This is a genomic window from Sphingomonas mucosissima (assembly GCF_002197665.1).
GTDB classification, from domain to species: domain Bacteria; phylum Pseudomonadota; class Alphaproteobacteria; order Sphingomonadales; family Sphingomonadaceae; genus Sphingomonas; species Sphingomonas mucosissima.
Genome location: NZ_NBBJ01000006.1, coordinates 110,006 through 166,808, shown reverse-complemented (window position 1 = coordinate 166,808; position 56,803 = coordinate 110,006). Strand labels below are relative to the sequence as shown.

Sequence of the window (56,803 nt, the reverse complement as noted above, 5' to 3'; positions counted from 1 at the left end):
GGCCATGGGATCATTGCCCTTTCAGCGTCGCAGCGCAGCGCGCCGACGACGATTGCAAAAAACGAATGTTGAGGAAGTTGAGACGATCGCGCGTTTTTCTCCAAAGGCGCGAGTGGGCGCTGGCGGTGGAGCGGCACGGGACGGGAGCGCGCGGGATCATGGCAGAAGGAAACCATGACTTTTCCAACATTTGAAGTGGCCGAACTGCCACTTCGTCACCCGGGGCTTGTCCCGGGGTCCAGCGCGCCGCGTACTCCGCAACCGTTGGAACGGAGGAGGGCTGGATGCCGGGACGAGCCCGGCATGACGAAGTAGGCACAAGCTCCGTCTTCTTCGCGATGCCGGTCACGCCAGCGCGCCTTCGAGCGCGTTGGCGAGCGCTTCCACGTCCTCCGGCGTCGTCGTCTCCGTTACTGCGACAACGAGGCCGTTCTGCAGCGCGGCTTCACCGGGATAGAGGCGACCAAGCGACACGCCGGCGAGGATGTGCTGCTCCGCCAGCGCACGAACGATCGGGCGCGCCTCATGCCCGAGATCGAGCGTGAATTCATTGAAGAAGGTGTCGTTGACGAGAGTGACGCCGGGCACCTTGGCGAGCCGATCGGCGGCGGCGACCGCGCCGGCGTGATTCGTGGCCGCGAGCGCCCGCAGGCCAGCCTCGCCCAGCAGCGTCATGTGGATCGAGAAGGCCAGCGCGCAAAGGCCGGAGTTGGTGCAGATGTTGCTGGTCGCCTTCTCCCGGCGAATATGCTGCTCGCGCGTGGAGAGCGTCAGCACGAACCCGCGGCGGCCGTCGGCGTCCACCGTCTCGCCGCAAAGGCGGCCGGGCATCTGGCGGACATATTTGTCCTTGCAGCCGAACAGGCCCACGTACGGCCCGCCGAACTGCAGCCCAACGCCGATCGACTGGCCCTCGCCGACCACGATGTCGGCGTCCATCTCGCCCGGAGACTTGATTGCGCCAAGCGCCACCGGCTCGGTCACGACGGCGATCAGCAGCGCCTTCTTCGCGTGGCACGCGTCCGCCAGCGGCTGAAGATCGGTGATGCGGCCGAGGATGTCGGGATATTGCACGACGACGCAGCTGGTGTCGTCATCGATGCTGGCGATCAGCGCGTCGACGTCCGTCTCTGCGGCCAGCGCAGGGATAGAGGTTTCCAGCGAGTCGCCGGTGTATTTGGCCATCGTCTTGGCGACGGAGACGTAATGCGGGTGGAGACCGCCCGACAGGATCGCCTTGGCGCGCTTGGTGATGCGCCGCGCCATGCCGATCGCTTCCCAGCACGCGGTGGAGCCATCGTACATCGACGCGTTCGCCACGTCGGTCCCGAGCAGGCGCGCGACCTGCGTCTGGAACTCGAACAGCATCTGCAGCGTGCCCTGCGCGATTTCCGGCTGGTAGGGCGTGTAGGCGGTCAGGAACTCGCCGCGCTGGATCAGGTGATCGACGCTGGCGGGGACATGATGACGGTATGCGCCGCAGCCGAGGAAGAACGGCGCCTCGCCTGCGGACAGACTCTGCCGCGCCAGCTTCGTCATGTGGCGTTCGACCGCCAGCTCGCTGGCATGGGCGGGCAGGTTCGCGATCGGGCCGGACAGGCGAGCGGCTTCGGGCACGTCGACGAACAGGTCGTCGATCGAGCCCGCGCCGATGACCGCGAGCATGTCGCGGCGATCGTGGTCAGTAAGCGGCAGGTAGCGCATGTTCAAAACACTCCTCCCCTCCCCATCAGGGGGAAGGGCTGCGGGCGGGATGTCTCAGTCCCTCCGGGCGTCGCGCTCGCGGAGAGGCCCCACCCCAACCCCTCCCCTGAAGAGGGAGGGTCAGTCTGGATCAGAGCTTCGCGACGAATGCCTGGTAGGCCGTTTCGTCCATCAGCCCGTCGAGCTGCGACGCGTCGGACAGGGTCAGCTTGAAGAACCAGCCCTCGCCTTCCGGATCGGTGTTCACGAGGCCCGGTTCGTCGGCGAGCGCGGCGTTGCCTTCGATCACGGAGCCGGAAACCGGCGAATAGACGTCGCTGGCGGCCTTCACGCTCTCGACCACCGCGGCCTCGTCACCCTTGGCGAGCGACTTGCCGGCTTCCGGCACGTCGACGAACACGATGTCGCCGAGCTGGCCCTGCGCATAATCCGAGATGCCGACCGTGCCGACATCACCGTCGACGTCGATCCACTCATGATCCTCGGTGAAATAACGGCTCATCTTACTTCGCTCCTCGGACGTAGCGGTGGGGGACGAATGGCATGGAGGTGACGGTGGCGGCGTGGACCTTGCCACGCTGCGACAGCTGGATGCGGGTGCCGGGCGTGGCCATGGCGAGCGGAACGTACGCCATGGCGATCGGTGCCCCGACGCTAGGCGCGAAGCCGCCGGACGTGACGCTGCCGACGGTGCTGCCGTCTTCATCGAGCACGGTCGCGCCCTCGCGGACCGGTTGGCGCCCCTCGACCAGCAGGCCGACCCGCTTTGTGATGGGGCCGTTCTCGCGTTCGGCCAGGATGCGCTCGGCACCGGGGAAGCCGCCTTCCTCGCGGCGGCGCTTGAACAGCGCGAAGCCGAGCTCCGCCATTACCGGGGTGATCTCCGGCGAGAGGTCATGGCCGTAGAGCGGGAGACCAGCCTCAAGCCGCAGCGAATCGCGGGCGCCCAGGCCGATCGGCTTCACCTCGGGCTGTTCCAGCAGCGCATCGGCGAACGCCTCGACGCCCTCCGCCGGGATCGAGATCTCGAAGCCGTCCTCGCCGGTATAGCCCGAGCGGCTGATCCAAAGGTTATGCCCCTGCCAGGTGAAGGGCGCGGCCTGCATGAACACCAAAGCATCGACGCCTGGCACCAGCCGCACGAGCGCATCCACTGCCTTGGGGCCCTGCAGCGCCAAGAGCGCATGGTCCTCCATCAGGTTCAGCGTGATGTCGTCCGGCAGATGATCGAGCATGTGCGCGATGTCGTCGTACTTGGTCGCGCCGTTGACGACCATGTAGATGCGCTCGCCATCCTCGTCGGCCGGCAGGCGCGTCAGCATCAGATCGTCAAGGATGCCGCCGCCCTCGTCGAGCAGCAACGAATAGCGTGCGCGGTTGAGCGCGAGGCCGGCGATGTCAGCCGGCATCATCGCCTCAAGCGCTGGCACCAACCCCTCGCCCCGGAACGTGATCTGCCCCATGTGGCTGACATCGAACAGGCCGGCGCTTTCGCGCGTCCACAGATGCTCGGCCATGATGCCTTCGAACTGCACGGGCATCCAATAGCCCGCGAATTCGACCATCCGGCCGCCGTGGGCACGATGCCAGCCGTCGAGCGGCAGCGTCATGGTTTCGATGATTACGTCTTCGTCGTCGTGATCGCTCATCGCGGATCGTCCGTCTTCAAGGGCGATCGTCCGCCATTGCTGGCGAAACGAACCGGACCCCCTCTGTCACGGAACCTGAGAGCTTTCGCACGGATATCCCGCGCTTACACCTTCGGTGGGCCACGCCGCCTGGCGGGGCCGCTTTCCAGAGCGTCGATGGGTATGCGCGGTCCCTGCTGCCTGAGAGATTCCGGGGTGGTTGCTCCTTCGGCGGCGGATCGTGCCTGAAAGGCCACCCGCGCTCTCCCGCGCGCCCACGCCGGTTGCCCGGCATCGACAATTGCGCCTGTGGCGGGGCGCGCGGGGCGAGTCAATCGCCCATGATCGCGGCCGTCTCAGCGCTGCGCGTTGTAGCGCAGCTGATCCTGCGTCAGCTGGAAGCCGACGAGCGCCTCGAAGCTGGCGGCGAGCACCGCCTGACGCACTTCGGGGGTGGAAAGCGGATCAACGGCCGCGTCCTCGTCGCCTGCCTTGCGCTTACGGGTGAGTTGGTTGCGTACCGAGTCGGGCAGCGTGGCCGCCGCGCGATTGATGTTCGCGCTGGCTTGGCCGGACACGCTGGCGAGCGCCTGCCCCGGCTCGAAACGGACCGCGACCGCGCCGACGCGCTTTGCGACCACCTGCGTTCCACCGCGCACGATGGTGATGAAATACGGCAAGGTCACCTCACGCGGGCCATCCGTCCGTGTGCGGCGGGCGCGAACATCGAAGGTGACGGTGCTGACCACGTCCGAACTGTTATCGGCACAGGTGGCGCGAACATTCGTCATCACTGCCGTGACATCAATGGCGCTCGCATCCCGGCTCGCCGGTGGGTCGAACAGGGTAATATCGCCCGTGCCGGCCGGCACACCCACCACCGGGCAGGCGGAACGCACCGCCGTGATCCCCACGCCACCGTCGAGCGAAATGTCACCGCTCTTGGCGCAACCCCCAGCGAGCAGAGCCAGAGCGAGAGGGGCGAGGCCAGAAAGGCGGAGCGCGGAGGTGCGAAAAGACACGTGCGGAGAAACCTTATACGAACGGGTACGACGGATACGAAGTACCGGCGCGCTCATAACCGCCTTCCGTGCGGGCAGGCAATCGCGTAAGCGGCAGGGATGACCGACAAGCCAGCGCTCGAACTGCTGATTGCCGCCCCGCGCGGCTTCTGCGCCGGAGTGGACCGCGCGATCCGCATCGTCGAACTGGCGATCGAGAAGCACGGCGCCCCCGTCTATGTCCGCCACGAAATCGTTCACAACAAGTTCGTGGTGGACAGCCTGAAGGCTAAAGGCGCGATCTTTGTCGAGGAACTCGACGAAGTGCCCGATGGTGCGCCCGTCGTGTTCTCGGCACACGGCGTGCCCAAATCGGTGCCGGCGAATGCCGAAGCGCGCGGGCTTGAGTATCTCGATGCGACCTGCCCGTTGGTTTCCAAGGTGCATCGCCAGGCGGAGCGCCTCGTCGCCGCCGGCCGCCACATCCTGTTCATCGGTCATGCCGGCCATCCCGAGGTGATCGGCACGTTCGGCCAAGTGCCCGCAGGGGCGATGACGCTGATCGAGAACGTCGCCGACGCCGAGGCGCTGCAGCCCGCCGACGCCGACAATCTCGCGTTCCTCACCCAGACGACGTTGTCGGTGGACGATACCGCCGAAGTCGTCCGCGTGCTGCAGCGGCGCTTTGTGAACATGCAGCCGCCGCGCGGCGAAGACATCTGCTACGCCACGTCAAACCGGCAAGCGGCGGTGAAAGCGATCGCCAGCGCCTGTGACGCCGTGCTGGTGATCGGGGCGCCGAATTCCTCCAACTCGGTTCGATTGGTAGAGGTGGCGCAGCGCGAGGGTGTGCGCGCGGCGCTGATCCAGCGCGCGGTGGATCTCGACTGGGCGTTCCTTGAGGGCGTCGGCACTTTGGGCGTCAGCGCGGGTGCATCCGCACCGGAACTGCTGGTGCGCGAATTGGTCGACCTGCTCGCAACGCGGTACGACGTAACCGAACGCGAGGAGGAAACGACGCGCGAGACGATCGCCTTCAAGCTGCCCCGCGCGCTGGAACAGGCGGCGTAAGGGGCCGCGCGCCCGAAGCGCGGCGTGAAGAGTGGGCCTGCCCCGGTGAAGAGGGGCGCAAGCGGGGTGTGCGGTGGCAGTCTATACTCATGTGTCGGCGGAAGCGCTTGCCGCGTTTCTCCAGCGCTACGACGTTGGCGAGCTGATTTCCGCCAAGGGCATCGCCGAGGGCGTCGAGAATTCCAACTATCTCGTGGACACCACGCGCGGGCGCTACATCCTGACCTTGTACGAGAAACGCGTGGCGGCGGACGATCTGCCGTTCTTCATGGCGCTGCTCGACCATCTGGATACCAAGGGCCTGCCGGTGCCGCCAGCGATCAAAGATCGCGCTGGGGAGGAAATCCAGGAGCTGGAAGGGCGGCCGGCGTGCCTCATCAAGTTTCTGTCCGGCGTGTCGCTGTCGCACCCGACGCCAGCACAGGCTCACGCTGCGGGCGATGCGATGGGAGCGATGCACCGCGCGGTAGCTGATTTCACGCCGACGCGTCCCAATTCCATGGGCATCGAGACTTGGCGGCCGCTGTTCGAGCGGTGTGGACGCAGCATGGATGACATTGCGTCCGGGCTGTACGACGACCTTGGCCATGCGCTGGACGCGGTGGAAGCGAATTGGCGCGGTGCCGATCTCGATCGCAGCGCCATTCACGCGGATCTTTTCCCAGACAATGTCCTGATGATCGGCAATCAGGTGACTGGACTTATCGACTTCTATTTCGCCTGCACCGACATCCGGGTCTATGATCTGGCGGTGATGCATACGGCCTGGGCGTTCGACGCGAAGGGCGGCGGCTATGACGCAGCCGTGGGCGAGGCGCTGATCGCCAGCTACGAACAGCATTTCCCATTGTCGCCGTTCGAACGCGCCCAATTCCAGACACTGGCGAGTGGGGCGTGCATCCGCTTCGCACTGTCGCGGGCGTGGGATTGGCTCAACACGCCGGCCGATGCGCTGGTAATGCGCAAGGATCCCCTCGCCTATGTGCGGCGGCTGAAACATTATGATGCGGAGTTGGTGAAGCGTTCGGTATGAGTGAGTTGAGCAAGGTCGAGGCGTTCACCGATGGCGCATGCAAGGGCAATCCGGGGCCGGGCGGCTGGGGAGCCGTGCTGCGCATGGGTGAGCACGAAAAGGAATTGTCCGGCGGCGAGCCGCTGACCACCAACAATCGCATGGAGCTGACCGCCGCGATCGAAGCGCTGAGGGCGTTCACGCGGCCGTGCCACGTGACGCTCTATACCGACAGCCGCTACGTGATGGACGGGCTGACCAAATGGATTCACGGCTGGCGCAAGAACGGCTGGAAGACTGCGGACAAGAAGCCGGTCAAGAATGCCGAATTGTGGCAGGCGCTGCTGGACGCGAGCGAGCGACATCGCGTGGAGTGGCAATGGGTGAAGGGCCACGCCGGCCACCCGGAGAATGAACGCGCCGACAAGCTGGCGAGCGATGCGGCGGTGGCTGCGGGTAAGCGCGGTTAGAGCGATTATCCGACCGGTCAGGCGCTGCGGAAGCGCGTCGGCGCATAGCGTTCGACGTCTATGCCGAGCACCGGATCCGTACCCAACAGCAGCGCGGCGCCGATCATGGCGGCGGCAGGAGCCGTCTGAATGCCGAACCCGCCCTGCCCCGCGAACCAGAAGAAACCGGGCCCGTCAGGCGCGAAGCCGTAAACGGGCAGCCGATCCGGCGCGAAGCTGCGCAACCCGGCCCATCTGCGCTCCACCTGCGTGATCCGCCAATCCACCGCTTGTTCGAAGCGGTCGATGGCGACGGCGACGTCCAGTTCCTCCGGCTGAACATCGCCGGGGTCCACCGGTGTCTCGTCATGCGGGCTGAGCCACAGGCGCCCGCCCGCTTCGGGCTTGAAGTAGAAATCGCCGCCGATGTGAACAACGTGCGGCACGCCGGCGGCAGGGGCCGGATCAGTGCGCAGCTGCACCATGGTGCGGCGATACGGCTGGATGTTGAGCGGCGACACGCCGGCAAGCCGCGCCACCTGATCGGCCCAGGCGCCCGCGGCGTTGACGAGCACGGCAGCCTCGTGAACGCCGGCATTCGTCTCGAGGCGCCAGCCCGCCGGGAGACGCGTGGCACCCGTCAGCGCGGCGTTGAGCACCAGCTGAGCGCCGCCGCGGCGCGCGCGCGCCAAGGCGTCTGCGTGAAGCGCCGCGACGTCGATATAGGCGCAGGTCGGCTCCATGATGCCGATCGTCCAGCCGGCGCGCAGGCCATGCACGTGCTCTCGCGGATCAACCGGGAGAAGCGGCACGCCGCTGTCGGCGAAGTCGGCAAGAAACGCATCCGCCTGCGCTGCATCGCTGGCACGGCCGATGTGCAGCGAGCCGAGCGGATCGAGAAAGCCGCCTGCGCGAAGGCTGTCGCCCGAGGCGGTGGTGAGCGGTTGAATGCCCGGCCCGCCATAGGTTTCGGACCAGAAGGCTGCGGATCTCCCCGTCGCGTGATAGCCCGCCGCCGGTTCCGCCTCGATCAGCAGGACGCGCGCGCGATCCCCGATTTCGGCCGCTAGCGACGCACCGGCCATGCCGGCGCCGATGATGGCGATGTCGAAGCTCACGGCAGGCGAGTCGCCAGAAACCGATCGATCACCGCCAGCGCACGATCGCGAACCGGATCGGCCTCGCGCAATATCTCATGCGCGGACTCTCGGCCGAACTGATGCAGTTCGGCATTGGGGAGCCGGCGGGCAAGCTCAACGGCCGCCCGCGAATCGACCAGTCCATCCTCATCGGCGACCAGCATGAGAATGGGTGTCGCGAGTGTCGCAAGGCGCGAATCGCTGCGCTGCTCACGCGTCGAGGCAAACGCCTGCACCAGCCAGGACCAGCTGGGCGGCCCCAATCTGATCTCCGGCACTTGTTCATACCACCATTGCTCGTCGGCATACCGGCTGACGTCGTTGGTGAGGAGCTGTTGCCGCTTCCATCGGGTAGCTGGCCGTTCGTTACCCTTCCACGCCGCGCGCGCAGGATCGCCCAGGCCGCGCATGATCCGCGCCAGCGCTTCGCCAATACGCGGGCCGACCGGGGCCTTCAGCCCCACCATCGGCGCAATCAACACCGCAGCATCTGGGTTAATCGCCCGGTCAAGCATCGCCTTCAAAACCAGATGGCCACCCATCGAGTGTCCCATCGCGACCCGTGGGCCAGCGACATTCCATTGCTGCCAAACGGCGGCAAGATCGGCGATGAACGGCGCAAAATCATCGGCATGGCCGACATGCGGATCCGGCGCGAGGCGGCCCGAGCCTCCCTGCCCGCGCCAGTCGAACGCGGTGACTGACCAGCCTGCGCGGTGCCAATGTTCGAACGTTTCGAGATATTTCTCGAACACGTCGCCGCGGCCGGTCTGGAAGAGGATCCCGCCAGGTCCGCTGCCGGGCCAGTCGAACCGGCGAAGCAGCCACCCGTCCGGCGCGGGCCAGCGCGTGACGGTCGCGTCGGCAGGAAGAGCCCGGCGGATCGGAGCGGGTGTATTCATGGTGAGGCGGCTTGGTTACGGTTTCGCAAGCCATTGCGTCTAGTGCCACCTCTTCATGGTGTGGAATTTTCTTTCCTGGGCGCTGCCCGCGACACTCGGCCTGCTGCTGATATCCGCTGGTATCGAGGACGCACGAGTGCGTGAGATCGCCAATTGGAAGAATGCGACGGTCGCGCTTCTTGCCCCCTTGTGGTGGCTGGCGATCGGTATCGAGCCATGGCCCGGCATGGTGGTGCAGACCGGTGTCGCGCTGGTGGTGCTGACCCTGTTCTGCGTGGCGTTTCACTTTGGCCAGATGGGCGGCGGCGACGTCAAGCTGATTGCGGCGCTCGCGCTTTGGATGCCAGTGCCGGCATTGATCCAGTTGCTGCTGATCATGTCAATCGTCGGCGGCGCGATCACAATAGTGATGCTTATTGATCACAGGATACGCAAAAACAGCGGAAATCCCGAGATACCTTATGGGGTGGCCATCGCCATTGCTGGACTTATCGGCCTACGCGAACCGCTTCTTAACCACTTTACCTAATCATACGCCAGCATGGACAACACTGGCCAGCGCTGATGCGAAAGGCACGATGATTCATGGATAGTCGCAAGGTCATATTGCTGGTGGGCGCGTTGCTCGTCGCGGCGATCACTGCCTTCATGGCGCGCTCGCTCATCATGGGCACCAGCACGCCGCAAGCCGGCGCGATGCCGGGGTCACCCGCACCGGTGCCGCTCGGGCCCAAGGTGCTGGTCGCCACGCGCGCGCTGCCGGTGGGAACCATCATCGATCCGGGTTCGGTCAAGTTCCAGCCTTGGCCCGCGGAGCTCGTCGAGGGCGCCTACTTCCAGGAAGGCCCCGAGTTCGACATGAAGAACGTGGTCGGCACGGTGGTGCGCAACGCGGTCACGGCGGGACAGCCGATCACGCAAGGGGCGCTTGTGAAGCCGGGCGATCGCGGCTTCCTTGCCGCCGCGCTTGGCCCGGGCATGCGCGCCGTGACGGTGCCGGTGTCGACGCAATCCTCGGTCGCTGGGTTCGTCTTTCCGGGCGACCGTATCGACCTTTTGCTGACGCAGAGCGTCGAGGGCGGCGGCGACGGCCCGCCGCTGCGCGTCGCCGAAACGATCCTGCGCAACCTGCGCGTGCTCGCCACCGACCAGCGCACCAACCAGGAAAAGGACGAGGCCGGCAACACGGTGGTCCACACCTTCTCGACCGTGACGATCGAGGCGACGCCCAAGATCGCGGAGCAGATCGCGGTGGCGCAGACGGTGGGTACCATCTCGCTGTCGCTGCGCTCCATCGCCGACAATACGGCGGAACTTGAGCAGGCGATCGCTTCCGGCGACGTGTCGGTGCCTGATGGCAGCGACCCCAAGGCCGAGCGCGCCATGATGCTGAAGCTGTCGAGCACCCCGCAAGCCGGCAACCCGACCTTTGCCGTGGGCGCCGACGTCTCTCGTTACCAGCGTCGCACCGTTCCGGGCCGTACGCCCCAGCAATCGATGATGAGCGCGCCGCCGAGCGGCCCTGCACCGACCGCCTACCCGGGCGCACCAGCGCAGGTTTCGGGCCCGGTGGTCCGCATCGCCCGCGGCAACAACGTGACCGAAGTGCCGGTCGGAGGGAAGAACTAAGATGCGTATTCCTTCAAAGCCGATCCGCTGGCCGTTGGCGCTCGCGCTCAGCGCGGCTGCGATCGCGATCACGCCTGCGGCGGCTCCGGCGCAGAACGCGGTGGCTGCCGGAACCACGCTGCAGGTCGCGACCAACCGCGGACAGCTGATCAACCTGCCGCGGCCGATGAGCGACCTGTTCGTCGCCAACCCCGAGATCGCCGACGTCCAGGTCCGCTCGCCCACGCAATTGTACGTGTTCGGCAAGAAGGCTGGTGAGACGACCATTTCGGCGACTTCACGAGGTGGCGCCGTGGTCTATGGCGCCACGGTTCGTGTCGGGAACAACTTCGACTCCGTCAGCCAGATGCTGTCACTCGCGATGCCCGAGGCAAAGGTGACCGCCACCACGCTGAACGGCATTGTCCTGTTGACCGGCACTGTCGCCAATCCGGAGGATGGCGCGGAGGCCGAACGGCTGGTGCAGGCGTTCGTGGGTGAAGGATCCAAGGTGGTCAGCCGCCTACGCACTGCCACGCCGCTGCAGGTCAACCTCCAGGTGCGCATCGCCGAAGTCACGCGCAGCTTTGCCAAAAACATCGGGAGCAATTTCGGCACCGCTGACGGCACTGGGGGATTCAAGTTCGGCCTCTCACGCGGCCGAGAGTTCAGCCCACAATATCAGCCCGGCGGCACCCTGGGCGTCGGCTTCACGGAAGGCCCAGCGAACAACAGCATAGTTACGCGGGCCTCGAACGCCACGACCGCGGGCCTGGCAGGCAAGCTGCTCGGCCTGGACGTGCTCGGCGCGCTAGATCTGGGCGAACGCATCGGCCAGGTTACCAACCTCGCCAACCCCAACCTGACGGCGCTTTCAGGTGAAACAGGCACCTTTCTTGCCGGCGGCGAGATCCCGATCCCACTTGCGCAGGGGCTTGGCACCGTTGGTGTCGAGTACAAGCAATATGGTGTCAGTCTCGCCTATACGCCGACAGTGCTGAGTGACGGACGCATCTCGCTGCGCGTCCGCCCCGAAGTGTCGCAGCTCGATTATTCCAATGCGGTGACCATTTCGGGCACGCAGGTGCCGGGTCTTACTACGCGACGTACGGAGACGACGGTGGAGCTCGGCTCAGGCCAGAGCTTCATGATCGCCGGCCTGTTGCAGAACAATCACAACAATTCGATCGAGAAGACGCCCGGCATCGGCGACGTGCCGATCCTCGGCGCCTTGTTCCGCTCGAATGGTTTTCAGCGCAACGAGACCGAGCTGGTCATCGTGATCACGCCTTATCTGGTGCAGCCGGTGAACGGGAACGACATCAGACTGCCGACCGACGGGTACAAGTCGCCCACCGATGTGGAACGGGTGCTGCTCGGCCAGCTTTCCTCGGGGACTACAGGCGGCGACCGGCCCAAGCCGACGCTGGAGGCAGGGCCACCCGCCGCTCCCGCGATTGGCGCAGCCGCACCGATTGCCCCCGCCGCTCCCTTGCCGCTGCCCGGCAACGCTGCCGACGAGAAGGCCGCAACTGCCGGCAAGGGCAAGAAGAACAAGAAAAATGACGCGCCGGCTCCTGGCTTTTCGTTGAACTGATGATGACGGTGAGGAACAGCAACATGCTTAAGCGCACTCTCCTCCTCGGCATGGCGCCTGCCCTGATAATTGGCGGGTGCAGCGGGACAGCCAACCGTGGCCTCGAATCGGTCCATCAGCCGGTCGTGTCGCGCGCCGACTATGCCTTCGACGTCGGTTCCGGTCCGAGCGGCCTTGCACCCGGCGAGGGCGAGCGGCTCGTCGCCTGGATGAGCTCGCTCAAGGTTGGTTATGGCGACCGGATCGCGGTAGATGATCCATCGCGCGATCCGGCGACGCGGGCCGATGTCGCGGCTGCCGCCGCGCAGTTCGGGCTCCTGGTGTCAGATGAAGCGACCGTCACGGCAGCGCCGATCGCATCGGGCACCGCGCGCATCGTCGTCAGCCGGGCACGCGCTTATGTGCCGGGCTGCCCAGACCACAGCCGGATGTACGAGCCGAACTTCGACGCCCATACCTCCTCCAATCATGGCTGCGCGGTGAATTCCAACCTGGCTGCCATGGTCGCCAATCCAACCGATCTCGTCCGCGGCGAGGCGGCGCGTAGCCCCTATGATCCTGCGGTCGCGACCAAGGCGATCGACCGGTTCCGCCGGGCTGAGCCGACGGGCGCCGGCGGTACGGCGGTGCGCGCCGAAGGAACCAGCGCCGGCAGTGGCGGCAGTTCGGGAGGCCGCTGAGATGAACGCACCCTGGAAACCTGCCAGCGCGGGAACCCGAGAGCCGTTCGTCGCCTATGTCTGCGACGAGAACACGGCCGAAACCCTGCGCCCCATCGTCAGCGAAATGGGCTGGTCCGCCGAGAAGGTGCACAAGGGCGGGCTGCGCAATGCCGTCCAGTCGCTCTCTGTGTCCGCCTCCCCGCAGATCCTGTTCGTGGACCTCGCGGAATCGGGCGATCCACTGAACGACATCAACTCGCTGGCCGAAGTCTGCGAGCCCGGAACGATCGTCCTCGCGTCCGGCCAGGTCAACGATGTGCGGCTGTACCGCGATCTCGTTTCCAGCGGGATCCAGGATTACCTGCTGAAGCCGCTCAGCCCCGATATGCTGCGCGACGCCTTCAACCACGCCCAGTTGCTGCTCAATGCACCAAAGGTCGTGGAGACGGCAAATGAGCACCCGCATTGCGCGGTGGCGGTGATCGGTACCCGCGGCGGCGCCGGCGCGTCGACCGTCGCAACGTCACTCGCCTGGTTGATGAGCGATCGCGAGCGCCGATCGACGGCGCTGCTTGATCTGGACGTGCATTTCGGAACGGGCGCGCTGGCGCTTGATCTGGAGCCCGGTCGTGGGCTCACCGACGCGATCGAGAACCCCAGCCGCATCGACGGCCTCTTCATCGAGCGTGCAATGGTGCGTGCGTCGGAGAAGCTGGCGGTGTTATCCGCGGAAGCGCCGATTACCGCACCCGTCATGACCGACGGTGGCGCCTATCTCCAGCTGCAGGAAGAGATGCGTGCCGCGTTTGAATGCACGGTCGTCGATCTGCCCCGCCATATGCTGGTGAGTCATCCCCAGCTCGTGACCAAGGTTCAAACGGTGGTTGTCGTCACCGAGCTGACCCTGGCAGCGGCACGGGACAGCATTCGCCTGCTTTCGTGGCTGAAAACCAATGCGCCGGAAGCACAGGTGCTGGTGCTCGCCAACAAGGTGCAGCCCGCCGTCCAGCTGGAAATCAGCCGCAAGGATTTCGAAACGTCGATCGAGCGAAAGATCGACCATGTCGTGCCGTTCGACCAGAAGCTCGCGGCACAGGCCGCAAAGCTCGGCAAGCCCATGGTGGAAGCGGGCAAGACGTCCAAAACGGTTGCCGCGATCGGCGAGATCGCCACTCATCTTTGCTTCATCACGCAGGAGGAAGGGTCCGACGGCAAGGGCCGGCGTCGAGGCAAGGCGGGCACTTCGCTCATGGGCAAGTTTGCGGATCTGAAAGGATTGATGCCCAGAAAGCCCGCCAAGAGCTGATCCCGCAAGCACATGGGACGTAGGAGAACGGACGCGACATGCCCCTGATACCGGTGATTACCTTGGCAATCGGCGCGCTCATCACCTTGGGGCTGGTGTACGTTGCCTTTGCAGGGCCCTCGCCCCAGCGCGTTGCGTCACGTCGCCTCGACACGGTGCGGCAACGCCATGCCGCGGTTGCCGGCGATCCGGTTGAGGCCCAACTGCGTCGCATCACCGGCCGCAGCTCGACCAAGGCCGATCGTGCCGCCATGCGCTTCCTTCCGCGGCCGGAAGAGTTGCAAAAGCGGCTGAACATGACGGGTAAGCCGTGGACGGTCGGCCGCTACGGCGGCATCACGCTCGGCATCTTCGTGGGCACAGTGTTGCTCCTGCTGCTGATCGGATTTCCGCTTCTCCTCGCGATCTTCCTAGGCCTGGCGGGGGGCGGCGGTATTCCGCACTTCGCCGTCAGCTATGTCATCGGCCGGCGCATTAAGGCCTTTAACGCCAAGTTCCCCGACGCGATCGAACTGTTGGTGCGCGGATTGCGATCCGGCCTGCCAATCACCGAAACCATGGCAGTGGTCGGCAGCGAAGTGAGTGGTCCGGTAGGTGAAGAATTCCGGTCGGTCGCCGACAAAATGAAGATCGGCCGCTCCATGGATGTAGCGCTTCAGGAAACCGCGGATCGTCTGGGTACCGCTGAATTCCAGTTCTTCGTGATCACCATCGCTATCCAGCGCGAGACCGGCGGCAACCTCGCCGAAACGTTGCAGAATCTCGCCACCGTGCTGCGCCTGCGCGGACAGATGAAGCTGAAGATCAAGGCGATGTCGTCGGAATCAAAGGCCTCGGCGCTGATCATCGGCTCCCTGCCGTTCATCGTGTTCGGCCTGATCTGGTTCATCAACGGCAGCTACATGCAGAAATTCTTCATGGACGAACGCCTGATGGTGGCGGGCGTCGGCGGCATGATCTGGATGAGCATTGGCGCCTTCATCATGTCCAAGATGGTCAATTTCGAGATCTGATGATGGAACCGACACAGGGCCCCACGCTCCTTGGCGTAGACGTGATCTGGGTAGCGACGATCCTTGCTGCCGTTGCGGCAATGGCGGTGTTCGTCGCCATCTACGCCGCCCTCAGCGTTCGCGATCCGATGACCAAGCGGGTCAAGGCACTGAACGAACGGCGCGAGCAGCTGAAAGCCGGCATCACCGCCTCAACCAGCAAGCGACGCGCCAAGCTCGTCCAGAAGAGCGAGAATGCGGACCGCATTCGCCAGTTTCTGGAGTCCTTGAAGGTTCTCCAGGACAGCCAGCTGAAAGAAGCACAGACAAAGCTGTTGCAGGCCGGCATCCGCAAGAAAGAATGGGCGGTCGGAGTTATTTTCGGCCGAATGATGCTACCGATCATCATCGGTGGCTTCATGCTGTTCCTGGTCTATGGAACCGACAATTTCGCGCATTGGTCTCCGTTGAAGCGTTATCTCGTCGTCGCCGGCGCCTTTATCCTGAGCTACAAGGCGCCAGACATTTACCTCAAGAACCAGATCACCAAGCGATCCGATGCCATTCGCAAAGGCTTGCCGGATGCGCTGGATCTGCTGGTGATCTGCGCGGAGGCAGGCCTGACCGTGGACGCGGCTTTTCACCGGGTGGCGAAGGAGCTTGGCAAGGCTTATCCCGAACTCGGCGACGAGTTCGCGCTGACCGCGATCGAGCTCGGCTTCCTCACGGACCGGCGCCTCGCCTTCGAGAACCTGGCGAACCGGGTGGCCTTGGAAGAGGTGAAGGGCATTGTCACCACGATGGTGCAGACCGAGAAATATGGAACGCCGCTCGCCAGCGCGCTTCGCGTCCTGTCGGGCGAGTTCCGCAACGAGCGCATGATGCGGGCCGAGGAGAAGGCCGCGCGTCTGCCCGCGATTATGACGGTGCCGCTGATCCTCTTCATCCTCCCGGTGCTGTTCGTTGTGATCCTTGGGCCTGCCGCCTGCTCGATCAGCGACTCCTTCATTGGCGGCAAGTTCTGACGCGGCGAGCCGCGGGCGGAACGCGGATCGTGAACCATCGTTTGACCTGCGTAACAGGAGGAACGCGATGCTCTTCACGACGCCGACACAATGGATGGCGCTCGCCGTTGCCCTGATCGCCGGGTGGCTGCTTGGATTGGCCAGTCATCCTGGCGGCCGCAAATGGAAGCAGCGCTATGCTGAGGAGCGGGATGTGCATGGCCGCACCCGCAAGGACCTGGACGCGAGACTGGCGGAACGCGAGGCACGCGTCGCAGAACTGGAGCGCGAGAATGCGCGGCTGACCCAGGCGACACCCGTGGTGGCCACAACAGCGACCAATGCGCCAATGACGACGACGCGAGCGCCGCTGGCGCAAAGCGCAGCGAGGCCGGCGGGCTCTATGCGGCCGCGCTGGTTCGACTGGACGAACAGGGTTGGCACGAACGGCTGATCTGACGGTGGTACTATCTCAGCCGCTGGTGTGCCGTTGACGAACGACCGCCGCTTTGTCGCAACTAGCTGTATTCAAGCCGAGCGATCTTCGGATCAGCTAGATCATCGCCGCGTCGCTGAATGCGGCTCGGCGTGAAGCCGACGAGCGAACCGGCTATGGTCGGACAAGCGCCTCGCGGGCGCGGGGCGCCGCGGAGCGATGCCTCTAATGCGATCTCGCCGAAAACCGTGGTAAGCGCCGGGATCACAGCGCGGCATCACCCGGCCAAGTCTTGCTTTCAAGGCTGCTTTTGCCCGACTTGGTAGCGTTGGCTTTCCTGCCACGACCAGCGGCAGCAAAACAGCTGAGCGGGGTTGACGCCTTGCACGACGCCCACCCCGGCCAGCTATCTGCTCGCTATCAGCCGCGCGCCTTCAGCGCAGCCTGCGCCGCCGCAAGGCGCGCGATTGGCACACGATAGGGCGAGGCCGACACGTAATCGAGGCCGACGCTTTCGCAGAAGGCGATCGACGCCGGATCGCCGCCATGCTCGCCGCAGATGCCAAGCTTGATGTCTGGCCGGGTTGCCCGACCACGCTCCGCTGCCAGGCGGATCAACTCGCCGACACCCTCGACGTCGATGCTGACGAACGGGTCCTTAGCGTAGATGCCCTGCTCCACATAGGAGCCGAGGAAGCGGCCGGCATCGTCGCGGCTGACGCCAAGCGTCGTCTGCGTCAGATCGTTGGTGCCGAAGGAGAAGAACTCACCCGCTTCGGCGATCTCGCCAGCGCGCAGCGCCGCGCGCGGCAGCTCGATCATCGTGCCCACGAGATATTCGACAGTCTTCCCGCGCTCGTCGAACACGGCCTTGGCAGTGCGATCAACGACAGCCTTCATCAGCTCCAGCTCGCGCTTGGTGGCGACCAGCGGGATCATGATCTCGGGGATCGGTGCCTCACCGGACTTTTCCGCAACATCGAGCGCCGCTTCGAAGATCGCACGGGCCTGAACCTCGTAGATCTCGGGGTACGTCACGCCCAAGCGGCAACCGCGGTGACCAAGCATCGGGTTGAACTCATGCAGCTCGCCGGCGCGGCGCTTCAGCGTGTCGACGTCGACGCCCGCCGCGGTCGCGACCTCGGCAAACTCGGCCTCTTCGTGCGGCAGGAATTCATGAAGTGGCGGGTCGAGCAGGCGCACCGTAACCGGCAGGCCAGCCATCACCTCGAAGATCGCCTGGAAGTCGCTGCGCTGCTCAGGCAGCAGCTTCTCCAGCGCGGCGCGGCGCCCGGCCTCATCCTCGGCGAGGATCATCTGGCGCACCGCGGTGATCCGATCCGCCTCGAAGAACATATGCTCGGTCCGGCACAGGCCAACGCCCTCGGCACCGAAGTCACGCGCGGTGCGGCAATCGAGCGGCGTTTCGGCGTTGGCACGCACCTTCAGGCGACGAACCTCGTCCGCCCACACCATCAGCGTTCCAAAATCACCCGCCAGCTCCGGCTGGATCGTCGCCACTTCGCCGGCCATCACCTCACCGGTGGCGCCGTCGATGGTCAGGAGGTCACCCTCCTTCACCTCGCGGCCGCCGACGCGGGCGGTCTTCGCCTTGTTGTCGATCGAGAGCGCGCCGGCGCCCGACACGCAGGGGCGGCCCATGCCGCGTGCCACCACTGCGGCGTGGCTGGTCATGCCACCGCGCGCGGTGAGGATGCCCTTTGCGGCGTGCATGCCGTGAATGTCTTCGGGCGAGGTTTCGGTACGCAGGAGGATCACCGCCTTGCCATCCGCCGCCCATTTCTCCGCCGTATCGGCGTCGAACACCGCCGCGCCGGATGCCGCCCCCGGCGACGCGGGAAGCCCCTTGGTCAGCACGTCGCGCGCGGCCGAGGGATCAAGCGTCGGGTGAAGCAGCTGATCGAGCGCCTGCGGATCGACGCGCAGGATCGCCTCGTCGCGGGTGATGAGGCCCTCGGCCGCCATGTCGACCGCGATCTTCAGGGCCGCTTTGGCGGTGCGCTTGCCCGAGCGAGTCTGGAGCATCCAGAGCTTGCCCTGCTGCACCGTGAACTCGATGTCCTGCATGTCACGATAGTGACGTTCCAGACGGTCGAACACGGCAGCGAGCTCGGTGTACGCCTCCGGCAGCGCTTCTTCCATGCTGAGCGGCTTGGCGCCTGCGTCTTCGCGCGCGGCCTTGGTGAGATATTGCGGCGTGCGGATGCCAGCGACGACGTCCTCGCCCTGCGCGTTGATCAGGAACTCGCCGTAATAAGCGTTGTGCCCGGTCGAAGGATCGCGCGTGAAGGCGACGCCCGTCGCGGACGTGTCGCCCATGTTGCCGAACACCATTGCCTGCACGTTGACCGCGGTGCCCCAGCTGCCCGGAATGTCGTTCAGGCGGCGGTACACCTTGGCGCGATCCGACTGCCACGAGCCGAACACCGCGCCGACGGCGCCCCACAGCTGGTCGTGCACGTCCTGCGGGAACGGCGCGCCCTGCTGCTCCTCCACCAGGCTTTTGAACTCGGCGACCAGCGCCTTCAGGTCTGCGGCGGAAAGCTCGGTGTCGAGCGTGAAGCCCTTGTCTTCCTTGGCGACTTCAAGCGCCTCTTCGAACGCGCCGTGATCAAGGCCGAGCACCACGTCCGAATACATCTGAATGAAGCGGCGATAGCTGTCCCAAGCAAAGCGCTCGTCGCCGCTGGCGCTGGCGAGACCCTCAACGGTTTCGTCGTTCAGGCCGAGGTTCAGGACGGTGTCCATCATCCCGGGCATCGAGACGCGTGCGCCCGAGCGGACCGAAACCAGCAGCGGGTCGGAGGCGTCGCCGAACTTCTTGCCGGTGATCCCTTCGATATGCACGATCCCGGCCGCCACTTCGCCGCGTACGCTTTCGGGGAAGGTTTCGCCCTCCTCGTAATAGCGCGTGCACATGGCAGTGCTGATGGTGAAGCCCGGCGGCACCGGCAGGCCGATCGAGGCCATCTCGGCAAGATTGGCGCCCTTGCCGCCCAGGAGGTTCTTGTCCCCGCTCCCGCCGTCGGAAACGCCGCCGCCAAATCGGTAGACGTACCGTTCGTCCGCCTGGGTCTTCGCCGCGGTTGCCATGGGTTATCGCCTCCTGAAACTCGTTATTGCGCCGCAACACACGGCCGGACGCCGGATTGCAAGTGCAAACCAGCGCCTTTGTAGATGTAACCGTTTACCCGCTTATCCCTCGATACGAGAGAAATCGGCGACACCGTGAACGGCGGCCCGGACGCGCGCGAGCAGGGCCAGGCGGCCAGCGCGCTTGTCAGGATCGGCATCGTTTACGGTAACTTGGTCGAAGAACGAGTCGATCGGCGCGCGCAGGCTGGCGAGCGCGGCCATTGCGGCTTCGAAATCCTGCCGCGCGATCGCTTCCCGGGCCGCCGGTTCGGCCACGTCTAGCGCGCCGACCAGTGCGGCCTCGGCGAGATCGGGATCATAGGCGGTGGGCTCATCCACGGCATCGTCATTTCCGCGCGGGCCGGAGCCCATCTCTCCACCTGCGCTCGCGGCGCCGTGTATCCCCGCCTGCGCGGGGATGACGGACGTGGCCGACGTGTCGTACCCTTCCTTCTTCAGGATGTTCGCCGCGCGCTTGTATCCGGCGAGCAGATTAGCGCCGTCTTCGGTGCCGACGAACGATTGCAGCGCCTTCACGCGGGCGAGCAGGCGGACGAGATCGTCCTCGCCGCCGAGCGCGAACACCGCGTCGATCAGATCGTGGCGGACGCCGGCTTCGCGCTGTTGAACCTTGAGGCGATCGGCGAAGAAGTCGAGCAAAATTTGGCTAAGCCGTCCTCCGGCTTCTGATCGAGCGAAGGTCCATAAGCCGTCTTCGGAACGTTCGAACCAATCGCTGAAGCGCTCCTCCTCAAGCTGCTCCGACGAGAAATAGTGATGCAAAAAGTCTTGCTGATATGCATGATCATCGAAGACGCGCTGATAGACAGCTTGCCAACCGTGGAGTTCAAGCGCCGCTTTGAACGGTAGTCGCGACCCGGTTCTTTCCAGAACCTGGATAACGCCAAGAGCTGCTCGGCGAAGAGCAAATGGGTCTTTAGAGCCTGTTGGGAGCAAGCCCCAAGCAAAGAACGAAAACAGCGTGTCCAGCTTATCCGCCAGCGAGACGGCCACCGTCACCGGCGCAGTCGGCACGTCGTCGCCCTGCCCTACCGGCTTGTAGTGATCGCGGATTGCCTCGGCGACTTGCGCCGCCTCGCCCTGCGCAGCGGCGTAATAGCCGCCCATCAGGCCCTGGAGCTCGGGGAATTCGCCGACCATCCCGGTGACGAGATCGGCCTTCGCGAGACGCGCGGCGCGTTCGGCGAGGTCGGGGTCGGCGCCCTTGACGATGCCTTCCTCGGCCAGCCAGCGGGCGAGCTTCGCCACGCGGTCGACCTTGTCGGCGACGGTGCCGAGCTTTTCGTGGAAGACGATCTTTTCGAGCTTCTTCGCCTGATCGGCGAGCAAGACCTTGAGGTCCGTCTCGTAGAAGAAGCGCGCGTCGGAGAGGCGGGCGGCGAGCACCTTGCGGTTACCCTCCACGATCCGCTCGCCGCCGTCCGCCGCGTCGATGTTCGCGGTGCAGATGAAGGCGTTGGCGAGCTTTCCGCCGGCATCGCGGCAGACGAAATACTTCTGGTTCACGCGCGCGGTGAGCTGGATCACCTCGGGCGGCACGTCGAGGAACGCCTCGTCGAAGCGGCCGAGCAGCGGCACCGGCCATTCGGTGAGGCCGGCGTTCTCGCTGACCAGCCCCTCGTCCTCGATCAGCGTGAGGCCAGCCATGTTCGCGGCGAGCTTCGCGCCGAGCGCGATGGTCGCGCGGCGTTCGTTCTGGTCAACGATGACGTGGCAGGCGCGCAGCTTCTCGACATAGTCGGATGCGCTACCGATGGTGATGACGCCCGGGTGGTGGAAGCGGTGGCCGACCGTCGCCGCGCCGCTTTCCACGCCAGCGACGGCGCACGGCACCACATCGTCGCCGAATAGCGCGATGATGCCTTGCAGCGGGCGGACCCAGCGCGGACTTTCGGTGGAGATCGAGGCATCGCCCCAGCGCATCGACTTGGGCCAGGGAAAGGCGCGGATGATCGCCGGGATCGCCTCAGCCAGCACCTCGGCGGTGGCGCGGCCCGGCTTGTCGATCACCGCGAACAAGGTTGCGCGGCCCTTCACCTCGCGGGTCTCGAGCGCGTCGCGCGTCAGGCCCGCCTTGCGCAGGAAGCCTTCGACCGCAGCATCGGGGGCGTCGGCGGGCGGGCCCTTCAGCTCCTCGCTCACCGCCTGCGTCTGCGCGGGCAGATCGCGCGCGATCAGCGCCAGGCGCCGCGGCGTTGCGTAGGTGACGATTTCGGCGGCCTTCAGCCCGGCCTTGTCCAGTTCAGCGGCGAACAGGCGGGCGAGATCCTCGCGCGCCTTGTCCTGCATGCGCGCCGGGATTTCCTCCGAGCGCAGTTCGAGAAGAAAGTCGGTCATGCCGCGCTCCAGTTCGCGAAGCGGGCTTTCCAGCCCTCGGCATTCTTTTCCATATACGCCGTGCAGGCACCCTTCGCGAGATCGCGGACGCGGCCGATATAAGCCTGACGCTCGGCGACGGAGATGACGCCGCGCGCGTTCAGCAGGTTGAAGATGTGGCTTGCCTCGATCGCCTGCTCATAGGCAGGGATCGGCAGCTTCGCGGCGAGGCAATTCTCGCACTCGGCCGCCGCCTTGCGGAACAGGTCGAACAGCGTGTCGGTATCGGCGACCTCGAAGTTCCAGGTCGACATCTGCCGCTCGTTTTCGAGGAACACGTCGCCATAGGAAACGCCCGCGTCGTTGAACCGCAGGTCGTACACATTGTCGACGTTCTGGATGTACATCGCCAGCCGTTCGAGCCCGTAAGTGAGCTCACCCGCGACCGGCTTGCAATCAAAGCCGCCCATCTGCTGGAAATAGGTGAACTGCGTCACCTCCATCCCGTCGCACCACACTTCCCAGCCGAGGCCCCAGGCGCCCAACGTGGGGCTTTCCCAGTCATCCTCGACGAAGCGGATGTCGTGGCGGGTGAAATCGATGCCGATCGCGGCGAGGCTGCCGAGATACAGTTCCTGGAGGTCAGGCGGGCTGGGCTTCAGGATCACCTGATATTGGTAATAATGCTGCAGCCGGTTCGGGTTCTCGCCATAGCGGCCGTCGGTCGGGCGGCGGCTGGGCTGGACGAAGGCGGCGTTCCACGGATCCGGGCCCAGGGCACGCAGCGTCGTTGCCGGGTGAAAGGTGCCCGCGCCCATGCGCATGTCATAGGGCTGGAGAATGGCGCAACCGCGCGCTCCCCAATAAGAATGGAGCCGCAGGATCATGTCCTGGAAGCTCAATGGCGCGTCTGTTGAGGTGGCGTTCATCGCGCGCCGGGCAATGGCGGATGGCTCGCCAACAGGCAAGGGCCCCGCTAGGCTTGCCCTGCCCTGATCAGGAAGGTTGCTTAAACACGTGTTCCGTCCCTTCACCTCGCTGTTCGCGTCCGTCGGTCTCGCCTTCACCCTGCCCGCCTGCGCCCAGCCCGCGCCTGCCGTGCAGCAGCAGGACGCCGATCCCGCATTGTGGGTGGTGCAGGACAAGGACACCACGATCTATCTGTTCGGGACCATCCACGTCCTGAAGCCCGGGCTTTCCTGGTTCGACGAGACGGTGAAGAAGGCGTTTGATCGGTCGGGCACCTTGGTGCTCGAAATGGTGGAGCCCGATCAGGAGACCCAGCAAAGGGTGGTTGTCTCCAAAGCCTTTGCGAAAGCCGGCCCGCCGCTCACGGAGAAGCTGCCCGAGGACAAGCGTGCGGCGTTTGTGAAAGCGTTGGAGGACAACAAGCTCCCGCGCGCTTCATTCGAACGAATGCAGCCTTGGTTCGCCGCGATCAGCCTGTCCGTACTGCCCGTTCAAAAGCTTGGCTATGACGCAGGAAACGGGCCGGAGGGCGTGCTCACCCGGGCGGCCAAGGCGCAAAAGAAGCAGGTCATGGGGCTGGAGACCTTTGAAGGGCAGATGTCGATCTTCGACTCGCTGTCGGAGAAGGCGCAGCTCGACTTGCTCAACTCCACCGTCGAGGAGCTGCCCAAGGCCGGCGAGACGATGGACCGGATGGTGAAGGATTGGGCGACGGGCAACCCGGATGGCCTTGCCGCCACGATGAACGAAAGCCTGAAGGATTCGCCCGAGGTGGGCAAGGCATTGCTGGTGGATCGCAACGCCAAATGGGCGGCGTGGATCGCCGAGCGGATGCGCACGCCGGGCCGTGTATTCATCGCTGTCGGCGCCGGCCATTTGGCGGGGCCGCAGAGCGTTCAGGCGCACCTTGGCAAATATAGATTGAGGGCTGTGCGGGTGAAATACTGAGCGGGCAAGCGGCAAGCGGCGGGATTGCCTTTCCCGCCCTCCCCCGCTATGCGCGCCCGCTTCCGGCCATGGTCATCCCTGGAGGCGTGGCGCGGAAGGACACACATGAGTTTCGGAGAATATCGATGAGCGACCAGTTGACGCTCGCAGCCGAGACGCGTGACCGGGTTGGCAAGGGAGCCTCCCGGGCGCTGCGTCGTGACGGCCGCGTCCCCGCCGTGATCTACGGCCAGAACAAGGAACCCACCTCGATCCATCTCGAGGAAAAGGAGCTTGTGAAGGCATTGGGCACGGGCCACTTCATGAACACCGTCGTGATGATCAACGGCGAGCGCACCCTGCCCAAGGACGTGCACTTCCACCCGGTCACCGATCGTCCGGTTCACGTCGACTTCCTGCGGATTTCCGCGCACGCGACCGTCACCGTTGCCGTGCCGGTGGTGTTCGCCGATGAGGAAGAGGCCCCCGGCCTGAAGAAGGGCGGCGTGCTGAACATCGTTCGTCACGAGCTGGAGCTGGTGTGCGACGCGGCGGAAATCCCGTCGGAAGTCATCATCTCGCTCAAGGGCCTGGACGTGGGCGACTCGCTCCACATCTCCGCCGTGACGCTGCCGCAGGGCACGCAGTCGGCGATCGACGATCGCGACTTCACCATCGCGACCGTTGTTGCTCCGTCGGCGCTGAAGTCGGCCGAGGGCGACACGTCGACCGACGCGGCTGAGGAAGCTGCTGGCGAGTAAGACAGCCGACCGCCGCCGTTTGGCGGCGCGGTTATGCGGGCGGGTGGCGGCAACGCCCCCGCCCGTTTTCGTTGGGGCGCTAACGATACGAATGGATCGGTGATGCAGCTATGGGTCGGCTTGGGCAATCCGGGCCCGCAACATGCCATGCAGCGACACAATGTGGGCTTCATGGCGGTGGATGCGATTGCCGAGGTGCATGATTTCGGCGCGACGGTGAAGAAATTCCAGGGCTGGATCCGTGAGGGTCGACTGGGCAACCAGAAGGTGCTGCTGCTCAAACCCGCGACCTTCATGAATGAGAGCGGCCGCAGCGTTGCGGAGGCACTTCGCTTCTACAAGCTCGGCGTCGAGGCACTGACGGTTTTTCACGACGAGCTCGATCTTGCGCCGATGAAGGTGAAGGTGCGGGTGGGCGGCGGCCTCGCCGGCCACAATGGCCTGCGCTCCATCGACCAGCACCTCGGGCCTGAGTTCCGCCGCGTGCGCATCGGTATCGGCCATCCCGGCCACAAGGATCGGGTGACCGGGCATGTGCTCGGCAACTACGCCAAGAGCGAGATAGATTTGCTGAGCGACCTGCTCGGCGCCATGGGAGCGGAGTCGCCAACCCTTGCCGCGGGGGACGACGTTCGCTTCATGAACGACGTGGCGCTGCGGCTACAGGGCTGAGCCCCGCCACACTGCCCTTCCCCATCGCTGCATGGCGCATTATCGCCTGGGCACGATGCTTTTTCCGCCCGCCTCATGCCCCCGCCTTGTGGTCAAGATCGGCTCGGCGCTGCTGGTCGATCCGGCAGGCGCGGTGCGGCGGGACTGGCTGGCCGGGATTGCCGCCGATGTCGCCGACCGGGCCCGTGCCGGGCAACAGGTGGCGATCGTCTCGTCCGGCGCGATCGCGCTCGGCGCGCGGCGGCTCGGACTGCCGCGCGGCGGCCGCGCCAGCCTGGAGGATGCGCAAGCTGCTGCCGCGACTGGCCAGATTGCGCTAAGCCAGACATGGGCGGAGGTGCTCGGCGCCAATGGGCTGACAGCGGCGCAGATGCTGGTGACGCTTGATGATCTGGAAGATCGCCGCCGATACTTGAATGCCGCGGCGACGCTGGGTCGGCTGCTTCAGCTCGGCGCGGTGCCCGTTATCAACGAGAACGACAGCGTAGCTACTGCCGAGATCCGCTTCGGCGACAACGATCGGCTTGCGGCACGTGTGGCGCAGGCGGCGGGAGCGGAGGGCGTGATGCTGCTGTCCGACATCGACGGCCTCTACGATCGTAATCCGGCGCAGGCCGGAGCGATGCATATTCCGGAGGTCTCGCGGATCGACGCTCGCATCGCCGGCATGGCGGACGACGGCTCGGCTTCCGGCATGGGCTCGGGCGGCATGGTGTCGAAAATCGAGGCGGCCCGGATCGCCACCTCGGCCGGCGTCGCACTTGCAATCGCGTCCGGCCGGATCGAGCGCCCGCTCTCCGCCACTGCGCGACACACCATCTTCCTTCCGGAAAAGCGGGCACGCGCGCGCAAGGCCTGGCTCGCCGGCCGCTTGACCGTGAAGGGCATCGTGCAGGTCGACGCTGGCGCTGCCGAGGCGTTGATGAGCGGGCGCAGCCTGCTGGCTGCTGGCGCAACCGGCATTTCCGGCGCCTTTGCACGCGGCGATGTCGTGGCGATTGAAGGACCAAGCGGGCCGATCGCACGTGGGCTGGCCGAATATGATGCGGCGGAAATGCAGCGTCTGCTCGGCCGCCGCAGCGACGAGCATGAGGCGTTGCTCGGCTACGTCCCACGCGCGGCATTGATCCACCGCAACCATATGGCGCTGCTGTGATCCTGGCGCTGACCGGCGGGACCGGCTTTGTCGGACGCGCAACGATCGAGCACGCGCTTAGTGCAGGGCACAAGGTTCGCGCACTCACGCGCCGGCCGGCGTCCGACCGTGCCGGCGTTACTTGGGTGCCAGGCGCGTTGAGTGACGCGGCGAGCCTTGCCGCGTTGGTCGATGGGGCGGACGCCGTTGTCCACATCGCCGGCGTCGTGAACGCGCCGGACCGCGCAGGCTTCGTCGCGGGCAACATCGAGGGAACAAAGGCCGTGGTCGCCGCCACCGGGCAGCGGCGGCTGGTGCATGTCTCCTCCCTCTCGGCGCGCGAGCCGCAGCTGTCGGTTTACGGCTGGTCGAAGCACGAAGCAGAAACAGTTGTTGCGAAAAGCGACACCGACTGGACGATCGTCCGGCCAACCGGCGTTTACGGCCCGGGCGATACCGAGCTCAGGGACATGTTCCGGCTAGCACGCGGCGGGCTGGCCTTCCTTCCACCACCCGGCCGCGTGTCGCTGATCCATGTCGAGGATCTCGCGCGATTGCTGGTCATTCTTGCAGCGAGGAAGGGCGCGCGCGAACTGTTTGAAGTTGATGACGGCTACACATTGACCCACGCTGATCTCGCCGCAGCGATCGGCCGCGCGGTCGGGCGACGCGTGATGCCGATGCATCTTCCCAAACCGCTGATGCGGCTGGGCGCGCGGCTGGACCGGGCACTGCGCGGGGATGGCGCCAAGCTGACGCTCGACCGGGTCGACTATCTAAGCCACCCCGACTGGACAGCGCGTCCCGAGATGCGTCCGCCCGTTACCTTATGGGAACCCGGGATTCCGCTCCACGCGGGGCTTGCGCAAACCGCGCGATCGTACGTCATCGCACGATGACCACGCTTCCGCCGCATTCGATTGGCACCTCGCCTGCTTGCAGCTAAGGACCTGGCATGAGCGATCGCGATAGCATTTTCGAAACCGTCAAGGCCCAGATCGAACCCTTCAACAAGAAGGGCGTCACCGTGACCGAGGCAACCACCTTCCAGGGCGATTTGGAATGGGATTCGCTGACGGTGATGGATTTCGTTGCCGCAGTGGAGGACGAATTCGACATCATCATCACGATGAACATGCAGGCGGAGATCGAAACCGTCGGCCAGCTTGCCGATGCCGTCGCCAAGCTGAAGAACTGAACGCCCGTTTGCGCGACGGGCGATAACCAGAACCAGACCGGGCGTGCGTCGCCCGGTGTTTCGACACGACCCGATGTGAACGGTTGGGGATTGAACACATGACCGAAACCGGCCTCCAGGCAGAAGCGCTGCCCGCCGACCCTGCCGCAGTGGCACCCGAACGCGACCTGTTCGACAAATTCGGGCCGCTAATTGCAGAACGTCAGGCGCTGCTCGATAGCGGCGTACGCGATCCGTTCGGGATCGTGATGGAGGAAGTGAAATCCCCCACCGTGGCGGTGATCAAGGGCCGCGAGACAATCCTGCTCGGCACCTATAATTACATGGGGATGACGTTCGACCCGGACGTGATCGCCGCGGGCAAGGAAGCGTTCGACAAGTTCGGCACAGGCACCAACGGCAGCCGCGCGCTGAACGGCACCTTTCACGATCACATGGAAGTCGAGCAGGCACTGCGCGATTTCTACGGCATGTCTGGCGCAATCGTCTTTTCAACGGGTTACCAGGCGAACCTCGGCGTCATCTCAGCGATCGCGGGCAAGGGTGAGTATATCATCCTCGATGCCGACAGCCATGCGTCGATTTACGATGGCTGCGCCATGGGCAATGCAGAGGTGGTCCGCTTCCGCCACAATTCGGTCGAGGATCTCGACAAGCGGCTTGGCCGCCTGCCGAAGGAGCCGGGCAAGCTGGTTGTGCTCGAGGGTGTCTATTCCATGCTGGGCGACGTCGCGCCGCTGAAGGACATGGTAGCTGTCGCGAAGAAGCATGGCGCGATGGTGCTGGTGGACGAGGCCCATTCCATGGGCTTCTTCGGGCCGAACGGCCGCGGCGTCTACGAGGATCAGGGGCTGGAGGATCAGGTTGATTTCGTGATCGGCACCTTCTCCAAATCGGTCGGCACGGTTGGCGGTTTCTGCGTGTCGAACCATTCGAAGTTCGAGATCCTGCGCTTCGTCTGCCGTCCCTACATCTTCACGGCAAGCCTGCCACCCGCAGTGGTCGCCTCTGCGACCGCATCGATCCGCAAGCTGATGAACGCCGCTGATAAGCGCGAGCGGCTGTGGGCCAACACGCGTCAGCTTCATGGCGGGCTCAAACAGCTCGGCTTCCGCTTGCCGACGGAGACGCCTGAATCCGCCATCGTGGCGGTCATTCTCGACGATCAGGAGCAGGCGGTACGCATGTGGCATGGGCTGCTGGAAGCGGGACTATACGTCAACGTCGCGCGCCCCCCGGCGACACCCGCCGGCATGTTCCTGCTGCGCTGCTCGGTCTGTGCGGAGCATACGCCTGAGCAGATGGCGAAGGTCGTGGCGATGTTTGAAGCGGCAGGACGGGAAACCGGTGTGATCGTTTGATCGGTCACCGGCCCCCGCTTCCGCCGAGTCGATACATCTGTTAGTTCCTGTGCCCGTGATTGCGGACAAGGGCGTCAACGCTCCCAAAGGGCTGGCTTCGGCCTGGCGCACCATCACGCTTTTCGTGATGGGTGTCCTAGGCCTCGGCGTCTTGGTGGCACTGATCCTGGCGCTTGGCGCGGCGAACCGCCAGCGCAACCAAGCGGTTTCGCTGCAGTCGCGCAGCTACGAGGTGATGATCCTGACCCGGACACTCTCGGGCACGATCGCGCAATCGGAGGCGTCGCTGGGACGCTACGTCATCTCCGGCGACAAGCAACTCGGCCAGCTATATTTCGATGACTGGCGCCGCGCCGGAGAGCAGATCCAGCGCCTTGCCGCGCTGACCCATGACGACGCTCAGCAACAGCAGCTCGTCGCGCGGTTACGATCCGCCTATCATGATCGTGGCGAAGAACTGTCGCTAACGGCGCTTTCGACCACGCACGGGAAGAACGAGCAAGCGCTTTCCCGCTATTATGCCGCTCGCCAAGCCCCCGCCCTGGCCGAAATCCAAGTCGTGCTGGACGCGATCATTGCCGCCGAGCGAGAGGTGCTGGTTCGCCGTACCGCCGCGGCGATGGCGGAGGTGAACCGATCCACGAAGGCCGCTTTCGTACTCTCTGTTTTCGGCGTTCTGCTGTTCCTGGGGGCGATCGCCCTTGGCTGGCTAACTGTCCGAGCACTGACGGGGCGCACGCTGGCACAAGCAGAGGCGGAGGCGGAGCGGGCACGCGCCGAGGAACTGGCCGTAGCGGTGAGCGAGGCAACGGACGAGCTACGCACCCAGGAAGCCCGCCTTCGCCAAGCGCAGAAGATGGATGCGGTGGGCCAGCTCACCGGCGGGATCGCGCACGATTTCAACAACATGCTGGCGATCGTTATTGGCGGGCTTGAGTTGGCCAAGCGTTCGCTGGCAAGCGAAGGCGGCGATCCGATCCGTCATATCGAGAGCGCACGGGACGGCGCCATGCGCGCGGCAGAGCTTACGCGACGCCTCCTTGCCTTTGCCCGGGAAGGTCCGATTGATCCGCAACCGCTCCATGTCGGCACCCTGCTCGGCAATATGCGTGATCTGCTGGATCGCACGCTCGGCGACGGCATTACCGTCGACATCGTTGATACAACCGACGGCGCCTATGTCTGCGCCGATCGGGTGCAGTTCGAAAACTGCATTCTCAATCTGGCGGTGAACGGCCGGGACGCGATGGAGGGCCGCGGGCTATTGACCATCACCGCGCAGCGGGCATGCTCGGGTGACGGCGATCTCGTCACAATCGCGGTGCGCGACACTGGCTGCGGCATGACGCCCGATGTCGTAGAACGGGTATTCGAGCCCTTCTTTACCACTAAGCCCGTGGGCAAGGGTACGGGCCTCGGCCTTAGCCAAATCTTCTCGTTCATTCGCCACCTCGGCGGCGAGGTCGTGATCGATTCAGCGCCTGGCGCGGGCACCACCGTGCGCCTGCGCATCCCACGCGATACCAGCCAGAAGATGGAGCAGCAGCCCCAACGGGCAGAACCGCTGGCGACCCCGGCAGTGGGATCGCTGGCGATCCTGGTGGTGGAAGACGATCCGCGCGTGCTTTCAGCGACGATCGGCGCGCTCGGTGAACTTGGCCACCGCACCATTCCCTGCCCTGACCCTGCAGAGGCACCCGCCCAGCTTGACCTTGAAGGGCCGGTCGATCTGATTCTCAGTGACGTACTGATGCCAGGCCAAACCGGACCGGAGATGATCGCCGGGCTCGACCCGCGACACGCCGGTGCCGCAGTGCTTTTCGTGACCGGCTTTGCCGGCGAGATCCGTGATCCCGAGCTTTTCAACGGCCATCATGTCTTGCGCAAGCCGTTCACCCTCACCGCTTTGGAAGGCGCCATCGCGGAAGCGATGGCACGCCATCATGCCAGCGGACACAGCATAGCCGCCGAGTAAGGCCGCGACGACAGCTACCCGAGGCTTTCGCGCATGTAGTGCAGACCGGTGAGGCGCTGTCTTTGCCCACAAGCCGAGGCCGCCCGGCGATGGCGTGACAGCAAAGGGGGGTGGCGATTGCCAGCCGCTCGCCTATACCGGCCACCCATCCGCTATTCCGAGCTCCCCGCCGCCCCCATGAAATCGATCGACCGCTACATGGCCCGGCTGATCGCGTTGCCGCTGTTCTCCACCCTGGTGATCGCGGCGATGCTGCTGTTGCTCGACCGGATGCTGCGGCTGTTCGACTTCGTCGCGACGGAGGGCGGGCCGGTCAGCGTTGTGTGGCAGCTGCTGGCCAATCTGCTGCCGGAATATCTCGGCCTCGGCATTCCGATTGGGTTGATGCTGGGCGTGCTGCTAGCATTTCGGCGGCTCGCGACCTCATCTGAGCTCGATGTGATGCGCGGCGTGGGCATGAGCTATGGTCGGCTGCTTCGCGTGCCGTACATGTATGCCGTGGGACTTGCGCTCATCAACCTGGCGATTGTCGGTTTCATTCAGCCGCGAGCCCGCTACGCCTACGAAGGCCTACGGTTCGAATTGCGCACTGGCGCGCTCGGCGCTTCGATCAAGGTCGGTGAATTCACTCACCTCGGCGATCGGATGACGCTCAGGATCGAGCGCAGCCGCGACCGCGGGCGCGAGCTTTCTGGGATCTTCGTTCGCGCAGAAACGCCGCAGGGCGATCGCATCAGCGTCACGGCGCAGCGTGGGCAGTTCTTCGCGACTGATGATCCGAACACGATCATCTTTCGTCTGACGGACGGGACGTTGATCCACAACCGGCCGAGTTTCCCGACGCCGCGCGTGCTCACCTTCAGCGCGCATGACCTGCCGATCGATCTTCCCAAGTTCGAGCAGTTCCGCGCCCGTGGCGGCAGAAATCTCGAATACACCCTGCCGGAACTCGCAAAGATTGGCACCACCAGTGGTGACGAGGAGGTGCGCGACGGCAGCCAGGCAGAGCTTTACTTCCGGTTGGCAGAGGTGCTGATGATGTTCCTCTTGCCCCTGCTGGCAGTGGCGCTTGGCGTGCCTCCGAAGCGCTCAACATCTGCGCTGGGGGTATTCGTTTCGATCGTTATGGTCGTGGCCTATCATAAGGTGAACCAATATGCGGCCTCGGTTGGCGAACTGGGCCGCGTCGATCCCTTTGTCGCCCTGTGGACGCCGTTTGCGATCTTCGCCGCGTTGATCATCTGGATGTACTACACCCTCGCCTATGTTCCCGGCGGTCAGCCGATCGGTGCGCTCGAGCGCGGAGCGAGCAAGGCGCTGGAGGCGATCACGCGGCGCCTGCCTGGTCGGCGCCCGCGGAGCGCACGCGCATGATCGCCTTTTTTCCGTCACGCACCGTGGCGCTCTACATGGGCAAGATGTTCCTGGTGCGGACCTTCGGCATCCTCGCCGGGCTGGTTCTGGTGCTTCAGGCGCTCGACCTACTGGGCGAATCGGGAAAGATCCTCGCCGTGCCGGGCAATACCGATGCACAGGTTTGGCAATATATGTCGCTGCGCGTGCCGCAGATCATTGCTCGCTTTCTCCCCTTCTCGGTTCTGCTGGGCACCATCCTGACGCTGATCACGATGAACCAGAACAGCGAGATCGTGGCGCTGAAAGCCTCGGGGATGTCGGCGCACCAAGTGCTGGCGCCGCTGATCACAGCGAGCATCGGAATCGCGATCCTCAGTTTCGCCTTCAACGACCGTATCGTGTCGCGCTCCACCGCCACATTGGCGCAGTGGCAAAGGGTGAACTACGGCAAGCTGCCGATCGACCGCGGCGACCGAGCCAACGTTTGGGTGCGAACCGCGGACGACCTGATCCAGGTGGATCAGATCCGCGGGCGCGGGGGTCAGGCGCAGTTGGGCGGTATCACGCTGTATGAGCGCGATGGCGGGCTCCTTAGGGCTATCGTGACGGCGCCTTCCGGCCGCCGCAGCGGCGATGGCTGGGCGATCGGCCCCACCCGCCGCTTTGACGTGGCGAGCGGGACGACAAGCAATCTCGGGACGATCGTGGTCGCGCGCGGGGTTACGCCTGACCAGTTCACGCTTTCGACCATCAACGCCGAGGGCCTCTCCTTCCGCGCGCTCAACGAAGCCATCGACGATCTCGCCGCCGCCGGGCGCCCGACCAAGGCGCTGGAAGGTTCCCTGTGGCACAAGCTGTCGGGGCCGCTGTCGTCCGTGCTGATGCCGCTGCTCGGCGCGGTAGCGGCATTCGGGATTGCGCGCTCGGGCAAGCTCTTCATCCGTGCCGTCATCGGCATGGCACTCGGCTTCGCCTATTTCGTCGCCGATAATTTTGCGCTCGCCATGGGCAATCTGGGCGCATATCCGCCCTTCCTTGCGGCATGGGCGCCGTTCCTGCTGTTTCTGCTGATCGGCGAAGCTGTGCTGCTTCGGACGGAGGAATAGCGGAGGACTCACGCGGTGCGCTGGTGAAACGTGGGCAGAGAACGAGCGCCTTGTTCCTGCCCTGCAGGACATTCTCAAACGGACAGCGCAAACACTCCTCCTCCGTGCTGACGCGTTTGATCGGGAGCGGTGATCGGGGTGCCGCCCTGCTTTACCGCATGGACGCAGTGGCTCACCAAAGGTCCGGCAAATTGCCAGAGGACCCGCCCGTCCGCGCGGGCTACTGATAACGAGCGCTGCTGCTCACGCCCCGGCGCGCAGCAGCTTGCCAGTTAGCGCGGCAGCATGGTGCTGCGCGCGATCTTCGCCACCAGGCCTGGCATGCCGGCGTAGTTCGCCTTGTAATAAGGCGAGTCCTGATCCAGCACCGCGCTCAGGCGCCGATGCGCCTCGCCCAGCGCGTGGTAGGGCAGACCCGGCAGCAAATGATGAAGCGCGTGGTAGCGCAGGCCGACTGGCGCCCAAAGCGCCGGCAGCGTCGCCGGAGGCGGCACGTTGACCGAATCAAGATACTGCGCCGTCACCGTCATCGGCTCGCCGTCATTCTCCCAAAGATGGGCGACCAGCGTGCGAAGCTGGTTCACGACGGCTACGGCCGACGCAACGATCATCATGATGGCGAAGGCGCGCGGTGATATGGATCCTGTGGCCACCAGCGCGATCAGCGACATCGCCCACACCGCACAGGCGGTTTCGATCCGGTTCCACTGCTTCGCCGCCTCGCCCTCCGGCATACGGCGACGGAAATGCGGATTGATCGCCAACGCCGAGTAACGTTCCACAACCGCGCGCCGCAGCCCCGGAACGACGAGCGACAGGGGTGACAGCACGCCATAGCGGAGGATCAAGGCGACGGGCGCAAGCGCCGCGATCAACACGAACAAGGGCAGCGACCACGGCTTCATCAACGCCAGTGGCAAATATTCGGGGTCTTCCGACGTGCCATAGCGCGTACGCGCGTGATGCAGATTGTGAACGCCTTCATACATGAAGGACGGCACAAGCATCGGCACGCCGATGAGCACGTTATACCCCAGGCGAAAGCCCGGCAGCGCCGAATGCTTCACATGGGTGAGCTCGTGAATGAAGCTCATGCCGCGGTACAGCGCGAGCATGGCAACAACGCCGGCAGCCAGTGTGAGCCACAAGGGGCCCGCCACGATCGCCACACCGAGCGCGGCGTAGCCAAGCACCGCCGACGCGACAAAGTCCGCCCAATAGACCGACGGACGCGGCGCATTGAGATCGCGGGTCAGCTCCGCAGCTGCCTTCAGCATGGCGCGATCATCTGCGATCGGCACACGCGCGGTGGGCGAAGCGCTGGTGCGGGCAAAAGTCGTGGTCGTCATGAGGGTGTCCATTACACACAGATAGTGGCGACACAGTGGCTGCAACACCCTTGCCCATTGCGGAAAGGCCGCTCGCCATGATAGCCCCAGGCGATTACAGAGCGTGACATGGCAGGCTCTCTCACCATCCGACCCGTGCAAACCAAGCGCGATCGCAAGACGTTCGTCGACCTACCGTTCCGCCTATATCGCGACGATCCGAACTGGGTGCCCCCGCTGAAGAGCGAAGCGCTGAGCCTCCTCGCGCCGGAGAAAAACGGCTGGTACAGCCACGCCAAGGCGCAGCTGTTTCTGGCCGAGCGAAACGGCCGGACCGTGGGCCGCATCTCGGCGCACATCGACACGCTGGCGCTCGAGATGCCGACTGCTCAGGGCTTTGGGCCAGGTACGGGCCAATGGGGATTGATGGAGGCGGAGGACGCTGGCGTCTTCACAGCCCTGCTCGCAGCTGCCGAACAATGGCTGCGCGACCAGGGAATGACGCGGGTGCTGGGGCCTATCTCTCAATCGATCTGGGAGGAGCCGGGGCTGCTGATCGAAGGCTATGATCATCCGCCAACCATTATGATGGGTCACGCAAAGCGTGAATATCGCGGCTGGATCGAAGGCGCCGGTTACCAACCGGCCAAGCAGATGATGTGCTATGAACTGGACATCACGCAGGATTTCCCGCCAATCGTTCAGCGCATTATCAAGTCAGGTGAAAAGAACGCGCGCATAACTGTCCGCATGGTCGACAAGTCGCGGTTTGATGAGGAAGCGGCGATCATCCTGTCGATCCTCAACGATGCGTGGAGCGACAATTGGGGCTTCGTGCCGCTGACGCCGCCGGAGATTAGGGACGTGGGCGTCAAGCTGAAGCCGATCGTGTTCAACGATCTCATTCGTATTGCCGAGCTGGACGGCAAGCCGGTCGCTTTCATGATCACCCTGCCCGATCTGAACGAGCCGCTTGCCAAGCTGAACGGCTCTTTACTTCCCTTCGGCTGGGCAAAACTGCTCCTGTGGCTGCGCCGCCCAAAGGTGCGCACCATGCGCGTGCCGCTGATGGGGGTCGTGAAGGAACTGCAATCCTCGCGATTGGCGAGCCAGCTGGCGTTTATGATGATAGAATATATCCGGCGCGCGTCGATTACGCGCTATGGCGCGACGCGCGGTGAAATCGGTTGGATCCTTGATGACAATCAGGGGATGCGCTCGATTGCCGAGACAATCGATAGCCGCGTCAACAAAGTATATCAGGTTTACGAGAAGGCGCTTTAGCTCGGGCGTTGCCGGCGTCCCGCATGGTGCGGGACCCGATCACGCTTGAGGCGCTGTGCTTACCCGAGGGCCACGCGGCAGGCCATCTTGGCTGAGGCTCGCGTGAGGGTGGCGGTCTTCCCCGGGCCCGACCCATCGACATGGATCGGCTGACCGGCCGTCGCCACTGCTCTCATCACGAACCTCAGCGCCTCATCCTCTCGTCTCCTGTTCCGGCAGGCCCCGTTGTGCCCGCAGGAGCGTTCACCGCTTGGCAAGCGGATCGGTGCCCTGAGCGACCCACAACGAACGAGACTGGCAGTAGCGACGCGCAGAACCGGGGCCGGTGACCGTGTCGATCACGCAGACACGGCGCATGTCGGTTTCAGGATTGATGGTCTGCGTCAGGCGCTGTTCCGCAGGTGCGGTGACGGGAGCGGGAGCCGGTGCGGGCTCGGGAGCAGCAGTTCCGAAGGCGAGGGCAGCGGCGAGTGCGATCATCGTCATGGCAGGTCCTTTCAGGTCCGGCGGCGCTCTAGTGCGCCTCCACCAGACCTTTTGCACAGGCCGTGCCAAGTTCGTGGCGAACGTAAATTCAAAGACTTAGCAAATCACTCCATCAGCCCTTCGCTGATCTTCGGTGAAGATCGCCAACTCGCGGCGGATCTTGCGAAATGTCGACTGTACGCATCCGGACGCACCGCACCACTGCGTTCGTAGGCGAACGTCACTGTCCGGTAACAAGGGCTGTCGATCCTGACCGGACCTGCCCCACCCCGCTGTTCGGCTAGCGCAGACGAACCCAGGTAGGCACGTGATCGCTGGCCTTTTCACGCCCGCGATATTCCTTGTCGACGCCGGCGTCCGACAGGCGATCGGCCACTGCGGGTGACAACAAGAGATGATCGATCCGGAAGCCGGCATCACGCTGCCACGCCCCCGCCTGATAATCCCAGAAGGTCCAGACGCCGCCACCGGGGTTGCGGACTCGCAAGGCGTCCGTCCACCCCTGCGCCAGCAGCGCGCGATATCCCGCACGGCTTTCCGGCTGCATCAGGGCATCACTGGCCATGGCGCGCACTGAAAACGTGTCATCGTCGTTCGGGATCACGTTGTAGTCGCCGGCCAGTATCGCCGGCACCTCGGCCGCGAAGAGTTCGCGGGCGCGCCGTGACAGGCGGTCGATCCAGCGGAGCTTGTAGTCGAATTTGGGCCCAGGCTGCGGGTTCCCATTGGGCAGGTAGATCGAGGCGACGGTTAAGCCGTTGATCTCACATTCGAGATACCGACTATGCTCGTCTTCCGGCTCGCCCTCCAGCCCGCGCTGACGCTCGAAGGGATCGCTTCCCCGTGCCAGCACCGCAACACCGTTGAAGCCCTTCTGCCCGTGCCAGCAGGCGCCATAGCCGGCCTCGCGCACTTCCTGGATGGGAAAGGTCTCATCGCTGGATTTCAGCTCCTGCAGGCAGACGATGTCCGGCTGCTGCTCAGCGAGATATTCCAGCAGGCGCGGCAAGCGCGCCTTGATGCCGTTGACGTTGTAAGTGACGATCTTCACGTCAGCGGCATTACACCGAGAAGCTGGTGCCGCAACCGCAACCCGACGCAGCGTTCGGGTTGTCCACCTTGAACGCAGCGCCGCCGAGCGATTCGACATAATCGACCGACGCACCGCGGACGAGATCAACGCTCACGTCGTCGACCACCAACCGCACGCCGTCAGTTTCTGCGATGATGTCGCCAGCCTCCGGCGCCTCAGCGAAGCCGAAGCAATATTGAAAGCCCGAACACCCGCCCCCTTCGACCGAAAGGCGCAAGATTGCAGGCTTGTTCTGCTTGGCTGCGATGGCAGCGACACGGGCCGCTGCGGCAGGGGTCAAGGCGATGTCGCCAGCGAGTGTAGCCATATGGCTGAGATAAGCCCCCGCTACCCCGCCCGCAACCCGCGTTCACCCGCGGGTGCGAGCTGATCCCCCTCAGTGATCCAGCGCGTCCTGAGCCGCCGGACCGCCGGTGGAGACCGGAATATGCCCGACCGAGCGATCCTGTGCCGCAAGCAGATAGTCCGCCGTCGTCAAGAACGGCACCGGATTGACCGCCGCACCATCGATACGGACCTCATAATGAAGGTGCGGGCCGGTTGAACGCCCGGTCGACCCCATCAGACCGATGATCTGTCCGCGGCGCACGCGCGCATTGTCGCCGACGATGATCTTGGAAAGGTGGCCATAGCGGGTGGTGATCCCCTTGCCATGGTTGAGTTCGACCAGGTTTCCATAGCCACCCTGGCGACCGGCATGGTTCACCACGCCATCGGCGGTGGCATAGATCGGGGTTCCCGTGGGGCCGGGGATATCAACGCCGGCATGCATTGCGGCGGTGCCACGGAACGGGTCGCTGCGAACACCGAAGTTGCTGGTAAAAGTAAGGTGTTGAACCGGCTGCACCGAGGGGATGGAAATCACCCCCTGCTCCAGCGAGTCCAGCTTCTTCCATGTCATGAACAAAGAGCGGAACTGCGCATCCGCATTCAGGTCAGCCGTTGCCTCGGCACTGGCTGCCGGGATCAGCGGACCGCCCATGGCTGCCTGCTGGCGACCCTTCACCAGTCGCTCGGGGCGCAATCCGCGTTCGCGGATCTCTTGCGTCGCGAGTTGATAGCGTGCCTGCAACTGCTCCAGCGCGGCGTCAGCAAGCAGAGACTGGCGGCGCTCGACCTCTCCGAACGGCGCAATGGCGAAGGCAGCCAGGCGATCACCGGTAGGATCGATCTTCAGCGTCGCCAGCGCGAGCTTCTTTTCATCACCCACGCCGGTCAACGCGGCGGCGAGCAGCGCCTGGCGTTGCTCAAGCCGGCTCGCGTGCTGTTCGGCCGTCTTGCGGATCGTCGCCACGCGGCTCTGCATGTGCGCCAGCTTGCGCTCCATGGTCTCGATCCGCTGCTGCGACTTCGGCGCAGCGGCAAGGCCAGCCGCGGCGGCTGCCTGGCTCGTTGCCGTCGCGGCGCCATATCCAGCAAAGGCGACCATGACGGCAGCGGCACCGGCGAGAGCGGTCTGCGAACCGCGGCCGATGTGCATGCGCCGAACGGAGCGGCCGTCGTGAAACACTACCTTTTGCGTGGAGAACAGCAGGCGAGCGCCAGAGGCGAGGCGGTTAATCGGCGTGGACGAATGGTTGGTCATCGAACCCCAAGACGAGATCGTTGATATGGCACCCGCCGAGACACGCCCGACGCGCAGTATCGAAACTGGTCTGGATTGCGGCCCCCCGCTCCCCGGACACCGATCACTGGCTCCTTCTACGTACATTAGGCAATAGCGGCGTAATATTCCCGCGTCAGGCCGGCAGAGTCGCGCGCTGAGTCGTTGAACGGGCCTTTCACCACCCCGCGAAAATGCGTTCCAATCAGGGATTGCCAGTGAGCCGCGGGAATCAGGCCCTTATCTTTGCATCCTGCGTCGAACCACTTTGTTCCAAAGCGCACATGACGGATCTCGTCGTTGTAGATGCGCTCGAGGACGCGCGCGCTGGTCTCGTCCCCGCTCATGCGGAACCGCTCGACGGTGACTGGCGTCACATCCAGCCCGCGCGCTTCCAGCGCCATCGGCACCACGGCCAACCGGGCGAGAGGGTCGTGCGCGGTGGCACTTGCCGCCTCCCACAAGCCAGCGTGGGCGGGCAGCGCGCCGTAGAAGCTGCCAAGCGCCCGCAGCCGGCGGTCAAGAATGGCGAAATGCATGGCCTCGTCCGCGCCGACCGAGAACCAATCATCCACGAAGTCGCGCGGGAATCCGGCGCCGAACCGTGCCGCCATGTCGAAGGCCAGGTGCATGGCGACGAACTCGATGTGTGCCAGCGCGTGCAGCAGCGCCAGCCTGCCACGTTCCGAGCCGCCCTTCCCACGCTTGGGCATGCGGTTCGGCGGCAGCAGTTCCGGAAGCGCTGGACGAGCGGGAACGTCCGGCATAGCCGCATCAAAGGAGTGAGCCAATTTGCCCTGCCGCCACGCTCGTGCCGCTTGGCGGGCGGCCTTCACCTTTTCATTCGGGTCAGCGGCGGTCAGCACGCGGCGCGCTGCGTCGGCGACGCTGTTCACAGCGCCCGCGCCGCTTCCAGCACCGCGTCGGCGTGGCCGGCAACCTTCACCTTGCGCCATTCTCGGGCCACACGGCCCTCGCGGTCGAACAGAAAGGTCGCGCGCTCGATTCCCATATAGGTGCGGCCGTACATCGACTTTTCCACCCAGGTACCGAACGCCTCACAGGCAGAGCCGTCCTCGTCGCTCGCCAGCGCGACCGCCAGGTCGTATTTGGCGATGAACTTCTGGTGTTTTGCGGGCGTGTCGCGCGAAATTCCGAGCACCGAGACCCCCGCATTGGTGAACTCGTCAGCGAGCGCCGAAAAGTCCTGCGCTTCACGGGTGCAGCCTTTGGTGTCGTCCTTCGGGTAGAAATAGACCACCAGAGGCAGTGCTTGGTCCCTCAGGCGCACGGCCGTGCCGTCAGGCGCCGTCACCTTCACGTCGGGCAGCATGTCCATAAGTCACTCCTTTCCACGCGGCCGTAACCTCCTGCCGCGCGCTGTCCAGCGCCGCGCGGACCGCCGACCAGTCTTCCAGCCGGAGGGCACGCGCGATCAGCGCGCGGGTCGCCGGAAGGTCGGGCTCGGCTGCGTCCGGTGCCACGAGCCGCAACGTCACGATCATTCGGGTTAGCAGATCGTGCGCCGGTCCGAGGCTCGGGGGCAGGTCAAGCGCCGCAATGGCGCGCCCCAGATGCGGATCAAAGCCGCGCCGGGTCTGGAGCTGCCGCACGTGCACGGCAAATTCGAGGTCAACCAGCCCGCCGGGCAGCAGCTTGGCATCGAGCGGCCCGGCGGGCGGCTTGTGCGCTGCCATGTCGGCGCGCATTCTTAGCGCGTCATCAATGACATTCCGCTCCGGCCGGTTGCCGCCGAGCACATCGTCGATGATCGCCTGCAATTCTTCGCGAGCAGCCGGTGAACCGAACACCGGGCGGGCGCGGGTCAGCGCCATATGCTCCCACGTCCAGGCATTTTCGCGCTGATACCGCGCGAACGATTCGAAGTTTACGGCCAACGGGCCCTGGTTGCCCGAAGGTCGCAGCCTAGTGTCGATCGGGTATAGCGGGCCAGCGGCCGTGGGCACGGAAAGTGCCGCGGTTACCCGTTGCGCCAGGCGGTTGTAATATAAGGTGGCACCGAGCGGCTTAGGGCCATCCGACTCCCCGGCGAAATCGCCTGTGAACAGGTAAACGAGATCGAGATCGGAGGCCTGGGTAAGCGCGCCGCCGCCCAGCCGACCAAGCGCCAGGATCACGAATTCGCTACCGGGCACGTGCCCGTGCGCGCGCGAAAATTCGTCCACCGCCGCCGTGGCGAGCACCTCGATCGCGGCTTCCGCCACTCGCGAGTAGCCGGAGGCGACCGCCAGGGGGTCGGAAGCGCCGGCAATAATCTGCGCCCCAAGTGCGAACCGACGATCCGCCACGATCCGGCGCACGTGATCGAGTTGCGCCTGATAGTCGGTCCCCGTTTTCAACCGCATCTCGGCAGCGAGCTCGGAAACGCCCGGCACCGCATCGAAGGCGGACGCATCGATCAAGCCGTCTAGCAGATCGGGTCGGCGGGCAAGTTCCTCTGCCAGCGTCGGTGCATGGCTGAGCAACTGCACCAGCAGCACCGAAAGCGCGGGCCGAGCTTCGAGCAGCCGGAAGATGTTCACGGCACTGGGCAGCCGTTCGAAGAGCCGGTCGAGCCGGTTCAACGCCGCTTTGGGCTCCGGCGCTTCAGCAAGCGTGCCGATCAAGCCCGGCAGCACGGCTTCGAGCGCGCTCTGCGCCGCGGCGCTGCGGAGAGCCGGATAACGGGCAGCGCGCCAGCTTGCGATTCGCGTCAGTGCGACCGCCGTGTCGTTTAGCCCGGCGTGCGATAAATGGGCGGCCAGAGTGTCCGGATCGGTCGACAGGGCGGCCGCGCCGGGCGCGGCGAGCCGGTCGAAAATCTCCGCCACGCGCGTGACATGGGGCAGCAAGTGCGCGAGCAACGCCTCCCCATCTGCCCGGCCATCCAAGCGGGCGACACGGTCCAGCGCATCCCCCGTCGGCAGCGAATGGGTCTGGCGATCATCGATCATCTGCACGCGATGTTCGGCCGTGCGCAATACCACATAGGCCTCACTCAACGCTGCCGCATCGCACGCCTCGATCCGGCCAGAGGCGGCAAGCGCCGCCAGTGCCGCGCGCGTGTCGCCAACCCGCAGCGCGGGATCACGGCCACCGTGGATCAGCTGATGAATCTGCGCAAAGAATTCGATCTCGCGAATGCCGCCTCGGCCGCGCTTCAGGTCGTAGCCGGGGCCAAACGTCTGCCCCTGCGAATGATGATCGCGAATGCGCCGCGTGATCTCCACGATCTCACCGATCGCGCCAAAATCCAGGCTGCGGCGCCAGATGAATGGGCCGATAGCCTCCAGAAACGACCGACCGAGCGCCAGATCGCCCGCCGCCGGACGGGCCCGAATGAAGGCCGCCCGCTCCCAGGGCAGCGCTTGCGATTCGTAATAGACGATCGCCGCATCGATCGGCACCGCGATTGGCGTCACCTCCGGCGTCGGCCGTAGCCGCAAGTCGACCCGCAGAACATAACCGTCGGCATCGCGCGCTTGCAGCAGCTCGATAACACGGCGGCCGATGCGAACCGCGGCGTCCACCGGCTCCTCATTCTTGCGCGTCGGCAGCGTGTGCGGATCGAACAGAAAGATTGGGTCGATATCCGACGAATAGTTCAGCTCGCGGCTGCCCTGCTTGCCAAGCGCGATCGCCACAAACCCCGCGGGATCCGCATCGGGAGTCCGCTCGCGAATGGCAGTCCGAATGGCCAGGTCCAGCGCACGATCGGCAAAGTCGGTGAGCCGATGCGTCACTTCCGTAAGATCGAAGACACCGGCAAGATCGCCGAGCGCCACTTGAAGCGCGAGCCGCCTGCGCGCCACACGTAGCGCCTTACCAGTCGGCACGTCGTCAGCCGCGACATTCAGAGGTGCTGTCAGTATATCCCCGGAGAATTCACCCTCTCGATCAAGAAGATTGGCAAGGAAGTTCGAACAGCTGCGCGCGCGCGCTGTCGCGTCCGCCAGCGCGTGATCCAGGGTTTTTCCGCTTGACAAGTGACACACCACCAGAATTGCGTTGAAACCTTTCGGCCCAGTCGCCCGTTCTAGCGGCTATGATGGGACATGAACATCACTCAGGAGAGCGCGGCGGCGGCGAGTATTTCGTCCCACGCCCGCGCATCACCGACGCGATCGGCGAGTCGCTGCGATTTACCTATGTGGAGCGCCGGGGGCTGCCCGATGAGCTCGCAAGAGCATTGGCGCGGCTCGACCGAATAACCAGTCAACGCCAGTGAAGGCAAGCGAGCTCAGCGATCCCGGCTGAGCTCGTCCACCTCATCCATGATCTCGTCAAGTGTCGGCTTCACACTCGTGATGGTGTGGTCCGTACGGGACGTCATGTCACTGCCGCTCATCAGTGTTTCAAGCGCCACCCGGCCACGCGCGACGCGGCTCTTGATAGTGCCAACTGCCACGCCGCAGATCTCAGCCGCTTCTTCATAAGCGAAGCCGCCCGCTCCAACCAGGATCAGCGCCTCGCGCTGTGGCTGTGGCAGGTGAAGCAGCGCGCGCTGCATATCTGCCAGCTCGACGTGCTTGTCCTGGCTGGCGGGGGCGGCGAGCAAACGATCCGCTACCAGATCGTCCCACTCACCCTTGAAGCGCGCGCGGCGCATTTGCGAGAGGTACAGGTTCCGCAGGATGATGAAGGTCCAGGCGCGCATGTTGGTGCCCGCCTGAAAGCGCTTCCGCGCCGCCCAGGCCTTCAGCAATGTTTCCTGCACCAGATCGTCTGCAAGATCGCGATTGCCCGAGAGCGATCGGCCAAAAGCGCGAAGGTGCGGGATCACCTGCGCCAGCTGCTTCTTGAACTCGGGGTCCGACAAAGAAACGTGTTCGACCGACACCTCATCGGCCGCGTCCATCGTGCGCGGTTCAGTTTCGGTCATGTCGTGTCGCTTCTTCCCCGCACCGGCAAGTTCCGGTGTTCTTTGCGCAAGATAGGCATCGTCGGCGCGATTAGCCAGCCGCTCCGTTAACATCGTCCGCTGCTTACTGCCGTGCAAAGAGGATGAAGGCGAAGATCACCACAACAAGGACGAGGGACATTGGCAGGATGTAGCGCGTCATGTGCGGCGTGCTACCGGCTCGCGCCTCGTCCGTCGTCACTTCGATACGTTCGTTTTCGTTTGCCATGCCTGCTCAACCCCTCAGCCTCGTTTTGGCTCCGTATCGATTTACGAAACCGGCGCGGTTGATTGATCAAAGAACAAGGCCTGGCTGATTGCCGCCTTCACCGTTGATCGCTGGAACGGCTTGGTGATCAGGAACGTCGGCTCGGGCCGCTCGCCGGTCAGCAGCCGCTCGGGGAACGCCGTGATGAAGATCACCGGCACCTGGAATTCCTGAAGAATGTCCTTCACCGCGTCGATGCCCGAGCTGTCATCGGCAAGCTGAATGTCCGCTAGCACCAGGCCGGGGCGATCCTCCATGGCGAGCGCGACGGCCTCATCACGGGTGACCGCCACGCCGGTCACTTCATGGCCAAGATCACGCACAATGGTTTCGATATCCATGGCGATGATCGGCTCATCCTCGATGATGAGCACCCGTGCGCGGGTCTGCTTCTCGATTTCGGACAGCGCCTCGGCAACCAGTGCCTCTACTTCGCTGGGCGTGGTGTCGACCAGGTAAGCGGCGTCTTCGACCGTAAACCCTTCCATCGCGGTGAGCAGCAGCGCCTGCCGCGACAAGGGCGTCATGCGCGCCAGCCGTGCACGGGCGATCGACTCCTGATCGTCAACATCGCCCGGGTCAGCCTGCTCGCCGTCGTTGGTGGAATTCCAGATCACCTGGAAGGTGCGGTAGAGCCCCAGCCGCGGATCCACGTCGCGGGGAAATTCGTTGGGCGCCGCAACGATCGCCTCCAGCGTGGCACGCACATATTTGTCGCCGTGCGATTGGCTGCCGGTGAGCGCCCGCCCATACCGACGAAGGAAGGGCAGATGCGGGGCGAGCTGTTGTCCAAGCGACATGAGGCGGAACGACTCCCAATAGATGAAGGCGTGGCTTTGCGCGCCGCGCCCGGATTGATCAACTTCTTCGACAAACCCCCGCGGACGCATGACGCCCGACGACGCAATTCGTCGCCGACAGGTGGAACCAACGAGCGGCTTTTTGGTTTCACCGTCGCCAGCCTTGATCAACAGGCTGGCGCCGCGGGCCGTATCAGGCCAAGAGAAATTCATCGTCACGCGGAACGGGTGGTTCAGGGGGCTTAGCGTTGGTTTCGGAAAAGGAAGCGCCGAAAAAACCGGTCAAGACAAAGGGCGGCACCGCGGTGCAGTCCAAGGATCGGGATATGGGCGCAGCGCTACGGTCAATATATCAGAAGACAATCGACGAGTCCGTGCCGGACGAGATGATTTCCCTTCTCAGCAAGCTAGATTAAAACCCCTTCATGACCACGCAGGCGCCGGAAGATTCGCGCACTGGCGCGATGACGCCGACGCTGTTGATGCGCTGGCCGACCGGCGCGAAGCTGCTCATCATTGTCTCCATCGCGCTTCTGCCGCTGGCTATCATCGCTCTTTTCGCAACGCTGCGGATCACGCAGATCGCCGATGCGGAAGCTAGGGCCAGCCTGCGCGTTGCCTCCGCCGAAAGCAGCCGCGCCATCGCGATCGAGTTGATCGGCGACATGACCGCGCTTCGCGTCGCCGTTGATGCACTTGAAAGTGATCCGCTGGACACACCGAGTTGCGCGCGGGTTCAGGGCGTCTTTGCGCAGCAATCCTTCAACGGCGCACGTTTTGCCGTCTTTGATCGGCGCGGCCGCCTGTTGTGCGGCAGCAATTTTCCGCGCGGGCTGGAAGTCGCACGTGCGGCTCGAAACTCCGCAGTTGCTGCGCGGATCGTGCCGGGAAATGGCTTGTTGCTCGGGGTTGTCGGCCGCTCAGGAAGTGTCGCCGCATCGGCCTTTTTCCCCAAGAGCTTTATCGCCGAGTTGAGCCGTCCCAGCGGCTTTACCCCCGCTTACGCCGCCCAGCTCAAACGGCAGGGTGAGGAACTCATCCTTGAGCCGATGCCGAGGGAACACGCCTTTGAGCGGCGGGAAAGCAATGTGACCGATCTGGGAATCGGCGAGTTGTCCTTGGCAATGCAGGTGCGCTCAGCGCCAATTACGTCCCCGCTGGTCATCGCATTGCTTCTACCGCTGGTGATGTGGGCTGCGGCGGCCGGGATCGCCTGGTTTGTCGTTGATCGCCTGCTGATCCGGCCGTTGCGGCAGTTGCGCGCCCACGTCGCCGCCTTCACGCCGGGCGAGGAACCCGATCCGGCCGTGATCCGCGCCCTGCCCGCGCAAGAGCTTCGGGAGCTTGGCGAGACGTTCAGGGCACTCACCCGAACCGTCGCCATTCACGAGGCGGGGCTTGCCGAAGGGCTGGTGCGACAGACCAAGCTCACGCGCGAAGTTCACCACCGCGTGAAGAACAATCTTCAGGTCATCTCGTCGCTCATCAATTTTCACGCACGCGGCGCGCGCTCGCCAGAGGCGGCGCAAGCCTATGCCTCCATTCAGCGCCGCGTCGATGCGCTCGCGGTTGTTCATCGCAATCACTTTGCTGAGATGGAGGAAAACCGCGGCCTAGGTCTTCGGCCGATGCTGGGTGAGCTCGCTTCCAACATCAGGGCGACGGCTGCTGAGGGCATCCAGCTTCGAATCCAGTTAGATACCGATCCTTATCTCGTTTCACAGGATGTGGCCGTCGCCGTTGCCTTTCTCGCGACGGAACTGATTGAACTGGCGGTGACCTGCGATCCGGCCGCTCATCTGCGCCTGTCAGTCAAGGGAGCAAGCGAGGTCGATCGCGCAACGCTGCGGGTATCATCCCCTGCCCTGATTGACGGGCCGCTCCTTCGCGATGGCCTCGCTACCCGCTTCGGCCGTGTGATCGAAGGGCTTTCGCGTCAGCTGCGCGCGCCGCTGCATCATGATCCCCTCACCGGCGCCTATGAAATTTCAATCGCCGTTCTCGGCAAAGATTGAGCACACGCGAGCGCAAATCGCGTTAACTACGCGCCGGAAAAAATCCGTGATCTTCTTGGAACCGCCATTGCGAAGTGGCGTTCTACTCTTCGGATAGCGACCTTATGCCCCCCCGCTCTCGCTATCCACGACATAGGCCCGGAAGCGTCAACCCTCCCCCCCCGGTGACGCTTCCGGGCCTTATTACGTCCGCTCTCTTTCATAACGCCGTTGGAACGAACAACTGCATCGCGCATTTGCGATGATGGCAGATCAGTTGTGTTTACAGGAGGACGTATGAAAAAGATGATGGGTGTGCTGGCAGTAGCGGGTGCCTTGCTGATCAGCGCGTGCAACACGGTGGAAGGTGTGGGCCGCGACGTTTCCTCGGCGGGCAACACCGTCGCCAAGACTGCAGACGGCGCGAAGTAAGCTTCGCTTTTTCCACAGTGTTAGCAGCGGCGGATGCGACCAAGATCGCCTCCGCCGTTTTGCTATTCTGCGGAAAGCTGCTCGCTCGCGCGTGCGCGTTTGCGCTCGGTGAACCAGATGCCGACCAGGGCAAGCTCGTAAAGAAAGCACAGCGGGATCGCGAGCAACAACTGCGACCCGACATCGGGCGGCGTCAGCACCGCCGCAATGGCGAACGCGCCGACGATCGCGTAGCGCCGGGCAGATACAAGCTGCTGGCGGGTGACGATCCCACCACGCTCGAGCAGCATCAGCAGCACGGGAAGCAGAAAGGCGACGCCGAAGCCGAACAGGAACTGCATGATGAACGACAGGTAATTGCCGATCGCCGGCAAGGCTTCCTGATTTACCCCGCCGACATCACCCTGGAAGCTCAGCAGGAAGTGGAGCGCCATCGGCACGGCGATGTAATAGGCCATGGCGGCGCCACTCAGAAACAGCACCGGCGTTGCCAGAAGGAAGGGCAACAACGCCCGCTTCTCGTTGCGATAGAGCCCGGGGGCGACGAACTGCCATAGCTGATTGGCGATGATGGGGAAAGACGCCATCATCGCGGCAAAGAATGCCACCTTCACCTGAACGAAGAAGGCCTCGAAGATCTCGGTATAGATCAGCCGCGTCTGCCCGGCCGCCAACAACGGCTGAACGAGAAACGCAAAGATCGTCTCCGCGAAATAATAGCAGACGAAAAAGGTGAGGACGATCGCGGCCATGCAATACAGCAGACGCCGCCGCAGCTCGATGAGGTGATCGAGTAGCGGTGCCCGGCTATCGTCCAGTTCGCCGGCAGTGCTCACGACGCGGCCTTGTCTTGCGGCAGGGGTGGCTCTGACGCTGGCCCAGCCATGACCTCGGGGCGCTCCACCATGATCGCCTCGGCCGACCCCTCGGCACGGGTCGGATCCTCACATGGCAGATCGGACGCTGGAGCCTCGAAGGAGGCCAGCTCGCCATGAGCAGGCGCGGCGGGCGTCAGCATCGGATGCTCACGCATGATCCGCTCATTCTCCTCCTTCCACTTCTTTTCCATGTCGGCGAGCTCGGCCTCACGGACCATTTCGTCGAATCCGGCACGAAACTGGCGCGCAACGCCGCGCGCCTTCCCCACCCAATAACCAAGCACCCGCAGCGCCTTGGGCAAGTCCTTGGGGCCGATGACGAGTAGCGCCACAAGCGCCACAACCGCCATCTCCGAGAAATTGAAGTCGAGCATGAGTCGCGCCGTCCGGCGAATGTCAGATCAGCGCGCCACCTTGTCGTCCTGAACCACAGTTTCAGACGCGGGCCGTGCTGCCTGCTGCGCCTCGATGCGCTGTGCCGGCTTTACAGCCGCGTCCTCGTCTTCCTCGGACATGCCTTTCTTGAAGTTCTTCACGCCCTTCGCGACGTCGCCCATCAGGCTCGAAAAGCGGCCGCCGCCGAGCAGGAGGACCGCAACGATTGCCAGAACAAGAATATGCGGGAGGCTGAAGCTACCCATTAGGATTCTCCTGAAGTCGCGCCCATCTAGTCGTCATCGCCGGGCTTTTCCACCGCCAGTTCTTCCGTCGCGAGATCAATCGGGTCCAGCAGGCCGGCCGCGCGCAAATCCTCGATCCCCGGCAGGTCACGGCGAGACTCCAGGCCGAAATGCGTTAAAAACCCCGGTGTCGTTGCAAAGGTAAGCGGTCGCCCCGGCACCTCTCGCCGGCCCATTGGCCGGACCCAGCCAGCGTCCATCAGCACGTCGAGCGTTCCCTTGGAAATCTGCACGCCGCGGATCGCCTCGATCTCGGCGCGCGTGACCGGCTCGTGATAGGCGATGATCGCCAGCGTCTCGATCGCTGCGCGGCTGAGCCGGCGGACCTCTTCCCGGCTGCGGCGAAGAAAATGCGCCATGTCGCCGGCGGTCTGGAAGAGCCAGCGATCACCCCGGCGGACCAGGTTGATGCCCCGCCCCGCGTAATCGACCGCGAGCCGCTCCAGCGCCCCGCGCACGTCTCCCTTGCCCACATGCGCCCGAATTCCGTCGATCGACATCGGCTCGTCGGCAGCAAAAAGCACGGCTTCCACCGCTCGCGCGAAATCGTCCGCCGGTGTCACGCAGGCACGCGCAGGTACAGCGGCTCGAATGGCCCGCGCTGATGCAGCTCCACCTTGCCTTGCCGCGCCAGTTCCAAGGCCGCGAGAAAGCTGGACGCGAGGGCCGAGCGCCGCAGCGCCTCGCCTGCGCCCTCCGGCAAGAAGGTTTCGATCATTGTCCAGTCGATCGTCGATCCGATCAACGCCGCGATCCGCGCGATCGCCGCATCCAGCGTCATGACCTCCCGATCCTGTACCACATGCATGACGGGGCGTGTACGGGCGCTGACCCGTCCATAAGCGGAGATGAGATCGAAGATGCCGGCGGACCAGCTTGCCTTGCGCGCCGTGCGCAGCCCCTCAGGCGCGTCACGCCTGAATACATCGCGCCCAAGCCGATCCCGCGCCATCAGCCGCGCCCCTGCCTCCCGCATCGCCGACAGCCGCTCCAGCCGCAACTGGAGACGCAGCGCGAGCTCTTCCGGACTTGGCTCGATCTCGGGATCACGCGGCAGCAAAAGCGCCGATTTCAGATACGCAAGCCACGCCGCCATCACGAGATAATCCGCGGCCAATTCCAGCTGCAGCGTTCTGGCACGCTCCACATAGGCAAGATATTGTTCAACCAGCGCGAGGATCGAAATCTCTTTCAGATCAACCTTCTGCGCCCGCGCCAGATTGAGCAAGAGATCGAGCGGCCCTTCCCAGCCATCGAGATCGAGCGTTAGCTGCTCGCCGATCACGCCGCCAGCGCGAGCAGGGCATCGCGCTTGGCGATCAGCGCCGCGAATTCGCCCTCCTCTGCCGTCACGCTCCCCATCGCCGCGTCCAGGCGCTCACGAGCGCGCGGCGAGATGTCACTCAGACGATCGGCGATCGCGATCATCTCATCCATCCGCGCCCAGCAATCGAGCACCACGTCGCAGCCGGCGGCGATTGCGCCCGCTGCCTTATCGGCGGGCGTACCGGACAGCGCCTTCATGTCGATGTCGTCGGTCATCAGCAGACCGTCGAAGCCAATCCGGCCGCGGATCACGTCCTCGATAATGGTCGGTGACATGGTGGCGGGGCGCTCGCGATCCCACGCCTCGAAGACGATGTGGCTGGTCATGCCCATCGGGGCATGGGCAAGCGCGCGAAACGGCGCAAGATCGTCCTCGAGGTCCGCCTCGCTCGCGGTCACGGTTGGCAGCAGATGATGCGAGTCGACCAAGGCGCGGCCATGCCCCGGCATGTGCTTGACCACACCGACGACCCCCCCGGCAGCCAAGCCCTCGAGCGTCGCGCGGCCCATCGCGGCGACCCGCATCGGCTCGCTGCCGAACGCCCTGACGGCGATCGCCTCGGTGGTTTCCGGCCGGATCACGTCTAGGATGGGGTGACAATCAACGGTGATGCCAACCTCTGCCAGCATCATACCCAACGCCGTGGCATTTGCGCGCGCGGCCTCGATCGCGGACATGGGCGCGATGTTGTATAAGCGGTCGAACTGCGGCCCACCCGGAAACGTCGGCCATTCAGGCGGCCCGAGCCTCGCAACCCGCCCGCCTTCCTGATCGACCAGGATTGCCACGTCGCTGCGGCCCTCAACCTCGCGAAGTGTATCGGTCAGCGCACGAAGCTGGCTGCGATCGACGCAATTGCGCTTGAACAGGATGTAGCCTGCCGGGCGTGCCTGCGCGAAGAACGCGCGTTCATCGGCGGTGAGGACCGGCCCGGAAAGGCCGAAGATCACTGGTTTCATGCGGGTGTGTTAGCGAAAGGCGGGCTGCTTTTCACCATCCGCAAACGCGGCCGTCGCGGCAAAAGCACGTCCACGCTTGCTGACACAGCAGCACGACGTGCCTCAGCTGGTTACAAAGCACTTTTCGCCTGCCACGGTCAGTCGGCCGCACAGATCGGCGGCGGCATCGGTGCTGCCTGCGTTTACCTTCAGCCGATGAACCTGGCGCCCATTCACCTCTGCCGATTGCACCGTCTTCCCCAGCGTCGCCACATAAGCGAAGCGCTTGGCCAGCGCACTCCAGGCCGCATTGGCCGCCGCTTCGCTCGGGAAGGCGCCAAGCTGGACGAGCGACCCGCCAGACCCGACGCCGGGGACCGCCTTCTTCGGCGCGGACATCGGCGCCGTAGCCGTCAGGCGACCAGTTGATCCAGGTACTTCGGCCACGGTGCGCGCGCTGCCGCCGGTTACCGGGGCAGCAGCCGCCTGCGCGCGGCGACCGTCGATCGGGGCTTCGGGCACGGCCTTCAAGTCGATGGCGGCGGGGGCGTTCGACCCAGCGCTCGCGGCAATGGCGGAATCGCCCTCGCCTTCCACCTTCAGTCCGCCCGGATCATCCGGCCTGATCTTGTAGTCGCCCTGCGGCGCGGCGATCAGTTCGCCCTGCCCGTCCGGCGTGCGCTGCTGAAAGTTCAGCACCGCAAAGACAATGGCGGCAAGCAGCACGAGGCCAACCCCGACGAGGGCGGCGACCCGCAGCATGCCTGGGCCCTCCGGCTCGTCCGGTTCCACCGTTTCCAGCCAAGGAAGCCGGTCTTCGTCCCGGAGGTCGATTTCGTCGCGCGCCATGTCTTACATCTCCGACACCGCCTCCACGCCCATGATGGAGAGGCCGTTGCGAATAATTTGCCCGACGCCTTCCGCCAAGAACAGACGCGCGGCAGTCAGCGCATGATCGTCGGGTAGCAGGAAGCGCCGGTCGGGTCGATCGTTGCCGACATTCCACAGCGCGTGAAAAGCTGCCGCCAAGTCATAGAGATAAAAGGCAATCCGGTGCGGCTCACGGGACGCCGCAGCGGTTTCCACCACCCGCGGGAATTGCGCCGCGAGCTTCACCAGGCCGAGTTCCTCCGTATCAAGGCGGGACAGATCAACCGCGGCGGTATCGATACTGGCCTCCGCTGCGCGGCGCCGCAGCGACGCAACCCGCGCATGGGCATATTGCACATAGAATACCGGATTGTCCTTCGACGCCTCCACGACCTTGGCGAAATCAAAGTCCATCTGCGCATCCGAGCGACGGGTGAGCATCGTGAAGCGGACGACGTCCTTGCCCACCTCGCGCACGACATCGGCAAGCGTCACGAAATTGCCCGCGCGTTTGGACATCTTCACCGGCTCGCCACCGCGCAGCAGGCGAACCATCTGCACGAGCTTCACGTCGAAGCGCGTCTTCCCCTCGGTCAGCGCCGCGACCGCAGCCTGGATGCGCTTCACCGTGCCGGCATGATCCGCGCCCCAGATGTCGATCAGTTCGTCCGCGCCCTGTGCTTTCTGGAAGTGATATGCGAGGTCAGCGCCGAAGTACGTCCATTGTCCGTTGGACTTCTTGATCGGCCGGTCCTGATCGTCGCCGAAGCGGCTGGAGCGGAAAAGCGGCAGCTCGACCGGCTCCCAATCGTCAGGCGTTTCGCCCTTGGGAGCCTCAAGCGTGCCGTCATACACGAGGTCGCGCGCACGCAGCCACGCTTCGGCAGCTTCGGGCTTGCCGGCTGCCTGAAGCTCGGCCTCGGACGAGAATAGGTCGTGGTGAATACCGAGCAGCGCGAGATCGGCCTTGATCAGTTCCAGCATCGAAGCAACGGCCCGGGTCCGGAACAGCGCAAGCCATTCCGCCTCCGGCGCGCCGACGTATTGCGGGCCAAATTCTTCGGCCAGCATCTTGCCGACGGGCACAAGATAATCCCCGGGGTAGAGCCCTTCCGGAACCGCCCCGACGTCTTCGCCAAGCGCCTCACGATAACGCAGATGCGCCGAACGGGCGAGGACATCCACCTGCCCGCCGGCATCATTGACGTAATATTCGCGAACGACGCGGTGCCCCGCGAACTCCAGCAGCGCGGCCAGCGCGTCACCTACCACCGCCCCCCGGCAATGGCCCATGTGCATCGGGCCGGTCGGATTGGCGGAGACGTACTCGATATTCACAGTGGTTTGCCCGCCAAGGCCGCGGCCGTAATCGGCCGCTCCCTCGATGATGGCGTCCAACTCGGCACGCCAGCTGTCATCGGTCAGCCGCATGTTGATGAAGCCCGGCCCTGCCACCTCCACAGCGGCCACGTCATCACGCTGTTGTAATTCAGCGGCGATCTTTTCCGCCAGCGCCCGCGGATTCAACTTCGCTGCCTTGGCGAGAACCATCGCGGCATTCGTCGCGAGATCGCCATGCGACGGATCGCGCGGAGGCTCCACCGTCACCGCGCGCCGATCGATGCCGGGTGTCAGCACACCCGCCGTTTCAAGCGCATTCAGCACGTCATCGATGTGAGCGGCAAAGCGAGAGTAGAGCGTCATGGCAACCAATCGTGTTCGTGAAGCCGCGCGCGATAGACCAACGCAGCGCCAGCGACAAATCACGCGACGACTGCGTTTTCTGCAATTGCGAAAAAAGTTTTTGCGATCGCCGCGCCGCAGTGCAGCACATATGTTGCAGTTGCGAAAAGATTAGGTTCTCACCCAAGGATTGTCCGATGCGCAAGCTGATCACCACCGCCGCTCTTCTGACCGCTCTGGCGCCCCTCGCTGCGCAGGCGGAAGCTCAAAAGTCGTTCCAGCACGAAAACCAGACGTACGTCTACACGACCAGCGAAGGCCGTGGCGGCGCCACCGTCATCACCGGCCGCCGCGTGGGCGGTGATCGTTTCCGCCTCGTGCTGAACGGCCAGCGCGTGACCGGCACCGTGGGCGGCACCCCGGTCGCTTTCCAGGCTCCGCAGGAGGGCTCGGTTCAGGTTCTGACCGCCAACTAAGTTTTTCCGAGAGTTCCCTCTCGAAAAGCGCGAGCCGCCCGTGTCGATCCGACGCGGGCGGCTTTTCGTTTGCGCCAACCGCCCGTTCAGGCGACCAGGCCGGATGTCGGCGCACGTCCGCTGAGTGCCGGAAATAGCGCCGTACCAACGCGATCCGGGTCGAGGCCGAAATGGGCCGATAGTGCTCCGGTAATGACATCATCGAGTCGGGCGGTAGGCCGAAGGTCGCGCCCCTCGTATAGCTGGGCGGCCGCGATTCCTGGCCAGTCCGCGATGACACGGCCACCTCGCACACGACCGCCAAACAGCATCGCCGCCGCGCCTGTCCCGTGGTCGGTACCCCCGGTACCGTTCACCGTCACCGTTCGGCCAAACTCAGTGGCCACAAGCACCAACGTCTCCTGCCAGGCCGCGCCTAGCCCGAGCTGAAGAGCGGCAAGCATGGAGTCAAGGTTCTTCAGCCCACCGGCGAGCCGCGCGCGCTGGCCGCTGTGAGTGTCCCACCCGCCGGTCTCGATCATCGCGATCCGTGCGCCGTCGGCCGGCAGGAGCAACTGCGCAGCCAACCGCCCGGTGGCAGCAGACTCGCGCCCGGCGTGCTCCGACTGATCCCCCACCAGACCCCGCACGCTCAACGCCTCGCTCCAAAGCGCATAAAGCTGCGCATCACCTTGATAAAGCATGGTAACCCGCTGCAGCAGGTCGTCGGAGGCATCCGGCAGAACCGAGGGCGCGTAGCTCGCCACTTCGTTTCCCCCCCTCAGTGCCGCCGGCATGGTTGCAGAAACGGCAATTGCCCGCGCGCCGTCTCGCGGCAACAGGTCCAGCAAGCGGTTCATCCAACCATCGCGCACCTGATAGGCGCTGGCACCGCCCGTCTCGAGGACGTTCTGACCGTCGAAATGCGATCGGTCACGGTAGGGCGATGCGACCGCGTGAATGAACAAAGCCTGCCGCTGCCGGTATAGCTGGGCCGCTTTCGACAACCCCTGATGCAGGGTGAACATGCCGTCTAGCTTCGCGCCGGCTGAAGCGTCTTCGGCGAAGCTCTGACGGACCGCAGCGTGGGCCGGGTCTCCGACCGGCATCACCGTACCGATGCCGTCTGCCGCGCCGCGCTGAATGATGAACACGAAACGCTTCTGCGTCGCCGCGCGGGCAAACGCCATTCGGGGCATCGCGCCAGCAGTCAGCGTTGCCAGCGTGCCGCGGACCAGAAACGATCGACGATCCAGCATGGCTTACCTCCGCATCATTTCAGGCGCGACAAGCAGGAGCGCCAGGGCCTGACCGGGGCTTTCCGCCCTATCTAGGGCATCCAAGGTGGCGGCACCTACGGCATCCGGAAAGAGCGTCGATGCCAACGCTCGCGCGTCAGTGGCACCAGCGCGCTGAGCCAGTCGCTCTGCCGCCTCTACGCGGCGCATCAGCGCGTCCGGTCCCGCCCAAGTCGCAGCGATATCATTAAAGCCGCTCGGCTGCCCCGGCCTCCAGACCCGTTGGCCAAGCTGTTCCTGCAGACCCACAGCGGAGCCGCCGTCGGGGAGCCTAGAGCCCAAGGCTCGCAACGCAGCCAGCGACCATTCCCACGGGCTGCGGAACTTGACGGGCTCCGTCACCCACGCTTCCGGCGACAAGATAATCGTCCTGTACAACGTGGGGAGGTCTCCCCCGGACCGCAGAAACGCGTTTTCCAGCCGAGCGACCATGGCCGGCGCCGGCGTATCACCCGCGAAATGTCTCGTGAGCTTGGTCGCGAGGTGGCGAGCAGTGGCGGGGCTATGCGCGAGATCATGCAACACGGCTTCGGCCTGCGCTTCGGCTTCCTGAGAATACGCCTTGCCGAGAATCGTTCGGGTGCCTAATTCGTGCAACTCCGGCAGGAATGCGGATCCGCCTGTGACCTCACGAGAACCGATGCGTCGCCCAATTCCTGGAACGGTCCACCCGGTCAGCGACCGCGCGAACTCCGTCACGTCTGCCTGGCTATAGCCGGTGCGCGCGCCCAGCGTATGCAGCTCCAGAATCTCACGCGCCAAGTTTTCGTTCAGTCCCTGCCGCCGGGCGGCAACACGTGGGCGCCGACCAAAGACGCTGCCCGGTCCAATCGACACCACTTGGTCGAGATAGAGGAGCATAGCGGGGTGGCACTCCGCCGCTTTCAGCATGTCGCTGAACTTGCCCATGACATGCGGGCGAATGGCCTCGAACTCAAAGGATCCCGCCAGGGGAGAGACGGAGATCTTGTCAGCCGAAACCGCAAAGTGATTGGACCAGAAATGGACCATCCGCTCCGCAA

56 protein-coding genes and 2 riboswitches (2 of these 58 cut by a window edge) are annotated in these 56,803 nt (G+C 64.7%); of the genes, 25 read left to right on the top strand and 31 right to left on the bottom strand.

All coding sequences use genetic code 11. The features are described from left to right. The 5 genes from gcvPB to SPMU_RS15435 all read right to left on the bottom strand — a co-directional run. On the bottom strand, positions 1-6 hold the beginning of the coding sequence (gene gcvPB, locus SPMU_RS15455; RefSeq protein WP_088335049.1) for an aminomethyl-transferring glycine dehydrogenase subunit GcvPB. The gene continues 1,590 nt to the left of window position 1, outside the view; only the first 6 of its 1,596 coding nucleotides appear in the window; its start codon is at positions 4-6; its stop codon lies beyond the left edge, outside the window. Positions 7-345: 339 nt separating this feature from the next. Continuing rightward, positions 346-1,704: an aminomethyl-transferring glycine dehydrogenase subunit GcvPA gene (gene gcvPA, locus SPMU_RS15450; RefSeq protein WP_088335047.1), complete on the bottom strand. Its 1,359-nt coding sequence runs from the start codon at positions 1,702-1,704 to the stop codon at positions 346-348. Between the two features lie 130 nt (positions 1,705-1,834). Further along, entirely contained in the window at positions 1,835-2,206 is a 372-nt protein-coding gene (gene gcvH, locus SPMU_RS15445) for a glycine cleavage system protein GcvH (protein ID WP_088335045.1), read from the bottom strand. A 1-nt stretch (position 2,207) separates the two neighbouring features. Beyond that, the gene (gene gcvT / locus SPMU_RS15440; RefSeq protein WP_088335043.1) at positions 2,208-3,353 is read right to left on the bottom strand and encodes a glycine cleavage system aminomethyltransferase GcvT; all 1,146 of its coding nucleotides are present in this window, start codon (positions 3,351-3,353) and stop codon (positions 2,208-2,210) included. A gap of 53 nt (positions 3,354-3,406) precedes the next feature. Further along, a riboswitch (glycine riboswitch) is annotated at positions 3,407-3,510 on the bottom strand. Continuing rightward, positions 3,511-3,612, bottom strand: a riboswitch (glycine riboswitch). Between the two features lie 76 nt (positions 3,613-3,688). Further along, complete coding sequence (locus SPMU_RS15435; RefSeq protein ID WP_088335181.1) at positions 3,689-4,297, bottom strand: hypothetical protein; 609 nt, start codon at positions 4,295-4,297, stop codon at positions 3,689-3,691. Between the two features lie 156 nt (positions 4,298-4,453). Between SPMU_RS15435 and ispH the strand changes: the two genes are divergently transcribed. From ispH to rnhA, 3 genes are all read left to right on the top strand, one after another. After that, positions 4,454-5,404, top strand: a complete 951-nt coding sequence (ispH, locus tag SPMU_RS15430) for a 4-hydroxy-3-methylbut-2-enyl diphosphate reductase (RefSeq protein WP_088335042.1) — start codon at positions 4,454-4,456, stop codon at positions 5,402-5,404. 73 nt (positions 5,405-5,477) lie between these two features. After that, the gene (gene thrB / locus SPMU_RS15425) at positions 5,478-6,437 is read left to right on the top strand and encodes a homoserine kinase (RefSeq protein WP_088335040.1); all 960 of its coding nucleotides are present in this window, start codon (positions 5,478-5,480) and stop codon (positions 6,435-6,437) included. Continuing rightward, the gene (rnhA, locus tag SPMU_RS15420; RefSeq protein ID WP_088335038.1) at positions 6,434-6,886 is read left to right on the top strand and encodes a ribonuclease HI; all 453 of its coding nucleotides are present in this window, start codon (positions 6,434-6,436) and stop codon (positions 6,884-6,886) included. Before thrB ends, rnhA begins: the two co-directional genes overlap by 4 nt. A gap of 17 nt (positions 6,887-6,903) precedes the next feature. On the opposite strand, the gene SPMU_RS15415 is transcribed toward rnhA, so the two are convergent. Next, the gene (locus tag SPMU_RS15415; protein ID WP_088335036.1) at positions 6,904-7,983 is read right to left on the bottom strand and encodes an NAD(P)/FAD-dependent oxidoreductase; all 1,080 of its coding nucleotides are present in this window, start codon (positions 7,981-7,983) and stop codon (positions 6,904-6,906) included. Continuing rightward, positions 7,980-8,906, bottom strand: a complete 927-nt coding sequence (locus SPMU_RS15410; protein ID WP_088335034.1) for an alpha/beta fold hydrolase — start codon at positions 8,904-8,906, stop codon at positions 7,980-7,982. The genes SPMU_RS15415 and SPMU_RS15410 overlap by 4 nt, the downstream gene beginning before the upstream one ends. Before the next feature lie 55 nt (positions 8,907-8,961). Between SPMU_RS15410 and SPMU_RS15405 the strand changes: the two genes are divergently transcribed. The 8 genes from SPMU_RS15405 to SPMU_RS15370 all read left to right on the top strand — a co-directional run bounded on the left by SPMU_RS15405 (position 8,962) and on the right by SPMU_RS15370 (position 16,529). Continuing rightward, a complete protein-coding gene (locus tag SPMU_RS15405; RefSeq protein ID WP_088335032.1) occupies positions 8,962-9,435 on the top strand; it encodes an A24 family peptidase in 474 nt (157 codons plus the stop codon). 56 nt (positions 9,436-9,491) lie between these two features. Next, positions 9,492-10,535: a Flp pilus assembly protein CpaB gene (cpaB, locus tag SPMU_RS15400; protein WP_088335030.1), complete on the top strand. Its 1,044-nt coding sequence runs from the start codon at positions 9,492-9,494 to the stop codon at positions 10,533-10,535. A 1-nt stretch (position 10,536) separates the two neighbouring features. Continuing rightward, positions 10,537-12,111, top strand: coding sequence for a type II and III secretion system protein family protein (locus tag SPMU_RS15395; protein WP_088335028.1), 1,575 nt, complete (start codon positions 10,537-10,539; stop codon positions 12,109-12,111). 23 nt (positions 12,112-12,134) lie between these two features. After that, positions 12,135-12,791 (top strand): CpaD family pilus assembly lipoprotein, encoded by a 657-nt coding sequence (locus SPMU_RS15390; RefSeq protein WP_088335179.1) that lies wholly within the window; start codon positions 12,135-12,137, stop codon positions 12,789-12,791. Between the two features lies 1 nt (position 12,792). Further along, positions 12,793-14,079, top strand: a complete 1,287-nt coding sequence (locus SPMU_RS15385; RefSeq protein ID WP_088335026.1) for a CpaE/TadZ family protein — start codon at positions 12,793-12,795, stop codon at positions 14,077-14,079. A 38-nt stretch (positions 14,080-14,117) separates the two neighbouring features. Beyond that, positions 14,118-15,092, top strand: coding sequence for a type II secretion system F family protein (locus SPMU_RS15380; protein WP_088335024.1), 975 nt, complete (start codon positions 14,118-14,120; stop codon positions 15,090-15,092). A gap of 2 nt (positions 15,093-15,094) precedes the next feature. After that, positions 15,095-16,096, top strand: coding sequence for a type II secretion system F family protein (locus SPMU_RS15375; RefSeq protein ID WP_088335022.1), 1,002 nt, complete (start codon positions 15,095-15,097; stop codon positions 16,094-16,096). A 67-nt stretch (positions 16,097-16,163) separates the two neighbouring features. After that, positions 16,164-16,529, top strand: a complete 366-nt coding sequence (locus tag SPMU_RS15370; RefSeq protein ID WP_088335020.1) for a hypothetical protein — start codon at positions 16,164-16,166, stop codon at positions 16,527-16,529. A 402-nt stretch (positions 16,530-16,931) separates the two neighbouring features. Here the strand turns inward: SPMU_RS15370 and ppdK are convergent, their stop codons facing one another. The 3 genes from ppdK to SPMU_RS15350 form a co-directional block, all read right to left on the bottom strand. Continuing rightward, entirely contained in the window at positions 16,932-19,625 is a 2,694-nt protein-coding gene (gene ppdK, locus SPMU_RS15360) for a pyruvate, phosphate dikinase (RefSeq protein ID WP_088335016.1), read from the bottom strand. A gap of 102 nt (positions 19,626-19,727) precedes the next feature. After that, positions 19,728-22,025 carry a glycine--tRNA ligase subunit beta gene (gene glyS / locus SPMU_RS15355; RefSeq protein ID WP_088335014.1) on the bottom strand — a complete coding sequence of 766 codons (2,298 nt, stop codon included), beginning with the start codon at positions 22,023-22,025 and terminating at the stop codon, positions 19,728-19,730. Further along, positions 22,022-22,891 carry a glycine--tRNA ligase subunit alpha gene (locus SPMU_RS15350; protein WP_088335176.1) on the bottom strand — a complete coding sequence of 290 codons (870 nt, stop codon included), beginning with the start codon at positions 22,889-22,891 and terminating at the stop codon, positions 22,022-22,024. The genes glyS and SPMU_RS15350 overlap by 4 nt, the downstream gene beginning before the upstream one ends. 130 nt (positions 22,892-23,021) lie before the next feature. Between SPMU_RS15350 and SPMU_RS15345 the strand changes: the two genes are divergently transcribed. The 10 genes from SPMU_RS15345 (at position 23,022) to lptG (ending at position 33,464) form a co-directional block, all read left to right on the top strand. After that, positions 23,022-23,921: a TraB/GumN family protein gene (locus SPMU_RS15345; RefSeq protein ID WP_088335012.1), complete on the top strand. Its 900-nt coding sequence runs from the start codon at positions 23,022-23,024 to the stop codon at positions 23,919-23,921. Between the two features lie 125 nt (positions 23,922-24,046). Then, on the top strand, positions 24,047-24,661 hold the full coding sequence (locus tag SPMU_RS15340) for a 50S ribosomal protein L25/general stress protein Ctc (protein WP_088335010.1): 615 nt from the start codon (positions 24,047-24,049) through the stop codon (positions 24,659-24,661). Positions 24,662-24,763: 102 nt separating this feature from the next. Beyond that, the gene (gene pth / locus SPMU_RS15335; protein WP_088335008.1) at positions 24,764-25,333 is read left to right on the top strand and encodes an aminoacyl-tRNA hydrolase; all 570 of its coding nucleotides are present in this window, start codon (positions 24,764-24,766) and stop codon (positions 25,331-25,333) included. Between the two features lie 31 nt (positions 25,334-25,364). Continuing rightward, positions 25,365-26,489, top strand: a complete 1,125-nt coding sequence (gene proB, locus SPMU_RS15330) for a glutamate 5-kinase (protein ID WP_245833402.1) — start codon at positions 25,365-25,367, stop codon at positions 26,487-26,489. Further along, positions 26,486-27,367 carry an NAD-dependent epimerase/dehydratase family protein gene (locus tag SPMU_RS15325; RefSeq protein WP_088335006.1) on the top strand — a complete coding sequence of 294 codons (882 nt, stop codon included), beginning with the start codon at positions 26,486-26,488 and terminating at the stop codon, positions 27,365-27,367. Before proB ends, SPMU_RS15325 begins: the two co-directional genes overlap by 4 nt. 56 nt (positions 27,368-27,423) lie before the next feature. Then, positions 27,424-27,666 (top strand): acyl carrier protein, encoded by a 243-nt coding sequence (locus SPMU_RS15320; protein ID WP_088335004.1) that lies wholly within the window; start codon positions 27,424-27,426, stop codon positions 27,664-27,666. Positions 27,667-27,764: 98 nt separating this feature from the next. Beyond that, positions 27,765-29,027, top strand: a complete 1,263-nt coding sequence (spt, locus tag SPMU_RS15315; protein ID WP_088335002.1) for a serine palmitoyltransferase — start codon at positions 27,765-27,767, stop codon at positions 29,025-29,027. 49 nt (positions 29,028-29,076) lie between these two features. After that, positions 29,077-31,002 (top strand): ATP-binding protein, encoded by a 1,926-nt coding sequence (locus SPMU_RS15310; RefSeq protein ID WP_342746452.1) that lies wholly within the window; start codon positions 29,077-29,079, stop codon positions 31,000-31,002. Positions 31,003-31,179: 177 nt separating this feature from the next. After that, the gene (lptF, locus tag SPMU_RS15305; RefSeq protein WP_211275827.1) at positions 31,180-32,376 is read left to right on the top strand and encodes an LPS export ABC transporter permease LptF; all 1,197 of its coding nucleotides are present in this window, start codon (positions 31,180-31,182) and stop codon (positions 32,374-32,376) included. Further along, on the top strand, positions 32,373-33,464 hold the full coding sequence (gene lptG, locus SPMU_RS15300) for an LPS export ABC transporter permease LptG (RefSeq protein WP_088335000.1): 1,092 nt from the start codon (positions 32,373-32,375) through the stop codon (positions 33,462-33,464). The genes lptF and lptG overlap by 4 nt, the downstream gene beginning before the upstream one ends. 272 nt (positions 33,465-33,736) lie before the next feature. Here the strand turns inward: lptG and SPMU_RS15295 are convergent, their stop codons facing one another. After that, a complete protein-coding gene (locus tag SPMU_RS15295; protein WP_245833400.1) occupies positions 33,737-34,813 on the bottom strand; it encodes a fatty acid desaturase family protein in 1,077 nt (358 codons plus the stop codon). Positions 34,814-34,921: 108 nt separating this feature from the next. Here SPMU_RS15295 and SPMU_RS15290 point away from each other — a divergent pair, with 108 nt between their 5' ends. Continuing rightward, on the top strand, positions 34,922-36,076 hold the full coding sequence (locus SPMU_RS15290; RefSeq protein WP_088334996.1) for an N-acetyltransferase: 1,155 nt from the start codon (positions 34,922-34,924) through the stop codon (positions 36,074-36,076). 243 nt (positions 36,077-36,319) lie between these two features. Here SPMU_RS15290 and SPMU_RS15285 read toward each other — a convergent pair whose 3' ends face one another. From SPMU_RS15285 to SPMU_RS15245, 10 genes are all read right to left on the bottom strand, one after another. Next, positions 36,320-36,562, bottom strand: a complete 243-nt coding sequence (locus SPMU_RS15285; RefSeq protein ID WP_140418489.1) for a hypothetical protein — start codon at positions 36,560-36,562, stop codon at positions 36,320-36,322. A 280-nt stretch (positions 36,563-36,842) separates the two neighbouring features. Continuing rightward, positions 36,843-37,613, bottom strand: a complete 771-nt coding sequence (gene xth / locus SPMU_RS15280) for an exodeoxyribonuclease III (protein WP_088334992.1) — start codon at positions 37,611-37,613, stop codon at positions 36,843-36,845. A gap of 10 nt (positions 37,614-37,623) precedes the next feature. Beyond that, positions 37,624-37,962, bottom strand: a complete 339-nt coding sequence (gene erpA, locus SPMU_RS15275) for an iron-sulfur cluster insertion protein ErpA (protein WP_088334990.1) — start codon at positions 37,960-37,962, stop codon at positions 37,624-37,626. 69 nt (positions 37,963-38,031) lie between these two features. Beyond that, the gene (locus tag SPMU_RS16990) at positions 38,032-39,240 is read right to left on the bottom strand and encodes a M23 family metallopeptidase (RefSeq protein ID WP_169715737.1); all 1,209 of its coding nucleotides are present in this window, start codon (positions 39,238-39,240) and stop codon (positions 38,032-38,034) included. 125 nt (positions 39,241-39,365) lie between these two features. Then, positions 39,366-40,154: a ferritin-like domain-containing protein gene (locus tag SPMU_RS15265; protein WP_245833398.1), complete on the bottom strand. Its 789-nt coding sequence runs from the start codon at positions 40,152-40,154 to the stop codon at positions 39,366-39,368. Beyond that, entirely contained in the window at positions 40,151-40,597 is a 447-nt protein-coding gene (locus SPMU_RS15260) for a peroxiredoxin (protein ID WP_088335166.1), read from the bottom strand. The genes SPMU_RS15265 and SPMU_RS15260 overlap by 4 nt, the downstream gene beginning before the upstream one ends. Beyond that, positions 40,560-43,244, bottom strand: coding sequence for a bifunctional [glutamine synthetase] adenylyltransferase/[glutamine synthetase]-adenylyl-L-tyrosine phosphorylase (locus SPMU_RS15255; protein WP_245833396.1), 2,685 nt, complete (start codon positions 43,242-43,244; stop codon positions 40,560-40,562). The genes SPMU_RS15260 and SPMU_RS15255 overlap by 38 nt, the downstream gene beginning before the upstream one ends. Before the next feature lie 254 nt (positions 43,245-43,498). Next, positions 43,499-44,140, bottom strand: a complete 642-nt coding sequence (locus SPMU_RS15250) for a sigma-70 family RNA polymerase sigma factor (RefSeq protein WP_088335163.1) — start codon at positions 44,138-44,140, stop codon at positions 43,499-43,501. A gap of 103 nt (positions 44,141-44,243) precedes the next feature. Then, positions 44,244-44,387: a hypothetical protein gene (locus SPMU_RS16985; RefSeq protein ID WP_169715736.1), complete on the bottom strand. Its 144-nt coding sequence runs from the start codon at positions 44,385-44,387 to the stop codon at positions 44,244-44,246. A gap of 41 nt (positions 44,388-44,428) precedes the next feature. Beyond that, the gene (locus SPMU_RS15245; protein ID WP_088335161.1) at positions 44,429-45,226 is read right to left on the bottom strand and encodes a response regulator; all 798 of its coding nucleotides are present in this window, start codon (positions 45,224-45,226) and stop codon (positions 44,429-44,431) included. A gap of 425 nt (positions 45,227-45,651) precedes the next feature. On the opposite strand from SPMU_RS15245, the gene SPMU_RS15240 reads away from it, so the two are divergent. Next, positions 45,652-47,241 carry a sensor histidine kinase gene (locus tag SPMU_RS15240; protein WP_245833394.1) on the top strand — a complete coding sequence of 530 codons (1,590 nt, stop codon included), beginning with the start codon at positions 45,652-45,654 and terminating at the stop codon, positions 47,239-47,241. A 276-nt stretch (positions 47,242-47,517) separates the two neighbouring features. Beyond that, entirely contained in the window at positions 47,518-47,652 is a 135-nt protein-coding gene (locus tag SPMU_RS15235) for an entericidin A/B family lipoprotein (RefSeq protein ID WP_088334986.1), read from the top strand. Positions 47,653-47,714: 62 nt separating this feature from the next. Here SPMU_RS15235 and tatC read toward each other — a convergent pair whose 3' ends face one another. The 8 genes from tatC to argS all read right to left on the bottom strand — a co-directional run bounded on the left by tatC (position 47,715) and on the right by argS (position 54,049). Continuing rightward, a complete protein-coding gene (gene tatC, locus SPMU_RS15230; protein ID WP_088334984.1) occupies positions 47,715-48,488 on the bottom strand; it encodes a twin-arginine translocase subunit TatC in 774 nt (257 codons plus the stop codon). Beyond that, the gene (tatB, locus tag SPMU_RS15225; RefSeq protein ID WP_088334982.1) at positions 48,485-48,904 is read right to left on the bottom strand and encodes a Sec-independent protein translocase protein TatB; all 420 of its coding nucleotides are present in this window, start codon (positions 48,902-48,904) and stop codon (positions 48,485-48,487) included. The genes tatC and tatB overlap by 4 nt, the downstream gene beginning before the upstream one ends. A gap of 27 nt (positions 48,905-48,931) precedes the next feature. Next, positions 48,932-49,171 (bottom strand): twin-arginine translocase TatA/TatE family subunit, encoded by a 240-nt coding sequence (locus SPMU_RS15220; protein WP_088334980.1) that lies wholly within the window; start codon positions 49,169-49,171, stop codon positions 48,932-48,934. Positions 49,172-49,197: 26 nt separating this feature from the next. After that, on the bottom strand, positions 49,198-49,773 hold the full coding sequence (gene scpB, locus SPMU_RS15215) for an SMC-Scp complex subunit ScpB (protein ID WP_088334978.1): 576 nt from the start codon (positions 49,771-49,773) through the stop codon (positions 49,198-49,200). Further along, on the bottom strand, positions 49,770-50,495 hold the full coding sequence (locus tag SPMU_RS15210) for a segregation and condensation protein A (protein ID WP_088334976.1): 726 nt from the start codon (positions 50,493-50,495) through the stop codon (positions 49,770-49,772). The genes scpB and SPMU_RS15210 overlap by 4 nt, the downstream gene beginning before the upstream one ends. Beyond that, positions 50,492-51,496, bottom strand: a complete 1,005-nt coding sequence (locus SPMU_RS15205; protein ID WP_088334973.1) for a glycoside hydrolase family 3 N-terminal domain-containing protein — start codon at positions 51,494-51,496, stop codon at positions 50,492-50,494. Before SPMU_RS15205 ends, SPMU_RS15210 begins: the two co-directional genes overlap by 4 nt. Positions 51,497-51,598: 102 nt before the next feature. After that, entirely contained in the window at positions 51,599-52,324 is a 726-nt protein-coding gene (locus SPMU_RS15200; RefSeq protein WP_088334971.1) for an SPOR domain-containing protein, read from the bottom strand. Positions 52,325-52,327: 3 nt separating this feature from the next. Beyond that, a complete protein-coding gene (argS, locus tag SPMU_RS15195; RefSeq protein WP_088334969.1) occupies positions 52,328-54,049 on the bottom strand; it encodes an arginine--tRNA ligase in 1,722 nt (573 codons plus the stop codon). 176 nt (positions 54,050-54,225) lie between these two features. Between argS and SPMU_RS15190 the strand changes: the two genes are divergently transcribed. After that, positions 54,226-54,504 carry a hypothetical protein gene (locus tag SPMU_RS15190; RefSeq protein ID WP_088334967.1) on the top strand — a complete coding sequence of 93 codons (279 nt, stop codon included), beginning with the start codon at positions 54,226-54,228 and terminating at the stop codon, positions 54,502-54,504. An 86-nt stretch (positions 54,505-54,590) separates the two neighbouring features. Here the strand turns inward: SPMU_RS15190 and SPMU_RS15185 are convergent, their stop codons facing one another. Beyond that, positions 54,591-55,742 (bottom strand): DUF1501 domain-containing protein, encoded by a 1,152-nt coding sequence (locus SPMU_RS15185; RefSeq protein ID WP_088334965.1) that lies wholly within the window; start codon positions 55,740-55,742, stop codon positions 54,591-54,593. Between the two features lie 3 nt (positions 55,743-55,745). Continuing rightward, on the bottom strand, positions 55,746-56,803 hold the 3' portion of the coding sequence (locus SPMU_RS15180) for a DUF1800 domain-containing protein (RefSeq protein ID WP_088334963.1). The gene runs 382 nt beyond the window's last position; only the last 1,058 of its 1,440 coding nucleotides appear in the window; its start codon lies beyond the right edge, outside the window; it ends in the stop codon at positions 55,746-55,748.

Bases quoted from the DNA above. Each gene is read 5' to 3' on its own strand.
- SPMU_RS15340 (WP_088335010.1), top strand. From the start codon at position 24,047: ATGAGCGACCAGTTGACGCTCGCAGCCGAGACGCGTGACCGGGTTGGC.
- erpA (WP_088334990.1), bottom strand. From the start codon at position 37,962: ATGGCTACACTCGCTGGCGACATCGCCTTGACCCCTGCCGCAGCGGCC.
- ppdK (WP_088335016.1), bottom strand. From the start codon at position 19,625: ATGGCAACCGCGGCGAAGACCCAGGCGGACGAACGGTACGTCTACCGA.
- SPMU_RS15190 (WP_088334967.1), top strand. From the start codon at position 54,226: ATGCGCAAGCTGATCACCACCGCCGCTCTTCTGACCGCTCTGGCGCCC.
- SPMU_RS15410 (WP_088335034.1), bottom strand. From the start codon at position 8,906: ATGAATACACCCGCTCCGATCCGCCGGGCTCTTCCTGCCGACGCGACC.
- SPMU_RS15245 (WP_088335161.1), bottom strand. From the start codon at position 45,226: ATGTCGCTTGGACAACAGCTCGCCCCGCATCTGCCCTTCCTTCGTCGG.
- SPMU_RS15395 (WP_088335028.1), top strand. From the start codon at position 10,537: ATGCGTATTCCTTCAAAGCCGATCCGCTGGCCGTTGGCGCTCGCGCTC.
- cpaB (WP_088335030.1), top strand. From the start codon at position 9,492: ATGGATAGTCGCAAGGTCATATTGCTGGTGGGCGCGTTGCTCGTCGCG.
- SPMU_RS15250 (WP_088335163.1), bottom strand. From the start codon at position 44,140: ATGACCGAAACTGAACCGCGCACGATGGACGCGGCCGATGAGGTGTCG.
- lptF (WP_211275827.1), top strand. From the start codon at position 31,180: ATGAAATCGATCGACCGCTACATGGCCCGGCTGATCGCGTTGCCGCTG.
- SPMU_RS15205 (WP_088334973.1), bottom strand. From the start codon at position 51,496: ATGAAACCAGTGATCTTCGGCCTTTCCGGGCCGGTCCTCACCGCCGAT.
- SPMU_RS15350 (WP_088335176.1), bottom strand. From the start codon at position 22,891: ATGATCCTGCGGCTCCATTCTTATTGGGGAGCGCGCGGTTGCGCCATT.
- SPMU_RS15380 (WP_088335024.1), top strand. From the start codon at position 14,118: ATGCCCCTGATACCGGTGATTACCTTGGCAATCGGCGCGCTCATCACC.
- SPMU_RS15405 (WP_088335032.1), top strand. From the start codon at position 8,962: ATGGTGTGGAATTTTCTTTCCTGGGCGCTGCCCGCGACACTCGGCCTG.
- SPMU_RS15295 (WP_245833400.1), bottom strand. From the start codon at position 34,813: ATGACGACCACGACTTTTGCCCGCACCAGCGCTTCGCCCACCGCGCGT.
- glyS (WP_088335014.1), bottom strand. From the start codon at position 22,025: ATGACCGACTTTCTTCTCGAACTGCGCTCGGAGGAAATCCCGGCGCGC.
- gcvH (WP_088335045.1), bottom strand. From the start codon at position 2,206: ATGAGCCGTTATTTCACCGAGGATCATGAGTGGATCGACGTCGACGGT.
- SPMU_RS16990 (WP_169715737.1), bottom strand. From the start codon at position 39,240: ATGACCAACCATTCGTCCACGCCGATTAACCGCCTCGCCTCTGGCGCT.
- ispH (WP_088335042.1), top strand. From the start codon at position 4,454: ATGACCGACAAGCCAGCGCTCGAACTGCTGATTGCCGCCCCGCGCGGC.
- SPMU_RS15260 (WP_088335166.1), bottom strand. From the start codon at position 40,597: ATGGACATGCTGCCCGACGTGAAGGTGACGGCGCCTGACGGCACGGCC.
- SPMU_RS15240 (WP_245833394.1), top strand. From the start codon at position 45,652: ATGACCACGCAGGCGCCGGAAGATTCGCGCACTGGCGCGATGACGCCG.
- pth (WP_088335008.1), top strand. From the start codon at position 24,764: ATGCAGCTATGGGTCGGCTTGGGCAATCCGGGCCCGCAACATGCCATG.
- SPMU_RS15390 (WP_088335179.1), top strand. From the start codon at position 12,135: ATGCTTAAGCGCACTCTCCTCCTCGGCATGGCGCCTGCCCTGATAATT.
- gcvPA (WP_088335047.1), bottom strand. From the start codon at position 1,704: ATGCGCTACCTGCCGCTTACTGACCACGATCGCCGCGACATGCTCGCG.
- spt (WP_088335002.1), top strand. From the start codon at position 27,765: ATGACCGAAACCGGCCTCCAGGCAGAAGCGCTGCCCGCCGACCCTGCC.
- SPMU_RS15285 (WP_140418489.1), bottom strand. From the start codon at position 36,562: ATGACGATGATCGCACTCGCCGCTGCCCTCGCCTTCGGAACTGCTGCT.
- SPMU_RS15375 (WP_088335022.1), top strand. From the start codon at position 15,095: ATGGAACCGACACAGGGCCCCACGCTCCTTGGCGTAGACGTGATCTGG.
- tatB (WP_088334982.1), bottom strand. From the start codon at position 48,904: ATGCTCGACTTCAATTTCTCGGAGATGGCGGTTGTGGCGCTTGTGGCG.
- SPMU_RS15220 (WP_088334980.1), bottom strand. From the start codon at position 49,171: ATGGGTAGCTTCAGCCTCCCGCATATTCTTGTTCTGGCAATCGTTGCG.
- lptG (WP_088335000.1), top strand. From the start codon at position 32,373: ATGATCGCCTTTTTTCCGTCACGCACCGTGGCGCTCTACATGGGCAAG.
- argS (WP_088334969.1), bottom strand. From the start codon at position 54,049: ATGACGCTCTACTCTCGCTTTGCCGCTCACATCGATGACGTGCTGAAT.
- SPMU_RS15200 (WP_088334971.1), bottom strand. From the start codon at position 52,324: ATGGCGCGCGACGAAATCGACCTCCGGGACGAAGACCGGCTTCCTTGG.
- SPMU_RS15290 (WP_088334996.1), top strand. From the start codon at position 34,922: ATGGCAGGCTCTCTCACCATCCGACCCGTGCAAACCAAGCGCGATCGC.
- SPMU_RS15185 (WP_088334965.1), bottom strand. From the start codon at position 55,742: ATGCTGGATCGTCGATCGTTTCTGGTCCGCGGCACGCTGGCAACGCTG.
- SPMU_RS15235 (WP_088334986.1), top strand. From the start codon at position 47,518: ATGAAAAAGATGATGGGTGTGCTGGCAGTAGCGGGTGCCTTGCTGATC.
- SPMU_RS15385 (WP_088335026.1), top strand. From the start codon at position 12,793: ATGAACGCACCCTGGAAACCTGCCAGCGCGGGAACCCGAGAGCCGTTC.
- rnhA (WP_088335038.1), top strand. From the start codon at position 6,434: ATGAGTGAGTTGAGCAAGGTCGAGGCGTTCACCGATGGCGCATGCAAG.
- SPMU_RS15320 (WP_088335004.1), top strand. From the start codon at position 27,424: ATGAGCGATCGCGATAGCATTTTCGAAACCGTCAAGGCCCAGATCGAA.
- proB (WP_245833402.1), top strand. From the start codon at position 25,365: ATGGCGCATTATCGCCTGGGCACGATGCTTTTTCCGCCCGCCTCATGC.
- SPMU_RS16985 (WP_169715736.1), bottom strand. From the start codon at position 44,387: ATGGCAAACGAAAACGAACGTATCGAAGTGACGACGGACGAGGCGCGA.
- gcvT (WP_088335043.1), bottom strand. From the start codon at position 3,353: ATGAGCGATCACGACGACGAAGACGTAATCATCGAAACCATGACGCTG.
- SPMU_RS15370 (WP_088335020.1), top strand. From the start codon at position 16,164: ATGCTCTTCACGACGCCGACACAATGGATGGCGCTCGCCGTTGCCCTG.